Source organism: Leptospira broomii serovar Hurstbridge str. 5399, from assembly GCF_000243715.2.
Classification (GTDB): domain Bacteria; phylum Spirochaetota; class Leptospiria; order Leptospirales; family Leptospiraceae; genus Leptospira_B; species Leptospira_B broomii.
In genome coordinates, this window is the sequence record NZ_AHMO02000011.1 from 173,014 (window position 1) to 230,684 (window position 57,671).

At 43.0% G+C, this 57,671-nt stretch carries 42 protein-coding genes (2 of these 42 only partly in view); 22 read left to right on the plus strand and 20 right to left on the minus strand.

From position 1 onward, the window contains the following. Nucleotides 1–2,439: the start of a trifunctional serine/threonine-protein kinase/ATP-binding protein/SpoIIE family protein phosphatase gene (locus LEP1GSC050_RS18200; RefSeq protein WP_020987930.1), read on the minus strand. The gene continues 3,498 nt to the left of window position 1, outside the view; 2,439 of the gene's 5,937 nt are visible here — the first part of the coding sequence; the start codon lies at nt 2,437–2,439; its stop codon lies off the left edge, out of view. Nucleotides 2,440–2,896: 457 nt separating this feature from the next. Beyond that, nucleotides 2,897–3,409 (minus strand): helix-turn-helix transcriptional regulator, encoded by a 513-nt coding sequence (locus LEP1GSC050_RS18205; RefSeq protein WP_040911928.1) that lies wholly within the window; start codon nt 3,407–3,409, stop codon nt 2,897–2,899. A gap of 293 nt (nt 3,410–3,702) precedes the next feature. Between LEP1GSC050_RS18205 and LEP1GSC050_RS18210 the strand changes: the two genes are divergently transcribed. Both LEP1GSC050_RS18210 and LEP1GSC050_RS18215 read left to right on the plus strand, forming a co-directional pair. Next, nucleotides 3,703–4,653, plus strand: coding sequence for a spermine/spermidine synthase domain-containing protein (locus tag LEP1GSC050_RS18210; protein WP_010569788.1), 951 nt, complete (start codon nt 3,703–3,705; stop codon nt 4,651–4,653). A 115-nt stretch (nt 4,654–4,768) separates the two neighbouring features. Next, nucleotides 4,769–5,485 (plus strand): hypothetical protein, encoded by a 717-nt coding sequence (locus LEP1GSC050_RS18215; RefSeq protein ID WP_010569789.1) that lies wholly within the window; start codon nt 4,769–4,771, stop codon nt 5,483–5,485. A 145-nt stretch (nt 5,486–5,630) separates the two neighbouring features. On the opposite strand, the gene LEP1GSC050_RS18220 is transcribed toward LEP1GSC050_RS18215, so the two are convergent. Beyond that, nucleotides 5,631–6,536: an LIC10906 family membrane protein gene (locus LEP1GSC050_RS18220; RefSeq protein ID WP_156896032.1), complete on the minus strand. Its 906-nt coding sequence runs from the start codon at nt 6,534–6,536 to the stop codon at nt 5,631–5,633. A 21-nt stretch (nt 6,537–6,557) separates the two neighbouring features. Continuing rightward, nucleotides 6,558–7,124, minus strand: coding sequence for an LBL_2463 family protein (locus LEP1GSC050_RS18225; RefSeq protein ID WP_010569791.1), 567 nt, complete (start codon nt 7,122–7,124; stop codon nt 6,558–6,560). A gap of 937 nt (nt 7,125–8,061) precedes the next feature. Here LEP1GSC050_RS18225 and LEP1GSC050_RS18235 point away from each other — a divergent pair. From LEP1GSC050_RS18235 to LEP1GSC050_RS18245, 3 genes are all read left to right on the plus strand, one after another. Beyond that, complete coding sequence (locus tag LEP1GSC050_RS18235) at nt 8,062–8,736, plus strand: hypothetical protein (RefSeq protein ID WP_010569793.1); 675 nt, start codon at nt 8,062–8,064, stop codon at nt 8,734–8,736. Between the two features lie 12 nt (nt 8,737–8,748). Continuing rightward, complete coding sequence (locus LEP1GSC050_RS18240; protein ID WP_010569794.1) at nt 8,749–9,933, plus strand: hypothetical protein; 1,185 nt, start codon at nt 8,749–8,751, stop codon at nt 9,931–9,933. A gap of 357 nt (nt 9,934–10,290) precedes the next feature. Continuing rightward, entirely contained in the window at nt 10,291–11,436 is a 1,146-nt protein-coding gene (locus LEP1GSC050_RS18245) for an acyltransferase family protein (protein WP_232225827.1), read from the plus strand. A 292-nt stretch (nt 11,437–11,728) separates the two neighbouring features. Here LEP1GSC050_RS18245 and LEP1GSC050_RS18250 read toward each other — a convergent pair whose 3' ends face one another. The 3 genes from LEP1GSC050_RS18250 to mgtE form a co-directional block, all read right to left on the minus strand. Continuing rightward, nucleotides 11,729–12,046 carry a phasin-related domain-containing protein gene (locus tag LEP1GSC050_RS18250; RefSeq protein ID WP_010569796.1) on the minus strand — a complete coding sequence of 106 codons (318 nt, stop codon included), beginning with the start codon at nt 12,044–12,046 and terminating at the stop codon, nt 11,729–11,731. A 1,326-nt stretch (nt 12,047–13,372) separates the two neighbouring features. Continuing rightward, nucleotides 13,373–14,011 (minus strand): LA_2219 family laminin/E-cadherin/plasminogen-binding protein, encoded by a 639-nt coding sequence (locus tag LEP1GSC050_RS18260; RefSeq protein ID WP_010569797.1) that lies wholly within the window; start codon nt 14,009–14,011, stop codon nt 13,373–13,375. A 51-nt stretch (nt 14,012–14,062) separates the two neighbouring features. Beyond that, entirely contained in the window at nt 14,063–15,454 is a 1,392-nt protein-coding gene (gene mgtE / locus LEP1GSC050_RS18265) for a magnesium transporter (RefSeq protein WP_020987886.1), read from the minus strand. 138 nt (nt 15,455–15,592) lie between these two features. Between mgtE and LEP1GSC050_RS18270 the strand changes: the two genes are divergently transcribed. Next, nucleotides 15,593–16,615 carry an OmpA family protein gene (locus tag LEP1GSC050_RS18270; protein WP_010569799.1) on the plus strand — a complete coding sequence of 341 codons (1,023 nt, stop codon included), beginning with the start codon at nt 15,593–15,595 and terminating at the stop codon, nt 16,613–16,615. Nucleotides 16,616–16,630: 15 nt separating this feature from the next. Further along, nucleotides 16,631–17,671 carry a cation diffusion facilitator family transporter gene (locus LEP1GSC050_RS18275; protein ID WP_010569800.1) on the plus strand — a complete coding sequence of 347 codons (1,041 nt, stop codon included), beginning with the start codon at nt 16,631–16,633 and terminating at the stop codon, nt 17,669–17,671. Here the strand turns inward: LEP1GSC050_RS18275 and LEP1GSC050_RS18280 are convergent. Continuing rightward, on the minus strand, nt 17,668–18,720 hold the full coding sequence (locus LEP1GSC050_RS18280; protein WP_010569801.1) for an acyl-CoA dehydrogenase family protein: 1,053 nt from the start codon (nt 18,718–18,720) through the stop codon (nt 17,668–17,670). The two genes, LEP1GSC050_RS18275 and LEP1GSC050_RS18280, sit on opposite strands and share 4 nt — an antisense overlap. A gap of 52 nt (nt 18,721–18,772) precedes the next feature. Then, on the minus strand, nt 18,773–21,607 hold the full coding sequence (gene uvrA, locus LEP1GSC050_RS18285; protein WP_010569802.1) for an excinuclease ABC subunit UvrA: 2,835 nt from the start codon (nt 21,605–21,607) through the stop codon (nt 18,773–18,775). A 125-nt stretch (nt 21,608–21,732) separates the two neighbouring features. Here uvrA and LEP1GSC050_RS18290 point away from each other — a divergent pair, with 125 nt between their 5' ends. After that, nucleotides 21,733–23,457 carry a S49 family peptidase gene (locus LEP1GSC050_RS18290; RefSeq protein WP_010569803.1) on the plus strand — a complete coding sequence of 575 codons (1,725 nt, stop codon included), beginning with the start codon at nt 21,733–21,735 and terminating at the stop codon, nt 23,455–23,457. On the opposite strand, the gene LEP1GSC050_RS18295 is transcribed toward LEP1GSC050_RS18290, so the two are convergent. Further along, nucleotides 23,454–24,404, minus strand: coding sequence for an L-threonylcarbamoyladenylate synthase (locus tag LEP1GSC050_RS18295; RefSeq protein ID WP_010569804.1), 951 nt, complete (start codon nt 24,402–24,404; stop codon nt 23,454–23,456). The genes LEP1GSC050_RS18290 and LEP1GSC050_RS18295 overlap by 4 nt on opposite strands. Next, nucleotides 24,391–26,001, minus strand: a complete 1,611-nt coding sequence (locus tag LEP1GSC050_RS18300) for a glycosyl hydrolase family 18 protein (protein WP_040911977.1) — start codon at nt 25,999–26,001, stop codon at nt 24,391–24,393. Before LEP1GSC050_RS18300 ends, LEP1GSC050_RS18295 begins: the two co-directional genes overlap by 14 nt. Before the next feature lie 152 nt (nt 26,002–26,153). On the opposite strand from LEP1GSC050_RS18300, the gene LEP1GSC050_RS18305 reads away from it, so the two are divergent. The 9 genes from LEP1GSC050_RS18305 (at nt 26,154) to LEP1GSC050_RS18350 (ending at nt 36,942) form a co-directional block, all read left to right on the plus strand. Next, entirely contained in the window at nt 26,154–26,855 is a 702-nt protein-coding gene (locus LEP1GSC050_RS18305) for a queuosine precursor transporter (protein WP_010569806.1), read from the plus strand. Nucleotides 26,856–27,463: 608 nt separating this feature from the next. After that, nucleotides 27,464–28,981, plus strand: a complete 1,518-nt coding sequence (locus tag LEP1GSC050_RS18315) for a 2-isopropylmalate synthase (RefSeq protein WP_040911979.1) — start codon at nt 27,464–27,466, stop codon at nt 28,979–28,981. A gap of 147 nt (nt 28,982–29,128) precedes the next feature. Further along, entirely contained in the window at nt 29,129–31,153 is a 2,025-nt protein-coding gene (locus LEP1GSC050_RS18320) for an oxidoreductase (protein WP_010569809.1), read from the plus strand. Nucleotides 31,154–31,694: 541 nt separating this feature from the next. Next, complete coding sequence (locus LEP1GSC050_RS18325) at nt 31,695–32,030, plus strand: LIC14007 family protein (protein WP_040911980.1); 336 nt, start codon at nt 31,695–31,697, stop codon at nt 32,028–32,030. A 122-nt stretch (nt 32,031–32,152) separates the two neighbouring features. Then, a complete protein-coding gene (locus LEP1GSC050_RS18330; RefSeq protein ID WP_010419665.1) occupies nt 32,153–32,623 on the plus strand; it encodes an FKBP-type peptidyl-prolyl cis-trans isomerase in 471 nt (156 codons plus the stop codon). 7 nt (nt 32,624–32,630) lie between these two features. Beyond that, complete coding sequence (locus tag LEP1GSC050_RS18335) at nt 32,631–34,625, plus strand: ATP-dependent helicase (protein WP_010569812.1); 1,995 nt, start codon at nt 32,631–32,633, stop codon at nt 34,623–34,625. 1 nt (nt 34,626) lies between these two features. Beyond that, complete coding sequence (locus tag LEP1GSC050_RS18340; protein ID WP_020987821.1) at nt 34,627–35,397, plus strand: SprT-like domain-containing protein; 771 nt, start codon at nt 34,627–34,629, stop codon at nt 35,395–35,397. 236 nt (nt 35,398–35,633) lie between these two features. Beyond that, a complete protein-coding gene (locus LEP1GSC050_RS18345; RefSeq protein WP_010569814.1) occupies nt 35,634–36,374 on the plus strand; it encodes a hypothetical protein in 741 nt (246 codons plus the stop codon). A 10-nt stretch (nt 36,375–36,384) separates the two neighbouring features. Continuing rightward, nucleotides 36,385–36,942, plus strand: a complete 558-nt coding sequence (locus LEP1GSC050_RS18350; protein WP_020987862.1) for a YceI family protein — start codon at nt 36,385–36,387, stop codon at nt 36,940–36,942. Nucleotides 36,943–36,950: 8 nt separating this feature from the next. Here LEP1GSC050_RS18350 and LEP1GSC050_RS18355 read toward each other — a convergent pair whose 3' ends face one another. The 8 genes from LEP1GSC050_RS18355 to LEP1GSC050_RS18390 form a co-directional block, all read right to left on the minus strand. Next, nucleotides 36,951–38,141 (minus strand): hypothetical protein, encoded by a 1,191-nt coding sequence (locus tag LEP1GSC050_RS18355; protein ID WP_010569816.1) that lies wholly within the window; start codon nt 38,139–38,141, stop codon nt 36,951–36,953. A gap of 9 nt (nt 38,142–38,150) precedes the next feature. After that, on the minus strand, nt 38,151–38,954 hold the full coding sequence (locus LEP1GSC050_RS18360; protein WP_010569817.1) for an AAA family ATPase: 804 nt from the start codon (nt 38,952–38,954) through the stop codon (nt 38,151–38,153). A gap of 75 nt (nt 38,955–39,029) precedes the next feature. Then, nucleotides 39,030–41,150, minus strand: coding sequence for a penicillin-binding protein 1C (pbpC, locus tag LEP1GSC050_RS18365; RefSeq protein WP_010569818.1), 2,121 nt, complete (start codon nt 41,148–41,150; stop codon nt 39,030–39,032). Between the two features lie 11 nt (nt 41,151–41,161). Continuing rightward, nucleotides 41,162–46,861: an Ig-like domain-containing alpha-2-macroglobulin family protein gene (locus tag LEP1GSC050_RS18370; RefSeq protein ID WP_010569819.1), complete on the minus strand. Its 5,700-nt coding sequence runs from the start codon at nt 46,859–46,861 to the stop codon at nt 41,162–41,164. Between the two features lie 170 nt (nt 46,862–47,031). Beyond that, complete coding sequence (locus LEP1GSC050_RS18375) at nt 47,032–48,366, minus strand: TldD/PmbA family protein (protein WP_010569820.1); 1,335 nt, start codon at nt 48,364–48,366, stop codon at nt 47,032–47,034. Continuing rightward, nucleotides 48,366–49,748 carry a TldD/PmbA family protein gene (locus tag LEP1GSC050_RS18380; RefSeq protein ID WP_010569821.1) on the minus strand — a complete coding sequence of 461 codons (1,383 nt, stop codon included), beginning with the start codon at nt 49,746–49,748 and terminating at the stop codon, nt 48,366–48,368. Before LEP1GSC050_RS18380 ends, LEP1GSC050_RS18375 begins: the two co-directional genes overlap by 1 nt. Before the next feature lie 59 nt (nt 49,749–49,807). Next, on the minus strand, nt 49,808–50,200 hold the full coding sequence (locus tag LEP1GSC050_RS18385) for an HIT family protein (RefSeq protein ID WP_040911930.1): 393 nt from the start codon (nt 50,198–50,200) through the stop codon (nt 49,808–49,810). A 27-nt stretch (nt 50,201–50,227) separates the two neighbouring features. Further along, nucleotides 50,228–50,698: a hypothetical protein gene (locus LEP1GSC050_RS18390; protein WP_010569823.1), complete on the minus strand. Its 471-nt coding sequence runs from the start codon at nt 50,696–50,698 to the stop codon at nt 50,228–50,230. Between the two features lie 66 nt (nt 50,699–50,764). Between LEP1GSC050_RS18390 and LEP1GSC050_RS18395 the strand changes: the two genes are divergently transcribed. From LEP1GSC050_RS18395 to LEP1GSC050_RS18415, 5 genes are all read left to right on the plus strand, one after another. Beyond that, the gene (locus LEP1GSC050_RS18395) at nt 50,765–51,625 is read left to right on the plus strand and encodes a hypothetical protein (RefSeq protein WP_020987857.1); all 861 of its coding nucleotides are present in this window, start codon (nt 50,765–50,767) and stop codon (nt 51,623–51,625) included. 256 nt (nt 51,626–51,881) lie between these two features. Further along, nucleotides 51,882–52,973 (plus strand): recombinase RecA, encoded by a 1,092-nt coding sequence (recA, locus tag LEP1GSC050_RS18400; protein ID WP_040911983.1) that lies wholly within the window; start codon nt 51,882–51,884, stop codon nt 52,971–52,973. A 136-nt stretch (nt 52,974–53,109) separates the two neighbouring features. Next, a complete protein-coding gene (gene argC / locus LEP1GSC050_RS18405) occupies nt 53,110–54,126 on the plus strand; it encodes an N-acetyl-gamma-glutamyl-phosphate reductase (protein ID WP_010569826.1) in 1,017 nt (338 codons plus the stop codon). Nucleotides 54,127–54,131: 5 nt separating this feature from the next. Beyond that, nucleotides 54,132–56,060, plus strand: a complete 1,929-nt coding sequence (locus LEP1GSC050_RS18410) for an AMP-dependent synthetase/ligase (RefSeq protein WP_020987871.1) — start codon at nt 54,132–54,134, stop codon at nt 56,058–56,060. Between the two features lie 6 nt (nt 56,061–56,066). Continuing rightward, complete coding sequence (locus LEP1GSC050_RS18415) at nt 56,067–56,699, plus strand: nucleoside phosphorylase-I family protein (protein ID WP_010569827.1); 633 nt, start codon at nt 56,067–56,069, stop codon at nt 56,697–56,699. Nucleotides 56,700–56,705: 6 nt separating this feature from the next. Here the strand turns inward: LEP1GSC050_RS18415 and LEP1GSC050_RS18420 are convergent, their stop codons facing one another. After that, nucleotides 56,706–57,671, minus strand: partial view of a patatin-like phospholipase family protein gene (locus tag LEP1GSC050_RS18420; RefSeq protein WP_010569828.1) — the 3' portion only. Its footprint extends 795 nt past the window's final position; 966 of the gene's 1,761 nt are visible here — the last part of the coding sequence; its start codon lies beyond the right edge, outside the window; its stop codon occupies nt 56,706–56,708.

Sequence of the window (57,671 nt, forward strand, 5' to 3'; positions counted from 1 at the left end):
ATATTCGCAAGCAGCTTTTTCGGAATATAATTCGAAGGAAAGATCATATTGATGTTTCCAGTGAGTTTCATCAAGAAGGGAGATCCCCTGCTTAAAAAAAGCGATAGCACTATTATGTGCGCTCGAGTGTTTGGCCTTCTTGCCGGCAAATAGATTAAGTTCGCACAATTTGGATTTTTCCGATTCATCTAAGATCAATTCGGAGCCGAGATTAAACTGGTTTACAATCGAGAATATCCTCTCCGGTAACTGGATAGATTCGGTTCGATCGAACAATAGTCTACCGATCGTTAAATGAACTTTTCTTTTTTGATCCTCGCCTATTCCTGAATAGGCCGCCTCCTGAACCTTGTCATGAAGGAATTGGAAATGAACGTCGATCGTAACATCTACTTCTGATTTTTGAAGATCAGTGTCGTTTTTATGTTCGTTAGATTCCGCTTGGAAAATCTTATAATTATTATCTAGAGGAAGGATTAATCCTTCTTCGACGGATTTCCACAAATCGAGTAAGGTGTCTCGTTCGTTCTTTTCATGAATGATGGAGATAATTTTAAGCGAGAACTGACTCCCAACGCAACTTCCTAATTGTAGAATCCTTATAGTTTCGTCCGGTAGCCTATCTATCTTTTGAGACATTAGATCCACCACGTTACTCGTCACGTTTTTTGCTTCGATACTTCCGATGTTCCAAATCCATTTCTTTTCGGAAAAATCAAAATAAATCAGTTTTTCTTCATATAAATTCTTCAGAAACTCGTTAACAAAGAAAGCATTTCCGCCCGTTTTCGAGTAAATAAGCTCCGATAAAGGAGTGATAAGTTCTCGATCCGTCGAAGCAAGAGATTCCATGGTTAGATCTCTCACGTCTTCTTTTCGGAGCGGATTTAATGCGATAGACTGAACGGAACTCCCGGACTTTCTTATTTCGTCCAGAGTCATTGAAAAAGCGTGAGTTCCATCCACTTCGTTTTCTCGAAAAGCCCCGATTAGGAGAAAGTGCTTTTCCTCCGCTCCTGTGAGTAAAATTTTAATAAGATTAAGCGAACCGGAATCAGCCCACTGAAGATCGTCGACAAAAATTACTAGAGGATGTTCCCGATTCGAAATGGCCCGAATGAAATTCTGGAAAACCTGATTTAACCTATTGATCGATTCTTGAGTACCTAGCTCGGGGACGGCAGGTTGCTTCCCTATAATCAATTCGAGCTCGGGAACTATCTCAATCAAGACGCTCGCGTTCGATTCTAAAGCGTTCAAAATCGTTGTTTTCCAATTCGCTAGAACTTCTTCGCTTTCGGTCGCTAAATACTCGCATAGATCCTTTAGCGCGAAGCGGATAGCATAATAAGGAATATCTCTTTGGAATTGATCGAATTTGCCGGAAATAAAAAGCCCTTTCTTTCCCGTAATCGGTTTATGAACTTCATGAACCAAAGCGGATTTTCCTACACCGGAATAACCGTGAACCAGCAAAAGCTCGCTGGTTCCTCGACTCACTCTTTCGAAAGCGGAAAGTAAAGTTTCAATCTCTTCGGAGCGCCCATAGAGTTTTTGAGGAATTTGAAGACGACCGGAGGAATCGTCACTACCCAACTGGAACTCTGAAATTTTCCCGTCCCGACCTAGACTCCGAAAGCAACGTTCTAAATCGGCGGCTAATCCCAGGGCGGATTGGTATCTGTCTTCCGCTGCTTTCGAAATCAGCTTCATTACGATATTGGAAAGTTGATTTTCGATCGAAGAATCGAACTCGTGCGGACTGGGCGGGACCTTCGCGATATGACTATGAATGAGATCGATCGCGTCTTCCGATTTGAATGGAGGATTTCCCGTCAGCATTTCGTAAAAAGTAACGCCTAAGGAATAAAGATCGGATCTATTATCAGTGCTTCGATTCATTCGTCCGGTCTGTTCGGGAGCAATATAGGTAAGTGTTCCTTCCATAGCAGCCGTTGCCGAATAACGAGCTTTTTCCCGATTTAATCGAGTAGATAACCCGAAATCAGTTATATAGACATCGCGACCATCCTTTACGATGATATTGGCGGGTTTAATATCTTTGTGAATGACACCGTGTAGATGTATTTCCCCCAATATCTTGCTCAATGGAATAGCTATTTCAAGAAATTTTAATGAACTGAATTTACCTTTTCTAATAATATTCTGAAGAGAAACACCGTTGATATCCGTTAAAATGAGGGCGTACCCGTTTCCATTTCGACGCAATTCTATCGGTTTAACGATTCCTTCGATATCGAGTTCTTTGCTTAATTCGTACTCCTGGCGAATCCGAGCCATATCCCTGGCGTCCGGGTACTCCGTAGCCAATACTTTAATGATAAACGAAATGGATCTATCCGCTTTGGAAACCGCTCGATACACATTCGTACTGGAGTTTTCCTGAATTGTCTCGATGATCTCAAAATCCTCTAGCACGGCCCCATAATCCCCTAAATACCTATAAGTAAAGACGTTCAATTTTCAAATCGAAGAAGCTTAAATTGGGTTAATATATTTTTTCGTATCGAGTCAAAGAACGATGCCAATATCAGTAAACGGTTCGCTCTTTCGGGTAGCGTTTAAGTAGACGCAAGACTGTAATGAAAGTCCTAAAAATAATCAATCATTTTCGAAGATTTTTTAAACCGTTAACGAACCTATGTTCTATTCCAAGCTGGAATACCTGAGGATGGCGGGGCAGGAAACCATTGAAACATGAACTATTAAGATAAAAATTATTGACTATTTTGCTGCCGGTTAAGTTTCGAAACAAAAATTCTCAAATCTCCCGATCGAAATGCGTCGGAGAGGTACATTCGCCTATGATGCTATGGAGTATAAGTGTACGCTTAACATCAAACTTTTGATCTTTGAATCGATTGAGGATCGACTTTTATTCATCCTCGTCTTCAGGTAATAACGGTTCTATAAAATAAGCGATGAATTCCAGCTTCCCCGTCATACCTGTCTTGCGATAGATAGAAAGAGTTTGATTCTCTATAGTTCTTAAACTTTTCTTTCGAATGGCTGCAATCTGCGGATTCGAAAAACCTCTTAACAAATATTTGGCGAGTTCTTGCTCCGACCGGGTTAACTCCCATCGACTGAACTGAAGTTTTACCGAACTCCAAAATTCTTCTCCAAGCTGAGTTCCTCTCGGAAAATTTAATTTCTTAGTCTGTCTGCTCAGGCTTATTTCTGCCTCTTTGATTAACTTCCTAGCATCCGACAATTCCAAATATAAATTAAAAAAAATGATTATACTGGATATCCCCAAAAGGACCTCGATGAAATTAGCTTGAATGAAAAATTCCGTCTTAAAGAGAGGGATTTGCTCGATCGAAAAGATTTCCATTCCTATCCATATAAGAACGAACACAATATACAGCAGGTATAAACCCGACATTATCCTGAAGTTATTCTTCATAAAACAGACTCTGCTATAAGTATCCTCAAAAGAAAAAAGTTCGTTTTGATAAATGAATAGGTAAATCCCGCAAATGTGGAAGATACCTATTTACAACCGCCCGAAAAATGCTAAACTTCGACTAACGCGCTTATCCCGATGGAGATCGAATATAGGGCTAATCAATAAAGAAAGAAGATTGTATCGATCCTATTTTTTTTTCAAACAAAAATAATTCAAAGGGATGGCTTCAAAGATAAAATTACGAGGCTATTTCTTGAGGAAGCGCGAATTTGGAAATAAACACAAAATCCTGGATAATGGATTATTACGACGAAAACGAGATTCACTTCTACCGCAAAAAGAAGACCTATTTTTCAGGAAAGACTAAGTTTCAAAAAGTGGAATTTGTTGAACTGCCGTCTATCGGCGAAACTTTAATTATCGACGGCGAATTACAATCCGCACGGCAAGATGAGTATATTTACCATGAATCGTTAGTTCATCCCGCCTGCTTATTGAATCAGAAAACCGAACACGTTTTGATAATTGGCGGTGGAGAGGGCGCTACATTAAGAGAAGTACTGAAATATAATACGATTAAATCGGTTACGATGGTCGATATCGATGAGGAGTTGGTTCAGCTTTTTTCCCGGAAAATGGAAAATTGGCATAAAGGCTCCTTTAAAGATCCGAGGGTAAACTTGGTCTTTGAAGACGGTCGTAAGTATTTGGAAGACACGAGCGAACGCTTCGATGTAATAATATTGGACTTAACATCAAGCTTTGGCGAACGAGTAGAGGAGAAATTCGATCCGATTCTAAATCTTTATTCAAAACAATTCTATTCTATCTGTTCCTCCAAGTTAAAGAAAGATGGACTTATCGGGATTCAGGCACTGGAACTTACTCCTGCCGATTGGTCCGAGCACGCAGTGATCCGAAGATCTTTGGCTACTGCGTTCAAGCATGTCCTAAGTTATTCGGTTTTTATTCCCTCGTTCTACACTACCTGGGGTTTTCTTTTAGCGTCTCAAAGTCATAACTTTGAGACCTTGACTTCAAAAAAAATCAACGATATGATCGCCCGAAAAAAGATATCTTCAAAATTATCCTTTTTTGATGGAAACACATTTATCGGGACAAGCAATTTATCTAAGGACTTACGTAGAAATATTTTGCAAAAAGGAAGCATCATCGAAGATAACAAACCTCTTGTCGTTTATCCGAAAGAACCGAATTGAGACGAAGAATCGGAACTAGTTGATTAAATTTGCCGATCTTATCTGAAATTCAATCTAGCTTAAAGAAACCGAATTGGTTTGAAAAGTATCAGGTCCATTAAAATCCTGGAAACGCATGAAATTAATTTCAACCCTATGTCTTCTGCTTGTATTTCTTTCTAATTGTTCAGCCAATACGATCCGGAAAAAATCGGAAATTAAGAACAGTCCGATCATAGTAGTTCTCAAAGATCCTTTCATTTCGATAAAAATCGATAGTTTGCGTTCATTAACGGAAGCTCCAAAAGGAGAGGAAAAGAATATCGAAAAAATTGAGAAGGAGAAGCTTAAGTTCGGAAAATGGATCAAATTAAATTTAAATAATAAACTCTTTCGATCGGGAATGCGTTCGGAACCGATCGATAATCCGGACTATACTGTCGGAGTCGAAATAAAGGACATGGGAGAAATCCGAGGCTCCGTTATCGCATGGAGTATTTTTACCGGGATAACTACCGGATTGCTCGTCGCGGTCATCACGGGCCATTCCGAATTAGGAGCGGGGGTATTCCTATACGAGGTGGTCGAAGAAAGCCTGTTCCCGATCATAGCGTTAACTTTGTTGTACGAATATACCTGCATAGTGACTGCACAATATATCGTCGAAGATGCACAAGGAAATATCGTCTTTAACGAAACCTATAATGCATTCAGAAATAAGCCGTTCTATAGCAAAATCAAGAAAGAAGACCATCATTTGCGAGAGATGGTAGTGAAGGCTAGCTTGGACGAAGTAAATTCCGACTTTACTAAGGAATTCTTGGAATTTATAAATAAGCCCGTTCAACGCTAATGCCTTTACGATGAGAATTCTAAGTTTTAAGCCGGTTATTCCGTTTTAGGATTTTCAAGGTGAGCGGGAACTGGTTTTGGAGACGGTTTATTTAACAAGAAGTTAAACTAATTCAATCTAATCCGTATGCTGGATTTTATAACTATTATTTGAAGTAACGACTAAATTGAGCCGCTATTACTCGAGATTTTTCGTCACCTTCTAAGGAAGTCCGAGCCACTAATTCGTAATTAAATTCTATTAGTGAATTTGCAATTTGTGCTCTAGTATCCAATAATTTTCGATCGTAATCTACCGGATCAGCTAAATGGTATAAGAGCAGTACTAGCGGCAAACTGAACCGTATCAAAAACGGAATTTTCTTCCCCGAAAGCCACTGAGCTTTCATTTCAAAAGCATCATATTGCAAAATTGCTATTGACCAAAGTATAACGTAAATTCCGATTCCAAAGGAAGATAAATCGGCCCTAAATATCCCCATTAAAGGTAAAATATAAACAAAAAGGAGGGAAACGAGAAGACCGACAAAGATTCCTATCAGCATTAATACTAGTTGGAGGCGCATTGAACCGCGAGATTTAACCGTTCCCTTGCCCATTAAGTAGATTGAAAATCCGACGTTTGAAAAAATATAAAAAATTAATAGATGATAAATAGAAGTAGGAGTGTAAGAAAAAAAGTATGGGTCATTGATGCTTACGATTTTTCCGACGATCGCTTCGAACAAAAAAAATGCAATTGCAAACCAGTCAAATATCTTTAAAACTTTAAAGCCTGTTGTCTCAATATTCAATATACTCTTTACAACGGAGAATAAAAAGGATGGAATTAAAATAGCAGGAACAAGAGTCCAGTTAAGGACATTTCCTCTCCATTCAATTGGCGTAAGCCCCCTAAAAGCTAAGATGAAAAGCCACAGCGAAATTGTCGTGGAGAGGAGCCAAAAAGAATTCGGAATTCTTTTAGTGGAAGAATTTGCAGTGTAAACGTAATACGCGAGAAAGAAGACAAAGCAACTAACCAGAAATGGTGTTAGATTAATGGCTTCCATAGGCATTTTGCTGAAGTTTTACTACAATTGTGACGCGACCTCCTGTAAAGCTTTTTTCTTTAACTCGATAACATTGAAATGAGCAAGCTTCCCGTTAAGGTAGAACCCAGGGAAAAATACCGGGCCTAGGTATTTTTTAGAGATTTCGGCGCCATGATTTATATATAGGCTCTCGATTCCTTTTAATTGAGGATTATACATTCCGTAAACTGTTTCGTACCCTTTTAGGATACAAAACTTAGCGACAATTTTAAAATTTATGTACGCGGCCTTAATGCCGGTAACAGTTGTCTCGAACGCTACACTATTCCAGTCGGCAACATTGTCTTCAATGATTGCATATCTTTTATGAGGAGAGGAACCTACAATAACTACTTGCTCTAATGGAATAAAATTACCAGGAACCTTTTCTACAACTCTCATGGCCGAAATAATTTTGCCTTTATGACGAATATAGAACCAGGTAGACCAAGAATCCAAATTAATGTTCTTATATGGGCTTTTCGTATAACCGGCGGTCCTAAAGATTCTATCTATAAATTCCTTGGTCTCTGCAAGTCCGACTGGATCCGAGCAATTCTCGATCATATGTATGGAAAGATCTCTATTCCTATCTCGGGACGCTCTGGGTTCAAAATCAAGGAGCGATATATGTGACATAATTCAATTGATGTAGCAAAAGATTGAAAATAGACAACTCTAAAAATGCGGAATATGTTTTTTTATTATGGATATTGGATTTACGATCTCGGTCCCTATTTTCCGGCAGTTAATAAATTAGAAAAACACCGATTATCTCAAACGATCCTTCGATTTTTTGTAGAAGCTAGAAGAGTTGAATATCTTAGTTAGGGGGACTTTGTTATTTTTCGCTCTGAAAAAGGGAAGTTTCACGACGGAAGCGATTTGCCAAAAAGCAAACTAAATAAACAAAACCTAAAATAGACCTTTCTAACTGCTTTGTTTTACACTTTGTTTTACAATTTTCTTCAAAAATCAAATAGGATGAATCTTTGGAAATAGACATCTCCCATATGGGAGACTCATTCGCCCACTCAAAAAAAGCGCGAATTTACAACTATCGACGTAATTTTACGAAGTACTCCCGCCAAAATCCCGGTATTTTCTTGAATCTCCGATTTCGATCGTTCCTTCTTTAAAACCTAAAGCCGGTAATAAATTTATCTATTCACGAATTCAAATCGATGTGAAACAATCTAGCAAAAGTATCAAGACAAATAAAAGAGAATGTCGCCTCAGCTGCTCGATTTTATTTATAGAACAGCAGTAATTAAAAAAAATGCTAATGTATCCAACGAATCCAGTGACTTCTTTTATTCTTCTTTCTTGAATTTCTCCGAATGCATTTTCCCAAAAGACTATGACGGTCAATAAATACTGTTAAACGAATTCCGATCTGTATTTGTTCGATTGCGGGAATTCGCCATTGACAAATTCAAATTAGCGATAAATATTTTCTTGATAAAAATGGATTCTTAGGATTATTTCGTCGCGGAGCATAATTATGGAAAAAAGACACGAGGAATATGCGGCTTATTATAATACGCGAATGAAGCGATTCGAAGGGAATCCGCTCTACTCTCGTTCATATGCTGCTGAAAAAAAAATGTCCGATGCAATTGCAGGGTGTTCAAAACTCGAAGATTTTCGCCTAATAGTAGAAAAGGATCATCCTGAAATCCAATGCGCTATTGCACTTGTAAAAGACCAGGAGACGGCAAGACTTTCTCATTTTAAAAGAATAGAAGAGCCGATTCGAGCGATTTCGTCGGAACGAATTCTGAAAGAGATCGACAACGCCAAATCGGCCATGGATGTACCCGCAATAATTTCGAAAATCGATCAAGAAGTCTCCATTCTGATAACAGTCGATAATTTTATAAGCGGATTTTACTTCGATTTTACCGCGATAGAGAATCTTATCGTCGCCGAAGCCATTAAAGACGAGGTTCCTAAGGAATGGTATCAGGAAGTCACGGATAGTATAGCAGAACAAATCAAAGACCATAAAGAATTATTTCAAAAAACGACTCTTCCGAGTAATCGAAATTATAAGTCCGACTGGAATTACGACTATAATCTTATTTGGGAAACGCGTCACCGAAGAAATATTCCCTTTCCGGACGACATCGTTAAACGAAGAATTGAAGATCACAAACGATTGATCGGACTTTCCTGAGAGAATAAAAATATGCCTATTGATAAAATGATGTCCGATCCGATGTTAGGAACGTTCCGAAACATGGTTCAAGAATGTAAGGATAAAAATTTATCCGGTCCAGCTTTCGACAACATGGTTGCCGAAATGAATAAAATGGAAAAATACGCCGTCGATATGGATGACTTTGGCGCTTTTAGCGCCAAACTAATGACGGAAGGATGCTTTACGAATTTTAGTGCCGCATATTCCCAGGTTCTTGCAGATGCGGCAAAAGGCTCATCGCAATCCTCCGGCTCCGAGATCGATGAAGATGAAGGTTTTTTAAAGCAAACGATAGCGTCGTATGAAAGTGCGCTAGATCGATATGAAGATGACGTAAAAAAAGGAATAATGAAGCCGAAAACGGCGGCATTACTACGCGCTGGAGTTCAAGCAGTAATCGATCTGGGTAAATCCGGAATAACTTATCCGGTATTTCTTCGTCTGCTGATCGAAAAAGGCCTGGATAAAGCTATGGAAGGATCTTCTGTACTCCGCGGCGGACTCATTACTGATATCGACTGGGCGAAATTTTATAATCTTCCATTGTATATTAAAAGAGGAGAAGAAATTTTAGAGATTTTCGATGAACTAGCTGCGAAAGCTACCTTTAAGGTTCCCGATAGTTTCGAATTCGGACTGGCTCGGCGTGAAATAGAATGGAAGTATGAGCCGGCAATTATTAAGTGGAAAGCCATTACAGAACGTTGGGAAAAGGTGATCGATATAGTCAACGATTGGCTTGATTCATATACTAATTTTGCCCCGAAAGATGAACGATGGGTAGATGCCACAAACCCTTCTGCAACTCCTAAAAATATTCGCAGAACAAAGGAACTGAGTCCTTTTAGACTTCGGGAACGGGAAAGAATACTCAAGGAATCCTTTAATATATCTTGGAACGATATCTTCACGCACGAAACATATCTTCTAGCCTGGACGAATGTGGATGTTTCGATTTCTGCGGCCAAAATTGAACTTCTTAAAAAAGCTTATCCACTTTGTAAGCCTGGTACCAGCCCGACGGAGGAGCTGATCAAGGAAGCGGAAAAACTAAATGCAACTAAATCGGATTGGCGATTTGCCGAGAGAATCGCCGTCGGTGAAAGAATGAAGGCGAAATACGACGAACTATACGGTACAGGAGCCTACGATAAGGAATTCGGAAATAAATAGCATTCTATTGAACTATCGATATCTCGTAATTATTTTCAAACTGCAAGAAATCGATTCGAGAAAGATTCGATTAGAAATCAAACCGTAATCAATATTATCGCATTACGCCTATCAGCTGAACGTTCGACTCGCCGTATACTTTTTGATTGACGTATTCAATGAATACCGCAAATTGGTGCGTCCTTAGAGGCGAATCTCGTATATTGACCTCATAGAAGCGATTCGTCCATAATTGAATGGAGTCTATTGATTGTGCATTATTCTTTCTCGAAACATCAAATTTACCGAATTGCACTTTCAATCATAACAAGTCCCTTAAAGAGCATTTTTCGTAGAAAGGAAGAAGAACAGCAGAGCTTGAACGGTTTTCGTTTCTTTGCGATAACCTTCGTATTATTCTATCATTTTTGGTTAGTCGGAAAGAGCTACATAAAATGCCCTTCATGGTTAGATAGAATCTTCTTAAATCTTTCTTCCGGGGTGGATCTTTTTTTCATTTTAAGCGGATTTTTGATCTACGGTGAGCTTCTCAAGAGTTGGCTGATTAAGAAAGAGTTGAGTCTTCCGACTTTTTACAAAAACCGAGTATTCAGAATTTTTCCGGCCTATTATCTATTTATAGCGATCACTCTACCTGTCACGTATTCAGGCATTAAAAATCTATTGGATAACCCTTTCTTCCCAGTAGCGGATAGGGAAAAATTACAACTGCAATTATCGAATTGGTTTTACGACCTAATTTATTTTTCTAATTATAAATCTGGAATAAACGGACATACCTGGTCCTTAGCATCCGAATGGCAATTTTATTTGATACTTCCCCTGTTCTGTTTAGCTATCTTATTCAAATTACGCAGACGGTTAAGAATAGCCGTTCTTATTCTATTATACTTTATTCCGCTTGCATTTCGAATATTTGCTCACCAGGAAATTCTGAGCGAAGGCGAATATTTTGCCAGAATTTATTATCCGCTGCATACAAGATTCGACGCATTTATCGTCGGAATGCTTTTGGCCGAATGGTCGATCGAAAATCAAAGCCGAAGATTCAGTATAGCATTACAAATTTTCCTAATAATGATCGCCTTATCCGCACTCGCGTCGGCGCACTACCTTATCTTTGAATCTAAGGATATCCTATTTCTTTCTTTTAGATTTAATATGCTGAATATCGGATACGGGATATTAATCGCTCTTTGTTTAATTTCTAATTCCTTGGTGAGCGGTTTTTTTTCGTTCGGATGGTTCATTCCTATAACCAGAGTCAGCTACGGAATGTATTTATGGCATCCCTACGTAGCTTTTAAATACGCGGGAGAATTGAGTAAAGATGCCTTTTTCAATAATAATAGTATCGGATGGGTTGATTTTCTAGTTCTATTCTTAAAAGTTTATTTAAATACGTTCTTCGTTGCTATGCTTTCGTATTGCTTTTTAGAATATTGGTTTCTCAGAATGAAAAAATCCCTCTTCGGAAAATCCGTCGAATATAAAGCAGAATAGATTGGGAATCTAGCTTCTTCTATTTAAGAATATCGTGAGAAAGACTATCCGACCCACTACTTCGAGTTGTAAAAATCCTAACCCTTATGAGATAAAGGCTCAAACTAAACCTAAAATTCGCATGTAACGCTTCGTAAATGATCGATCGCCTCTTGTTATAAAGGGTAAAGACGAAGGTAATCCAATCCTTCACTAAGTACGAATTTTTTCGGTTATGCCGGAAAATTTTCGGGGATGCTAGTTTTCTAAATAACAATACGCAAAACCGACACCCCCCAAATCGATCCTACACTTATGCGGGTTTCGCCACTCCTTTTTTAATCGGCGCTTCCGCTTCCTTCGGTGAGAAACCGTTGACCGAGTTTGACAATTTCGAACGTACTTCGTTCCAATTTTTTTCGATCGTCGCATTAGTTTCTTTAACGCTATCTACGACTTTGATCGTTAAATCACGAAGACGGACCGATGACTCGCTTTTATCGGCAGCTCCTTTGGCAGCCAGATCGTCGAAACCCTTCTTAATTGTCATTTTAGTGTTTTCGATTCTTGCTTGCCCGGCCCTTATAATACCGATGCCAGCATTCACAATATTCATCATTTCCAGGTTCATTGAATTCCTCCGATGTAAAAACTCTGAGTTTATACATTTTGAAGATGAAAGAGTCAAGAAAAATCGCGCGCTTACTTAGGAATTAAAAGTATTTTGAATGTAATAAATCGGTTATATGAATCGATTTTCTAACTGTAACCGATTTATGAATGAACGGTCTACAACTTGCGGAATACTTCGATCAATGATAAGGCAAATGTAGCGTTTTAAGCTACTCTTTCCTGCCCTATCCGGATCTTATCCATCTGTTCTTTGACGCTTCCGATCTACGAGAATGCACATCTTACCGAAGTTGTTTAAATACAGGACTTGTAGCAAAGATGAAAGTAGTCTTCTTTTCAAGTTTATAAAAATAGTGGAACGATTAATTTCAGGCGATCGAATTGTAAGAATCTAATATTTCGCCTATTAATGGCTTATAGGACGATAATACGGGGTTTGAACTCGACTATAATACTTTTGCCTCCCATTGATTTACGATAATCGAAAATTGAGATCAGGCCTCAAAACCGAAAATGGTAAAGGATCGCGAAGCCGAAACTTGAAAGGACCTAAGCAAATTTTTGTAAATTTAGGAACCAAATCGAAACTTCTCAAGTTTCGATTTTTCATCGCCAACTTGTCAGATAGTTTTGGTTTTTATAAAGCCCTTCGCATCCCTGGCGCCGACAGAAGATGGAGGACGGGGAAAAATCCACTGATAACATAAGAATCTTTCTATAGAACACGGAAATTCCGTCTATCGATGTTCTAATCTCTACAGAAGACAGTAGCTGCTCGAAGTTAAAAAGGCTGCGGCTTCCCACGAAGAAATTTATTTATCGGAGAACGCCCGACACGTTGATCAAAAGTGAGTAGGGTTTAGGTACTAGATGCAATGAATTCTGTCGGAGCGCCCAAAGTGCCTGAGCCCGGAAAGTAGAATTTACTTAATAAACCCCACCCTCGGGCGGGGGCCGGAGCGAAGCGGTGGAAAAGTTTATTATCGCAAAATGGTTCTTCTGACAAGAAGTTTTTCAAAATGAATTTAGTTGGAGCTCCTACAAAACTATCTAACATAAAATAGTTGCAATATTTCTAATTTTCTGTCTATCGTCCTCGGTCTTCTGATACAAAAGAGACCTCGGGTCCGGGGGTTTGGAAGAGACAATTCCCCGGAGATATGGAGTTAATTCGAAGGCAGTTTGTTTGATTGAAAATTTGACTTCACTTCGTTCAGTCACCCTTCGGGAATCTCGCTCCCTAAGGGTCGCTCGATTGGGTAGCGGAAGACGCGCGTAACGCGGCTGCAGCGCGGGGGAGAGTCCCCCGTCTTCAGTCTTCTGATTACTTACGAACTTCTTTTCGAAGTTCTTCCTTAACTTTATCCCGCGTCGAGCCAGATCGATTTTCCAAGCGGATCATATAATGAATTTGGTATTTAGTAACGGTCGGTTTTTCCTCGGAATGCTCCATCGTCCAGCGCGTCACATCGTTCTGAATCACTTTTGCCAAGTCGTTAATTCTCGGAACGCGAGTATTGAAACGGATGGTTTCGACGGCGCCGGTATTCCCATTCAAGATTACTAATATGATTCCATCGTCCGTAAAATTAATTTTATTGTATTTTAGGAGTTCCTCGCTGATTAAAGCGTCCCCACCCCGGTCGACTTTCCGATGAATAAATTTAGTCCCTCGGATTTGACGAACTTTATACGTATCTCCCGTGATATATACGCGAAAATACTCGCCCGAATCTTTAGAAATGCCTTGAAAAAAAGTCGGATCAACCGTCGTAATTCGAACTTCGTTTCCTTCCTCGTCCAATATGGATTCGTTCTCTCCTGCCGGATTCGGGACAACCTCACCCTTAGGTTCTACGGCTATCTGTTTTTGGGAACCCGTGCAATTCAAAATCATCAATATGACCGTTAGCATAATCGTTGCGAAAATTGCAGATATGCCGCGTCTATAAAATTCTCTCATTGAATGTCCTACACTTTCTTTCTGTAATAAAATAATGACGGCAAATCCCGATCATAAGTAACCAAGGAACATCGTGGCTAATCCGAGAAAGCAGAAAAATCCGAAGATATCGGTAGTCGTAGTAACGAAGATGGATGAAGCTATTGCGGGATCGATTCCCAACACTCTGAGTAACATAGGGATTGAAGCGCCTAACACTGCGGCAACGATTAGATTCGCAAGCATTGCAAAGAAGATAACAAGGGCGAGAGCCGTTTTTCCCAAATAAAAATAAACCGCAAGTCCCGAAATCGCACCGATGGTCAAACCGTTGATAACCCCAATGATGCATTCCTTACGAAAACCGATGCCCCAGTTACTCGGACTCAAATCTCCGGTTGCGATATTACGAACGACAACGGTTATCGCTTGAGTTCCCGCATTGCCCCCCATCCCCGCGACGATCGGCATTAAAGCGGCAAGAAGAACGAATGATTGAATGGTTTCCTCAAAAAGAGAAACTGTAGACGCAGCCAATACCGCGTTCCCTAAATTGATAACAAGCCAAATTAGTCTGCGTCGAATCGAGTCCCAAATGGAGGTATTCAGGCGCTCTTCCTCCGAAACCCCTCCCATTCTCAAAATATCCTCGGAAGCTTCGTCCTGGACGATATCCAAAATATCGTCTACGGTGATTCTCCCGATAATTCGATCCAAATCGTCGACGACCGCAGCGGAAACTAAATCGTACTTACGAAAGGTTTTAGCCACCTCTTCCTGGTCCGTATCGTAATGAATGGAAAATACCTCTTCCTTAACGAGGCGGCCGATTTTTTGGTTCAGAGGGGCGAGAAACAAATCTTTGAGTCTGATGAATCCCTTTAAATGGTTCTCTTCGTCGGTAACGTATAATAAATAGATATCGTCGGTTTCTTTAGCGATTCGTCTCAATTTTATGATAGCTTTGCGGACGGTATCCGTTTCGAACGCCGAAGCAAATTCGGTCGTCATTAAACGACCGGCAGTATATTCCCGAAAATTGAGTTGCTTCCTGATTTGAGAAGAATCCTCTCTATCGATCGAGTTTAAGATCTCTTCGGCCTTGTCTTTCGGGATTTCGGAGATTAAATTTGTAAACTCGTCTGTCTCCAGATTTTCGACGATCGGAGAGATCTCATGGACGTGTAATCTTGAAATCAGGTCCGCCTGAAGGTCTTCGTCGAATTCGACTAGAATCAGGGACTGCATTTCGGAATCACAGAGGCGGAATACGTAAAATGCCTCTTCTTCGTCTAATTTTTCTAAAACCTCCGCGATATCTGCAGGGTGATTCGCTTCGATAAAAGCACGAAGATACTCCGTATCTTTTATTTCGATTCTTTTGGAGAAGGATTCAAGCCAGTCGGCTGATTTCGCATTTGCCTTGGTCGAGACGGTTTCCTTTGCAGTACGCTTAACTTCCATTTTAGCTGAACCTCCCCTTTTCCGACAGAATCCGACAAGTTTTCCTCTGTTCAATGACTTTCCGTTTTTCAAGCAAGAGTTTTTCATTTGACTGGCTGCTAGACCGCTTAGAATGGAACTTAGGTCCAATAAATATCCATGAAATCATTCTGCTCAAGACTAGTAATTGCCGGAATCTTAGGCCTAGCTCTACTTCCGCTCCAAGCCGATGTCGTCTATTTTCCTTGGGAATACAACAAGCTCTATAATGAGAAAGTGACTTTAGAACTCGAATTGGATTCTCTAAAGACCCGCTACCGAAACGAATCTGAAAACTCTAAAAAAGAAAAAATCTCCTTGGAAGGGCGCATACAAAGTCTTGAGAACCAATTGTCGAGCGAAAAGTCCTTCCGTGAAAAGGACCAGAGTCAATACGCGGATCAGATCAAAAATCTTGAGAACCAGATTGCACTTTTAAAAGCAAAGAGCGGCAATAAAGAAAGAGAACTTCTGGATGAAAACGCTAAACAATCCAAAAAATACCAAGATTTGATCGGTGAATTGAAAGCCGCTCTCGAACAGGAAAAGCTGGATTGTATTAAAAAAACCGAAGATTTAAAGAAAGATTACGAAACCAAGATCGCCACTCTCGAAGCAAGAATCGCGTCTCTCATGGATGAAATCGCTCGTCTCAAGGATTTTACCGAAAATCAGAAGAAGGAAAACGAGCGGTTGGCAAAACAGGCCGACGAATTGGAAGAAAAGCTGAAGGGAGAAATTTCCAAAGGCCAAATCCGAGTAAAACGCTTCCAAGGTCGATTAATCATCAACGTCGACGACCAAATCTCTTTCGACTCGGGATCGGCCGATTTAAAAAAGCAGATTCTACCTGCTTTGGATAAAGTTAAGGAGATTTTAGTTAATTATCCGGGAAATATTATAACGGTAGAGGGTCATACGGACAACGTTCCGATACGAACCAAGAAATTTCAGGATAACTGGCAGCTCTCAACCGAGAGAGCCCTTTCCGTTCTACACTTCCTGCTAGAGGCTAAAAATCTGGATCCCAGGAATTTTTCCGCCGCCGGTTATGGCGAATATGCCCCTTTAGTTTCCAATGACACACCCGAAAACAAGGCGATAAATCGTCGCGTCGATATCGTAGTCGTTCCCCGCAAATAAAAGTTTACCGGAAAGATGAGAAAATCCCCTAACTTGAAAGGAACTCGGGATCGGCCTGCGACTCAGGTCGATCCTTTTTTAAACCAAACGATTCTTCGGCCTAGAAGAAAAGGTACGGTCGGTTCGCTGTTGATGGCCCTACTACTTTCGCTCGGAATTTTCACCTGGGAGATTTGGGGGGCTGCGGAAAGTCATAGCCTTGCATTGCTCGCGGATGCAGGACATGTTATTTCCGATTCCTTCGCCTTGTTGCTGAGTCTCACTGCGGTATTGATCGCCGATCGAAAACCGAATCATAAAATGAACTTCGGGTACTTTCGCGTGGAAGTGCTGACGGCATTTCTAAATTCACTTTTGATATTCGGAATTTCCGCGTACATACTAATCGAGGCTTGGGAAAGAATCAGATCCGGACATAAAGTGGCCCCTGACTTAATGCTTGCATTCAGTTTGGGCACAATCGTTTTGAACTTAATTTCCGTCTGGGTATTAAGACGAGTAGCCGGAGACAATATCAATTTGCGATCGGCATATTTGCACGTCCTTAGCGACCTATTAGCTACAGTTGCCGTGGTTGTCGGGGCGATTCTGATTCGCTACACTAACTGGAATTGGATCGATCCGTTAATCAGCGTTCTACTGTCTTTCTTGATTCTTAAATCCGCAGGATCTATCCTCAAGGAAAGCCTGTCCATTTTATTGGAAGCTTCTCCCAATCCTGACGAATGGGATCATCTGCAAAAGGATATTCTAGATCTCAGAGGAGTCGCAACGATCCTTTCCTCTCATAGCTGGAGTCTTACGAAAGGAATTCATGCGTGCGCTTTCCGCTTACAAATCAAAACAGGATCGGATACGAAAAAGATTTTGACGGAAGCTTACTCTCTCCTTCGGGACGAATGGAAATTCGAACAAATATATCTACAATTGGAAGATTTGAAAACGACGAAACAGTTAGATGGAGTTTTGGCCAAAACTCTTCACGAAATGGAACCCGAAGACTGGGGACATGCTCACCATAATCACGATCATCCGGATAACCACCATTCCCACTAGCGAATTCCGAACTTCCTCCATTCTCTTGTTTGTTTAATTCTATTCTTTAAATAGACCGGGCTTCTCGAAGGATGAAAGGAGAAAAATAATTCAAAGTCGGGATATTCTTTCTTTAGATCAAAGAAAGGAAGTGAATCCAGCAGTTTTCCGGATATGTCCAAAACAGTTTCATAGCCGTAAGGGTGATCTTCTTCAATTTTATAAGCCGGATTCCTATCTTTTTTTTCGGACAGTTCCAGACATTTTGAAAACAGTAGTCCGCTTAGATCCCAAAGTTGTCCAAGCGTTGAGGACCATTCTCGACATTCCGGACGACCGCCCAAATCACTTACAATTTTACGAATCGCACCGCAAAACAGAACTGCGGCTGAAAGCATTTCGGAAAGATGCACATCCGGACCGAATTTAGAATAGTCGGAGAGAAATAAATGGTGCTTTGGAACGCGAAGATTCGTTGCCTTAATTTTACAGTGAGTCGCCTCCGGCGCGAAATCCAAATGGAATTCCTCCAGCTCTAGACCTTCGCTATTTCTCGGGACGTAAAAAACTCCGTACGGAACCTCTTCACCTTTTGCAACTACTAGAAAACCTTCCGCATCGGCTCCGTTCGTAACGAATCCTTTCGAGAAAGTTAGCTCGAACGAACCGTCAGGTAAACGACTAGCTACGGATTTCAAATTGGAAATCTTTCCCATCCAACCAGGCTCGCTAACTCCTAAACCTAAGATACCCAAACCTTTGGACAATCGGTTCAGGATCGTTTTCGCTAGTTCTTTTGTTTCCTCCTGAGCTTCCAAACCCGGTTCCACGCCCGATAGTAAACGGAGAATTCTTCCGGCAACATTTGTCTGAGCCATAATTCCGACGCCGACCCCGATTCCATGAGGAAGAGAAGGAAGAAGAATTAATTTTTCATGAAATTCCTTAAACCCTCCGTTTGAAAGCGCAGTAAACAAACCGGCCTTGGAAATTTCAGGCAATGATAGTTTGTATACGGAACGAAATTCTGTTTTGGGAAACGAAAATAGCTTCGCGGAGAGTTCTTGCATAGAGGCGTCTTGGAGACTCTATGCCGTACAACCCGAGACGGGTCTACCATATTTATCCCGCTTTTTTACCGCTTGTTCCCATTACCTTCTTAAGATATTGGCCCGTAAAAGATTCCTTGATTTTTACTACTTCCGTAGGAGTTCCTTCGGCGATGACTCGCCCGCCTCCGTCTCCTCCTTCCGGCCCCATATCTATAATCCAATCCGCCTGCTTAATCACGTCTAAATTGTGCTCGATTACGATCATGGAATTCCCACGATCGACTAGCGTATGCAATACCGTCATTAGATGACGAACGTCTTCAAAATGTAGTCCGGTAGTAGGTTCGTCCAAAATATACAATGTTCTTCCGGTGGGACGTTTGGAAAGTTCCGTTGCAAGTTTGATTCTTTGGGCTTCTCCTCCCGAAAAAGTGGTTGCGGGTTGTCCCAATCTGATATAACCGAGACCGACTTCTTCCAGAGTTTCCAGCTTTCGTTTGAGAGCCGGAATATTTTCGAAGAATTTCACAGAATCTTCCACCGTCATTTCTAGAATCTCGTAGATGTTCTTTCCCTTGAATCTAACTTCTAACGTTTCCTGATTATAGCGTTTTCCCTTGCAAACATCACAGGTAACGTACACATCCGGTAAAAAATGCATTTCGATCTTGAGAATTCCGTCACCTTCGCAGGTTTCGCAGCGACCGCCGCTCACGTTAAAACTGAATCTTCCGGGAGAATAACCTCTAACCTTCGAGTCTTCTAATCCGGCAAACATATCTCGCACGACGGTGAATAAACCGGTGTAGGTCGCCGGATTGGAGCGAGGAGTTCGACCGATCGGCGATTGATCGATATTGATGATCTTATCGATTTCTTCCAAGCCCGTAATTTTTTCGTGCTTGCCCGCAATGGTGCGCATTTTCATCACTTTATGAGCCGCGGCATTATATAAAATATCATTAATAAGAGTGGATTTTCCGGAGCCTGAAACTCCGGTTATCAGGACCAATTTTCCCAGCGGAATATCCACATTAACATTCTTTAAATTGTTTTCTTTAGCGCCGACAATTTTGATTTTTTTCCCGTTTCCCGAACGAAGAGAATCGGGAATCGGAATAAACGCTTTTCCGGAAAGATATTTTCCGGTTAGGGAATTTTTATTCTTAGCAACATCCTCAGGAGTTCCGGCACAGACTACGGTTCCGCCATGAACTCCGGCACCTGGGCCCATATCGATAAGCCAATCCGCCTCTTCCATGGTTTCTTGGTCGTGCTCAACGACAAGCACCGTATTTCCAAGATCCCGCAGATCTTTCAACGTATTGACTAACTTCGTGTTATCTCTTTGGTGAAGTCCGATCGAAGGCTCATCTAGAATATACAAAACTCCCTGAAGTCTAGATCCTATTTGAGTTGCCAATCGAATCCTCTGAGCTTCACCTCCCGAAAGAGAACCGGCGGACCTTTCTAAGCTAAGGTAGCCGACTCCGACATCATTTAAAAAGGTCAATCGTTGCTGGATCTCCTTCAAGATGGGCTTAGCGATGATCTCCTCGCTGCCTTTCGGCTTCATAGATTTAACAAAAGCCAATGCTTTTTCCACGCTAAATGCGGAAAACTTATCGATGGTTAAATCGTTCACTTCCACCGCTAAAGTAACCGGTTTCAAACGTTTTCCATTGCAGGCAGGACATGCATGATTTGTCATGTACCCTTCCAGAATCTGCCGTCTGGATTCGGACGCTTCTTTATAACGTCTCTTTAAATTCGGAATGACTCCCTCGAATTCTCTGCTGAATTCATAATGGGAATTCTCTTTTCTAAAATCGTAATCTATCTTTAAGTTTTTATCCCCGTACAATACGGTCTTTCTGACTTTCTCCGGTAAATTCTTCCAAGGAGTATTATAATCGAATTTTAGCGTTTTAGCCATAGAATGTACGGTTGTTAAAAACCAGTAACTATTACTTTTTGAACCCGCCCATGCCTCGATACAACCTTCCACAAGGGAAAGCTCCGGATCCGAAACCAAGAGATCTTCGTCGAATTCCAATAAACTCCCCAAGCCGTCGCAAGTTTCGCAGGCTCCATACGGAGAATTAAATGAAAATAATCGGGGAGAAAGTTCTGGAATTGATTCTTCCGGATGATTCGGACAGGAAAGTTTCTGAGAAAAGATGTGATCTTTCTTTCCGTCATCTACGATTAAAGTTCCTTCCGATTGTTTTAATGCAGTTTCCACCGAATCTGAAAGTCTTGGCCGTATTCCGTCCTTCATTACGATTCGATCCACTACGATCTCGATGGTAGCCTTGAAACTTTTTTTGAAGGTAATCTCCTCATCCAGAGTTCTGATTTCCCCGTTGATCCGAACCCGATTAAAACCGTCTTTTCTAATCTTATCGATAATATCTTTATGTTCGCCCTTTTTCCCCGATACGGCCGGTGACATCAATTGAAGCTTGGTTCCCTCCGGATAAGCAAGTATTCGTTGGGTGATTTGATCGATGGAAAGAGATTGGATCGGAGTTCCGCAAATCGGACAATGGGGTTTGCCGATCCTCGCGTATAATAGGCGGAGGTAATCGTAAATTTCAGTTACCGTTCCGACCGTGGATCTGGGATTACGATGAGTGGTCTTCTGCTCGATAGAGATGGCCGGCGATAAACCTTCGATTAAATCAAGATCCGGTTTTTCCATCTGGCCTAGAAATTGCCGTGCATATGCGGATAAGCTTTCTACATATCGTCTTTGACCTTCCGCGTAAATAGTATCGAATGCAAGGGACGATTTACCTGATCCGGACAATCCGGTTACGACGACGAGCTTATCCCTTGGAATATCCAAATTGACGTTTTTTAGGTTATGCTCTCTCGCACCGCGTATCCGAATATGATCCAAATTCGTACCCTCTTACATTTCAGAGAAAATAGTATTCCTTAGACTGAAAAGCGGTTTTCCTGCGTTAAAAATCCGTTTTCTGTTCTCCCCCGAAAAAATACATTGGTCGGCAAAAGGATTCAAGTATGCTTCGCCAGATCGTTTCGCTGATTTTTCTACCCTTCCGCATTTTATTACAATTCTGGAGAATGCTGATTTATCGCTTTCGCAAAGGAGATCATTTCTTTCTCGAAGTTCCTTCGACCTTTTCCTACGAGAGAAAATCTCTTTTCGTAAGAATGCTAGTTTCGAAGGACGAAACCCCATTCTTCATCGATTTCCTTTTAGGATTGCGCGCTCTCTCATTAGTTCCCGGATTAAAAAAAGTTTCGTTTCTCTTCGAAGCGCCGGAATACGGTTTCGGAGAGGCCTGGAATCTATGTAAATCGATTCAAACTTTGAATGAGAAAGGAATCGCGACTGCAGGATTTTCTTTAGGAGGCGGGACAAAATCGTTATTGCTCCTTTCTTATTGCAAAGAGCGATACGCTAGTTCTGCCTCGGAGTTTTTTCCGACCCTTCCTTCCGCCGAACCGTATTTTTTTGGAGATGCGGCAAAAAAGGCCGGTGTCGGCGTAGAAACGTATGCAAGCGGCGCGTTCAAATCTTTCGGAGAAACATTCCAGCGATCCTCGTTCTCCGCTCCGGCTAGAAAGAACTTGGAAACCTTATTAAAGGACCAGAATGAGTTTCTCAAAAAATCCTTTTTAGAAACTTCCGGACTTCCCTTATCCGTTCTCGAAGAACCCATTATTAGCGCTGAAGCTTTGCTCAAAGCGAAATTTCTTACCGACTTGCTGGAAGAGGACGAATTCCAAGAGAATTATTTGCACGAAGGATACATGCGGGAGGAAGAAGCGGAAAAATCCGGGACTCCTAATTACAGAGGATTTACCGCCAAAGGACTTCGTCTCCATTCGAAATTACAACAATTCAATCTCGTCTCCAAATCACTTCCGATTCTAGCGATTTTACCTATCCAGGGAAACATATTACCCGATCTAGGTCGAGAGGAGGAATTCCGTTCCAGACAGGTATCATATCGTTATTATCAAAGTTTATTAAAAGAATTAAAGGACGATCCTAAAGTAGCTGCGGTCGTTTTGGAAATGAACTCTCCCGGCGGTTCGGCGTTGGTGTCCGAACTACTCTATCGCGAAATTCGAAAGCTCGCCGAAAAAAAACCGGTGTTTACTTACGTACTGAATGTGGCGGCTTCCGGGGGATACTATCTAGCCTGCGGTACCGAGGAAATTCACGCGACTCCTTATTCTATTGTCGGATCCATAGGAGCGGTCATGCTTCGATTCGATCTAAAAGGATTGTACAATAAACTCGGAATTAAAAAAGAGCGAATCTCATTCTATCCGTACCGAGATATACTTTCGGAGTACGGAAAATTGGGAGCGAAGTCTTCCGCATTCTTGAAAAAAGAAGTTTCCCGATCTCGTGATTTATTCTACTCCCGAGTAGCTGAAGCGAGAAAGACCACGGATGCCGAATTGGAATCAAAATGGGGGGAAGGACGAATCTTTTTAGGTCAGACATTCTTGAAAGCCGGATTCTTAGATTCGTGCTCATCCTTTTTAGAACTACTCGAGCGGATCAAAGAAAAAGTAAATCTTGCTAAAATGGATGTGAGATATTTGCCGGGAACTTACACCTGGAAGGATTTAATCCAGGAAATGAAACCGAGTCTTTCTTTTGCAGCTCTAGATTATTTTGGATCTTCTCCTAAATCTAAGAACCTCTTAAAAAAGCAGGAAATTCTTTATTTTTCAGAGGCTGCGTCCGAACTCTCACGGCACTAAGTTCGGGAACCTTCAGAGGCTTTTCTAATTCGATTTAGTAGGGCCTCCTTCCCGGCTTCGTTTGCCGGCGGGAAACAGTACGCCTTGCGAATTCCTTTCTTATCGCAATCCCGGAAGAAGGAATATAATTCCCTCATATACCCGAAGTTATCGTTCACCCGAACTGCAAACGCCCAGTCGTCGATATCAATTCCGATACCGATCGCAGCCGAATTCTGTTCCGGCAAAGGATTCGATTGAACAAAATAAACCTCGCATTCAGGAGCGTAGTGTTTGTATTTTAATCCGGGACTCATCGGTTGAGCCTGGGTAGCCCTATCACCCACCGATGCCAGATTCGGTAAAACCCGACTTAACTCTTCGACGCCGTACAGCCCTGGACGAAGTAATCTGGGCGGGTCAACCGAAAGGTCCACAACCGTTGATTCCAAGCCGATCGTCGGTTCATCCCCCTGTAGGATTAAATCCACTAACCCGTCAAACTCCTCTACTGCATCTTCATATCGAGTGATTGAAGGTCGGCCGGAAAGATTTGCTGAAGGAGCTGAAACAGGTCCGCCAAAATCGGAGAGCATTTCCGCACATAGTTTATGCGCAGGGACTCGCACTGCAATCGTGCTTAAACCGGTTGAATAAACGGACTCATCTTTTTTCCGCAAAATAATGGTGATCGGTCCCGGCATAAATTGCCTGATTATTCGATATCCGTCCTCGGTGATATCGGCGATCTCTGCAATTTGTTCCGGGTTTGCAAGATGAACTATGAGAGGATTGTCGGCAGGTCGATTTTTAATTTTATAAATTTCGAGGCAGGCAGAAAGATTACGAGAATCGACTCCCAATCCGTAAACCGTTTCGGTGGGAAACAGAACGATCCCGCCCTGGCGTAAAATCTTTGCCGCCAAGGAAGGATCTTTCGTAAAAGTTGTGGATTTACTTTTTGACAAGTTCCTGGGTATTTTTCGCTTCTTCCTGATCCTGTGCTTCCTCCGGCGGAGACTGCTTTACATCCGGATTCTTAGGTTTGGTTTGGACTTTGGGTACCGGAGGAAGTTTATTGGTTACTAATAATTCCAAATAAGTGCTTATGCCGGGATCGTTATCCGACAGAAGTTGCCAGAAAGAAAACCCGCCTATATCATAGGAACGTAATAGAGTCATTTTCTCTTCGAAAGCTTTACGATTCATGAAGAACGCGACTCTATCGCAACCTTCCGATTTATACCAGATACTCGGATCTTCGTACGTTTTTCCTTCGTGAACCCAACTGAATTTAGAGAGATTCGTCCAAGTCCCCGAATTCTTATTCGCCGCCATAACCTGATCGATATTCGTAGGCTGATGAGTGACTCCTAACTGCTGGCGCTTTAATGCATCGGACCAATAAACGGATTTAATTTTGGAGTTACAATTCAAAGCCCAATCATATCCGTATGTCGGAATTGCCATATAAAGTTTTTTAGATGGGACTCTTTCCTTCGCATATTCGATGATATTGCGAATCCAAACGTTAGGCGCTTGAGGACCCGGACCCGGATTTCTGTATTTACGGGGATGAAGTTCGTAGGCCATAACCTTAATTCGGTCGGCATGTTGCGCAAGGAATGCATAGTCGTGAGTCATAGGTCCTCGCCAATTCTCGGCGAAATCCATTTTAATTTTTTCTTTCAGACCCTTACACGCTTTCAGACCGCTTTTTTTAGCGGCAGTTTTTGGATGCACCGCTACGGAAAGAATTTTTCCTCGTTTGTGGATTTCATTGGAAAGAAGAACGATAAATTCTTCGAATTTTTCCTTCTTCTCACAGGACATTCCTTCGTAATCGATATCGATTCCGTCGAAACCGTAAGTATCCACTTCGTACAATATATTCTGAATATGTTTATCGCGAATATCGTTCCTACCGTTTAGGCCGATATTCTCGGAAATTTTCTCGTTCTTATTTTCCCAACGAAAAATCGTAGGAATGATTTTCACTCTCGGGTTTAGATTACGAAGTTCCGCGACTCGAGCATGCTTTTGGGAGGCTCCCCAAAGTGAATATAAATCTCCGTTATTGGTTTCTCTTCCTTTAAAACCGTAAATAAAAGGATGAATTTCATTGTATAAATGAACGGTCTTTTTCATGGCCTCGTAATCGGAAAACCAAGTAGAAGCTCGAAAGGACACGTCATCATCATTCGCGGGTAGGGACGGTTTGCCATCCGAATTCTGAGTTTCTGCGTGAGAAGTTTCTGTCGGAAAAAAATCCGTAGAATTCCACCATTTACCCACGGATTCCCAGGCGCTCGGGCCCACGGGGGACTTCAGACTCGGATTAGCTAGTTGTATTTGCGAGCTCTCCGAAGTAAGGACGGATTTGGAGACTTCCGATCCGGACGATTTGGTTTTTAGCGCCTGTAATCCTAAATAAAAAGAAACGCCCGAAAGACAGAGCCAGGCTACGCTTACAAATGCGGTTTGCCAAACGGGAGTTTTTTTCGGCGGGAAGGGAACAGGACGGCTAAGTCCCTCAGGTGTGGTTTCTTCTTCGTTAGATTTCATTTGAGCTCTATGTATATATCGAATCGCGGAGGCAAAAAGTAAAGCACCGACTGCTTTCCAGTGATTCTTTGCAAGTCCAGATGTCAAATCTTTGTCCGACGGAGCGCCTTTCTTTGATTGACAGCTAGAAAATTCGGAAAAAATTTCCTTCGATGCAATTCCATCGGCCTTTTAAACTTTATTTTGTACTCAGCGCCTTGTTTCTTACCTTTCTTTTAATGGCGGAAGTGACCGGATCGAAGTGGATCCAAGCGTTAGGATTTACGATGACCATCGGAGTGATTCCGTTTCCGGTCACATTTATTGTAACCGACCTCTTGAACGAATATTATGGACGACGAGGAGTCCGTTATCTGACGCTCGTAGGGATGCTGATGATCGTTCTGGCCTATTTTCTTCTTCAAGTTGATATGAATATTCCCGCAGTAGGGAATTCTCCCGTAGACGACCATTCCTTTCACACCGTTTTTACGAATACCGGACAGGTAATCGCTGGATCGGTGATCGCGTATCTTATCGGACAGCTAATCGACATACAAATCTTTCATTTGATTCGCAAAAAAACTAAAAACCGGTTTATTTGGCTTCGAGCGACAGGTTCAACGATAGTCTCACAATTATTGGATTCTTATGTCGTTATTTTCGTGGCATACTGGGGACAATACGAGTTCGGCGTCCTAAATTCAATTTCTTCCACGAACTTCGTATATAAAATGGCGATCGCGATCGCTATCACTCCGATTATTTACCTTTCTCACTCAATCATAGAGAAGTATCTTGGAGAGGAGGCACATAAAATGGCGGAGCATGCGTTGAAAGAAGGTCGAGAAGACGCACAACCCTTCCCTGGATGAAGGGAGAAGTCGGAGTTTTTGTATTCCCCACCCGTCTGGGTGGGGGCCGGATCGGTGGTACCCACGCTCCCAGCTTTCGTCTCGGTATCAGAATTACGGGATTAAGTCCATCTCTTTCTTGTTTAGATTTTGTAGGAGCTCCTGCACCCTAATCTGGAACCGTTATTCCGCAAAATACAGCCATATTCGATTTCCCCAGGGATCTAAAAAAGAGACGTAAGAGTCTAAATTCGTTTCCAGTAAAAAACCCCGTTTGAGCAAATCAGAAGAGAATTCCGAATACTGAAGTCGAGAAATCTTCCAGATTAAGGTGCCAATGGAAACCGGACATTCATCAGTATCACGGCTAAATATGACCAAATTATTCTTCGAAAATAAAACTTCTGCATGTCCTAGTTTTGCAATAAGGACCTCACCCCGGAAAAGATCGGCATATAAAGAGGACGCCTCTATACAATCGGAGGCTCGAAAGCTGGAAGCATAGAATTCAGGCGAATTCATATTAGCCTTTGTCTAATTTACGAGGATTTAAGGCAATCCGCACTCGATTAAATGGGTTTACGGCTGGATTTGGAAGAGAATTTTGGAACCAAGGAAACGAGAACGGCATGAACCCTAATCTGGATTACGTACGCATCTTTGATACAACTTTAAGAGATGGAGAGCAATGCCCCGGAGCTGCAATGAGCGAAAACGAAAAAATCGAGATCGCACTTCATTTAGCTCATATGAATATAGATGTGATCGAAGCCGGATTTCCTGTCTCTTCTCCAGTCCAGTTCCAAGCTGTGGAAAGAATCTCCAGGGAAGTGGAAGGTCCGGTTATCGCGGCATTGGCCCGCGCCATGCGCGGAGACATAGAGGCTGCGGCGAAAGCGGTTCGACCCGCTAAAAAACGAAGGATTCATACATTCATAGCTTCCTCTCCCATTCACATGAAATTCAAACTCGGAAAAGATCCTTCCGAGGTTTTAAAGATGGCCGTTGAAGCGGTCAGAATTTGCAAAGATTTCGTTGATGACGTCGAGTTTTCACCGGAGGATGCAACCCGTTCCGAACGCGAATTCTTGCGGGAACTCTGTGAAGCGGTTATCGAGGCCGGTGCGACTACGATTAATATTCCCGATACTGTCGGCTATACGACCCCGTATGAATACGGAGATCTATTCCAATTTCTGATTCAGAAAGTAAAAGGATCTGAAAAAGCGATTTTTTCCGCCCACTGCCACAACGACCTAGGATTGGCTACCGCAAATAGCCTCTCTGCAATTCGAAACGGAGCCCGCCAAGTCGAATGCACCGTAAACGGAATCGGTGAGCGAGCCGGAAACACGGCTATGGAAGAAGTTATCATGTCCCTTCGCACCCGTAAGGATACATTCGGAGTCCAGACTCGAATTCATACCGAGGAAATTGCAAAAGCTTCTTACTTAGTAAAAACCATAACCGGTATGGTCGTCCAACCGAATAAAGCCATTGTCGGCGCGAACGCTTTTGCGCACGAATCCGGAATTCATCAAGACGGGGTTTTAAAAAATCGCGAGACCTACGAAATCATGACTCCCGAATCGGTAGGAATCCACTCAAACAGGATGGTGCTAGGTCGGCATAGCGGTCGTGCCGGCTTTAAAGATAGAATTATTCGTTTAGGTTTCGAACCCCAAGCCGACGAATTGGAAGCGGCTTATCTTCGGTTTTTAGAAATCGCCGATCGTAAGAAGGAAGTCTTCGACGAAGATATTCGCGCGCTCTTCGCGGATGAATCCAGAAAATCGTCCGAAGACAAATACGTATTAGAAAGTTTTCATGTAACGACCGGAACCAAAAGTACGCCTACCGCAAGCATCCGACTTTCCATTCGAGGGAATATTAAGGAGGAATCCGCGACAGGTGACGGTCCCGTAGATTGCATATTTAAGGCTATTCAGAAAGCAACGGTATCCGACGCGCAACTATCTCGTTTAGTGATATCTCCGGTAACCGAAGGACAGGACGCATTGGCAGAAGCATCGGTAACTTTGGAAAGACATGGAGAACGAGTAGTCGGTAAGGGAAGCTCGACGGATATCATCGAAGCCTGCTCTCAAGCCTATATCTCCGCTTTAAATCGATTTTCAATAAGCTAAGATTCCTTCAAATCGCAGCAACTCCTAACAAATGACGTTCGGTAAGGTTTTTCGCGGAAGAAAAACCGTTGCGGGATTTTTGCGCAATTAAATATTCTATAAGTAGAACACTCGTTCTGTTTTTGAACGAGTAAGGAGAACGTCCCTATGTCTTCTTTAGACACCTCCTCCATTTTTCGTCCGATATCATTAGGATCGGAAACGATTCCGAATCGAATTATAATGGGCTCCATGCATTTAGGATTGGAAGGCCTACCTCAAACTGCGGACCGAATGACTGCCTTTTACGGCAAACGTTTCGAAGGCGGGGTCGGATTAATCACTACGGGTGGAATCGCCGTCAATGCGGAAGCAAAAGGCTCGAATATCTTTTTCGATTTTCAAAAAGAGGAAGATTGCAAAGAGCTAGAACGAGTTGCCTTGGCGCTAAAACCGCAGGGAATTTTTTGCGCTCAACTCTTTCATGCCGGCAGATATTCTTATCACAGAGAGCTTGTAGCGCCCTCTCCCTTAAGAGCGCCGATTAATCGATTTATCCCCAAAGAATTATCGACCGAAGATGCTTGGAGAACGATTCGAGATTTTGGATCTTCCGCTCTTCGAGCCAAACAAGTAGGCTTCCGAGCTGTGGAAATCATGGCGTCGGAAGGATATTTAGTAAACCAATTCTTTTCGGAAGTAACGAATAAGAGAACGGACGAATTCGGCGGTTCTCCAGAAAATAGAAGACGATTTGCAATAGAAGTAATGAAGGAAGTTCGAAAGCAGGTTGGAGCCGGATATCCGATCATCGTTCGTATGTCGGGTATCGATCTAATCCCAGGAAATCCTACGTTTGAAGAGGTCGTTGCGTTAGGAAACGAGCTTAAAGCAGCAGGTGCGGACGCTTTGAATATCGGAATCGGTTGGCACGAATCTAGAATTCCGACGATCTCACAATTAGTTCCGAGAGGCGCTTGGGCAAAGATTGCGGGAAAAGTGAAGGCTGCCGTTCCCGGAATTCCGATCATTGCTTCCAACAGAATCAATATGCCCGAGACCATCGTTCAGGTTCTCTCGGCAAACGAAGCTGATATCGTGAGTATGGCACGTCCCTTTCTTGCCGATGCGGATATCGTAAATAAAATCCAAGCGAATGAAACCGAGAGGGTAAATACCTGTGTCGCCTGCAACCAAGCTTGCTTAGACCACACATTTAAGGAAGAAATGGTATCCTGCTTAGTGAATCCATCCGCCAACCGAGAGATGGAATGGAAAAAATTACCGCAGGCTAAAAAACAAAAAGTGGTCGTTGTGGGTTCCGGTCCGGGAGGAATGGAGTCGGCTAGAGTGGCGGCACTGAGGGGTCACGAAGTCATTTTACTGGAGGCTTCAGATAAACTGGGAGGACAACTAAACCTTGCGGCATCGATTCCAGGTAAGTTCGAATTTTTTGAAACCGTCCGCTATTTTAAAAACGAATTGCCGAAGGTCGGAGTGAATATTCGACTCAACACTCGAGCTGACCTATCTCTCCTAGATTCTCTTAAACCTGATGCAGTTATCTTCGCGACCGGTGTTTTACCGCGTGATCTGAAACTACCCGGCTTAGAAAAGAAACCGCATGCCAGCTACGTGGAATTCTTAAACGGAACCTTTAAACCGGGAAAATCCGTCGCCATCATCGGAGGAGGAGGAATCGGCGTAGACGTCGCTCATCGATTGACCGAGGAGAAAGATCCCGATATTCCTTCCTATTTTCACCGCTACAATGTGGGGTCGTATACTCAAGCCCATATTCTACCGGAAAAATCGGACCGCAAAGTTTCCATCCTAAGACGAAACGGAAAGGTCGGAGCCGGACTCGGACAAACTACTTCTTGGGCACTATTGCAAGAACTTCAATCCAAAGGTGTGGAATTCCTTTCTTCCCTCACATATAAAGAGGTAAATGAAAAAGGATTGGTCATCGAAAGCAAGAAGGAAGGCGAAAAGACATTAGAATGCGATACGATTATTCTCTGCGCAGGTCAAGTCAGTGACGCCTCACTTTATGAATCGTTCCGCAAAGATAGGCCTTCCATTCCTAGCTACCTAGTAGGCGGAGCAAAAGACGCTTCCGGAATCGACGCAAAACGAGCGATGCTCGAAGGTTATCTAGCTGCAACTCGGATCGGTGTGGAGCAAAACTAAACGATAGGTCGAAACCATTTCTAATGAGCGATGCAATGGAGATCGCTTTGTCGAATTTATTTGGAAATGGTTTCGTTTTTCGTAAGTCGAATAGTAACGGTCCTTTTTCCCGTTTCAATCCATTCGATTTTACTTAAACTAGGGTGGCACAAATCGCTACTTTTCCTTAACGAAAAACTGAAATCCTTTTGCATTCGATCCGTATTTAAGAAGAACAAGTTATAAATTTCTCCTTCGAATAATCTTCAAGTATTTTTAAATTGAACGCGAAGAAGATTCGCTAGCGTCGATTGACCTAGTTTTGAAAATCTGGACGGACCGACTTTAGACGGCAAAAGAAGATAGGAACTAACAATGAATTCCCGAGTCGCTTCCATCAAGATTCGCTTTCTTTCAACATTTTATGGCTTATGGATGGCAATCTTCAGTCTTTCCCGTTGACTTTTTCTGCGGCTGTAGCTAAATGGAAAACGGTTTTTGTTCCCTAACAAACTCCAGATTTAGGCTTCCGTCTAGAATAGAAATTAATAGGTCCGGTAAAATGAAGGTTTATTCAGCGGAAAGAGTCCCCAACTCAATGGATTATAACCTATATGTAACGGAGGGCAACTCCAAGGTTCGACTAATATTGCAAGAACCGAATATTTCGGGGTTACAAGAACTTCCGGCTCAGGACAGAGTTCTGCGCTATCTTTCCTATACGATTCTCTTGAATTACACGGGAGATCCGGTTTTCTCCGCTCGATGTACTAATCGTTTCCTGAACTTTCTAAGCGATATCATTCACCGTGATTCCTGGTTCTTTTTGGCAAATCGAGTTGAACAATTCATCAAGGATTTTGAAAACTTTGGAGTAGAAATTTCGTACGACTTTTGATAATGGACGAAAAATCTGATTGTCCATCAATCGTCTATGAATAAACTACCCCATTAGACGGTGCCGGAACCTTTCCTTCCTATCCCGATCCTGGGGAATACCCGAAAATGGAGTCTGATCTCATGAATCCTAGAGTCGTTACTTTTCACTATACTTTAAAGGATAATCAGGGAAACCTAATTGATTCTTCGGAAGGAAGTCACCCACTCTCTTATCTCGAAGGTGTCGGGCAAATTATAGCGGGCTTAGAGGAAGAGATCAAACAACTCAAAACGGGAGATAAAAAGGTCATATCGGTCGATGCTGATCGAGGTTACGGTAAAAAGAACCCGGAATTAGTTTTCGACGTTCCCAAAAGTCAATTTCCCCAGGATGAAGAACTCACAGTCGGAATGATGTTTCAAACCGATGAACCTGATACAGTATACACCATTACGGAAATTAAGGGCGAAAGTATTATAGTCGATGGAAACCATCCTTTAGCAGGAGTCGATCTAGTGTTTGATGTTCAGATTGTAAATACTCGCGAAGCAACTGACGAAGAGATCACTCACGGACACGTTCATGGAGAGGGAGGACACCACCACCATTGATTCGTCGATGACCGTTCTCGATGATTTAAACGAAAAACAAAAGGAAGCGGTAGAGACCACGGAAGGCCCCGTTCTTTTGATTGCTGGGGCAGGTACGGGAAAAACCAACACTTTGGTTCACCGCTTGGCCAAATTAGTATCCAACGGTGTTTCCGCCGAAAATATTCTACTTCTCACATTCACAAAAAAAGCGGCTCGCGAAATGTTAACTCGAGCCGTTTCCATTTCGGACAAACGTTGCTCCAAAGTTAATGGGGGAACATTCCATTCATTCGCGAGTCATATTCTCAGAAAATACGCCCCTGTTTTAGGTATCTCTCCTCAATTTTCCATACTCGACGAGTCCGATTGTGTGGATGTTTTTCAACTGATTCGCGCGGAAGGAAATTACGCCGCCCAAAAACTTAGATTCCCTTCAAACGAAACATTATTATCACTTTACTCGACTTCCATCAATACCGGAAGGGATCTTCCGGATCTTTTAAAGACCGAAAGTCCCAAATTCTCGGATCAGGAAAATTCTATTCGAAATATTTTTTCCGAATACAAATCTTACAAGCGCGAGCGCTCATTATTGGACTATGACGATTTACTGTTATTTTCTCGCGAATTGCTGACGGACCATGATGGAATTAGGAAGAAGCTATCCGAACAATACAAATATATAATGGTGGACGAATTTCAAGATACGAATAAGTTGCAGGCCCATATAGCCTGTCTGCTTGCTTCGGAACACGAAAATATTTTCGTGGTTGGCGACGACGCTCAGAGCATTTACTCGTTTAGGGGAGCAAATGTTAAAGGAATCTTCGATTTTCCGAAAATTTTTCCGAACACGAAAACGATTTTCCTGGAAAGAAATTACCGAAGCACTCCTTCGATTCTAAATCTTGCAAACGGAGTCCTACTTAATTTCTCCGAAAAATATGAGAAATATCTGTACACCAAAAACGAGGATTTTCGCAAGCCTACATTACACGGATTTCCGGACGAGTTGGACGAGGCCGAAGGGATTGCCGATAGGATTTTGGAAAGAAGAGAGGAAGGAATCGCACTCAGCAATATGGCGGTATTATTTCGATCCGGCTGGAATTCCAACCAACTGGAGCTGGTTTTAAATGCTAGAAATATACCGTATCAGAAATTCGGAGGAAAGAAATTTGTAGAAAGCGCTCATGCAAAGGATTTTCTTTCTCTTCTCAGAATTAGAGAAAATCGATTGGATTCCGTTTCTTGGCTTAGAATATTATTACTTCTTCCAGGAATCGGCGCAGCCAAAGCGAAACTCATACTGAACGAACTGAGTAAATCCGGCGGTGATATGCAAGCAGTCCGTCTATTGCAAAAAGGTGCGGCCACTACCGATTTGCAAATGTTAAGCGATCTGCTCGACCGCTCCGATTTCAATCTAACATTAACTTTGGAGAATTTTTTAGAATTTTATAAACCGCTTCTGGAAAGAAAATATGACGATCCGAAACGTAGAATGGAAGATTTAAATTCCTTTCTTACTCTTTCTCAAAGATACGAAACTCTCCACGAGTTTTTGGTGGAAATGAGTTTGGAAGGACCGAATCGGAGTCTCGATAAATTGGTTCCCGAGGAAGAGGATGAAGATGTCCTTGTTTTATCGACCATCCATTCCTCCAAAGGTTTGGAATTTGATACGGTTTTTCTTTTGAATGTGACGGAGGGATCCTTCCCGTCCGGAAGAGGGGAAAAGAATATCGAGGAGGAGCGAAGATTATTTTACGTAGGGATTACTCGGGCGAGAAAATCTTTGACACTTACCTACCCCCAAACTTCCTCCTCTCGGAGCGGCCACAATTTTAATCGCCTATCTCGTTTCATCGAAGAATTGAAAGAATCCGATAAAATTTTAGATAGAAATTTCTTTCCTAAACTCGATAATGCGACAACGTCGCATGCCGAAATTCATTCCGATAACCCTAAAACGGAAACGGAAGCCCGAAAAAGAATTCGAAATTTCTTCGGATCTTAAAATGATTCGTCCTGAAGATTGGGAATCGCTACTCTCCGAGACCTGGAGCATCATTTCGCAAAAGTCAAGGCGACCGTCCCCACCTTTAAACCGAATAGAACTTAAATTCTACCCTTATAGAAACGGCAGTAGTTCTCTCCAATTTAAGAGCGGAATTCTTACATGCAAATTGCACGACTCGTTTAAAGACACTGATCTAGTCACGGCGGAAAGTTTAGCCAGATTATTAATTTCTCGCTTATTGAAGCAAACTGTCGAAACCAGTTGGAAAACTGTTGTTCAAGAGCATTTAAACGGAATTCCCAAACGTGCAACTCCAGTTAAGAAATATCCTGCTAAGGGAAATCATTACGATCTAGACCTAGTTTTTGCGTATGTTGCGAATAAATTTTTCCCTACTCAAAATCTTGACGACGTTCGGATCGAATGGTCCCCTCGAAGAGGAGAACGACGAATCGGAACGTACGACAAGGAAGCTCTAACGATAAGGATTAGTCCTACTCTTGATCATCCCGATATTCCTGAATTCGTTTTGGAACACGTAGTTCATCACGAAATTCTACATCACCTATTTCCGATCCGACGAAGTAAAAACCGAAATATTATTCACGGATGGGAATTTAAGAGAAAAGAACGGGAATATGATCGTTTTGAAGAGGCTGCATATTGGCTTAAGACGAGTTACCATTCCTTTCTTGCAAAAAAAGGACGCGGCTCGAGTCGTAAGAAAGGCAAGTCGTTGCGAAAGAGATTCTTATTTTCCTTTCGTTAAATAATGAATTTCGGCAAGAACCGGATTTGCATAACTGGAGATTTCCGGACATGCTATATGACGGAGAACGTAAAGGAAATTGAGTCCGATTCTCTTCCCAGATAGTGACCTACAGTTCCCAAAAAGTTACCATGAATTCCGTTAAACGCATTACGATATTTTATGCGTTCGTTCTTACGTTATCTTTTTTACTTTCCTTGACGTTGCCGATCGTTACGATCAACACTTAGACTAGAATGAAAGCGAAGTATTTATCTCTATTAACTCTATTGCTCCTCAATTTTCCGATCGCAAGTCAGTCCTTTAATTCCACCGGAACGGATGCGGGCTTTTTCGATTCCTATCGACTAACAGGTGGAAACCCATTGACCCCGAACTACCAAAACTATTCTCCTAATATCCGCAGCGAAGTTCCCTTAACCGTAAACGGATCGGAAACTTCGATCACGGATCGAAAAAAAGAAAGAGATAGGTTAGAACTTCGAAGAAGTTTCTTAAACTGGCACCAAGGATTAGGATTGCTTACCTGGGGATTTTGGCTCGCTACAAACCTTGCCGGCGAGAGAGCGTTATCGCACCTGCATAGAGAATACCAGCCATTTGCGGATTTCGTTCTTCTATCTAATCCTCAACAAAATTTAGCGGCTTACAACTTGATTCTGAATGCTTCTCCCTGGACAGGAGATCCCGGAGGCAATACGCATAAATCATTGGCTGGGACCACTTTTACATTATATGCACTGACCGCCGGACTAGCTTTTTTAGCGCCTAGCAATACCTTGGTGAGAGAGCCCGGCTTAACTACTATCTTCACGCATAAGGCGATGATTTGGATCCACCTTCCTGCAATGCTAGCACTACCTTTCCTTGGCCAAGAAATACCGAAAGGAGGCCCGGGGGCAGCACATCGAATGGAAGTGGTCGGCTGGACCGGGTTTGCGGCTTTTACTATATCTATTGCAACTTTCTATTTTTAAGGATCAATCCATGAGACGTATTTTCGGCATCGTATCGCTTTTTCTGCTATTAGTTCCTACTTTCCCTTCAAGTTTAAGATCCGCAGATTTAAAAATTTTTCAAAAGACTTTAAAGTTTACGGTTATCCATCCGTTTAAGACGGTCAACGGGGTTTGCGGAGAAGTTAATATTACCCCGACGACCTATTCGACCGGCGCGAATGGCATACAACTTCCTAAGGCTGTAAAAATAGAAGCCCCTCTGAAGGAATTCAGATCCGGTGACGAAAACCGCGATTCGCATATAATTGAGAGCCTTGGATTTCCCGAAAATCAGAGCGTTTCATTTTCGTCCACTTCTATCGATATAACGGACGGAGGCTGGCTTGTGAGCGGAAATCTAACTATAAACGGTGTAACAAAACCTGTAAAGACCAAGGCTAATATCTCTTCCAGCGATGGCCAGATCGAAGTTTCCGGAAAATTTCAGATCAAAATGGGAGAGTATCAGATTACTCCGCCTAGTTTGCTGTTTGCAAAAGCGAAAGAGGAAGTCGAAATCGAATTTTCCTTTCTGCTGAAACCTTAATGCAATTATTATAATTGGTTAAGTAATTTACGAATCCCTGTTTCAAGTTCGTCCACACTCAGGAAAAACATAGGAAAAACTTTCTTGAGTTCGTATATTGTTGGAGCGTCCCAATACCGCTTCGGTTCCGGATTCATCCAAATACTGTCGTGAAAATGATCTTTGATTTTCTTAAAGCTGTCCAACCCTGATTTCGGCTCTTCTGGAAGGCGATGATCGGTCCTAAATCTCGAATGATAAAATCCGTAAGCAGGATCCGTCAATTCGTAAGGAGCCATATATGCGTCCCCTACGACGATTACTTTTGTATCTTCCTTATGCTTCTTAAAGACCGATTTTAACGGAATCGGATGCCTTAAATCACCTTTTAGATAGACGCAATCGTATACGGAATTGTGAAAATAATAGTACCCGAATTCCTTAAAATGGTTCATCTGATGACTTGCCGAAAAGAGTTTACTTACCCTATCGGCATGCGGAGTCATGCTACCGCCGGTATCCATCAGCAGTAATACCTTGATTCCGTTTTTTCTGGTCCGTTCAAAAATCAATTCGGTGTCACCCGCATTTCGGCAAGTAGCATCGACCGTCTTCACGAGATGAAATTCCGGAATCCCTTCCTTTCTCAGATTTCGGAGTCTTTTTAAGGCAACTTTGATTTGGCGTACGTCCAACTGCTCGTCAGTACGGTAATCCTTGTAACGTCTCTCCATGGCCTGAAAGATCGCCGACTTGCCGCCACCCTCCCCGCCGATTCGAATTCCGCCGGGATTGACGCCGCTATGGCCGAACGGAGAAGAACCGCCAGTACCGATCCATTTATTGCCTCCGTGGTGCGCCCCTTTTTGATTTTTCAAGCGATCTAAAAACTCTTCCCAAAGTTTCTCGGGAGGAATTAAACTCGGCGGAAGTTTATTCGGATTATCGAATATTTTCGAAAGCCAATCCAAAATCTCCTGCCGAAGAGATTCTCTTAACACTCCTCGATCACCGAACATTTCTGAAAATATCTGATCGAAAGAATCATAGTGTTTAACGTCCTTGATTAAACAAAGTCTTGATACGCGATAAAACTCTTCCAAAGTCAAATAAGGTTTGCTACCGGTTAATCCTTCCATAGCGCGTAGAAAATCGAGCAATTCGATCGTGGAGAGCGGAAGACCTGCGGCTTTGAGTCTATAAAAAAATGGAAAAAACAAAACGATACCTTATCGGAATAACCGCAAATCTTCCTCGTTCTTTACCAGAGCACCAAGGAAAGGAATATTTCCTTCCTCAGGAAGTTTAGCTCCCATATGGACCAGTATTTGGATCCAATCTAAAAGTTCGCTAGTCCCAGGTTTTTTCTTCATATCATCCATCCTTCGGATAACGTAGAATGCCTCCAGGGCCCTCTTGATAAGCTCCGTATCTACTTTAGGAAAATGGGATTTAACGATTTCACTCATAAAAGCGGGGTCCGGAAAATCGATATAATGAAAAATACATCTCCTTAAAAATGCTGCTGGCAATTCCTTTTCGTTATTGGAAGTGATAATTGTCAAAGGACGAACACCCGCCTTGACTATACGGCCTGTTTCCTGAACGACGAATTCCATCCGGTCCAATTCGAGAAGAAGATCGTTCGGGAATTCGATATCCGCCTTATCGATTTCGTCTATAAGGACGACGACAGGGTCTGTCGATTCAAAAGCTTCGCCTAACGCACCTAGTCGGATATAATTCTCTATATTCCGCACCTTATCCTTGTCTTCGGTAAACCTAGAGTCGTTCAAACGCGAAACTGCATCGTAAAAGTAAAGACCTTCTTTAGCTTGGGACGTGGATTTGATGTGCCAGGTATAAAGTCTGCGTTTCAATTTTGCCGATAGATACTCGGCAAGTAGCGACTTACCGGTTCCAGGCTCTCCCTTTAATAAAAGCGGACGGGAAGTAATTTCCGAGACTCGAACGGCTTCTTCCAATTCCGGAGACAATAAGTAGGTTTCGGAACGGTTTCTTTCTATCGTCATGCAATATTCCTATACCTAAGTTGGACTTTGAACTCCCTACTAAAAGAATTTTTTCCGTTCCCGCAGGTATGCTTTCTACCTAACTTGAAATGCCACGGTGTCGGAGATGTGAGCCCCGTTGATTCTGACGGACAGGATAAAGCTTCCCCGTTTCGGTTTCCAATCATAGATATTCGAAGAGTCGGATTCCAATACCGAACCGTTTAAAATCCATTCCACCCGCTTCGAATTAGTTCTCGCTTCAAACCGAATCCTTTCATTCTCTTCAGGGATTTCGGGATCCAGTGCAAAGAGACTTCCGGTTTCCGGGTAAAGAATTTTAGGCGCTTCCGCATTTCCTAATCCTATCGAACGCTTTATATTCGAGTTACTTGATCGTGCCATATGGACTTCTTGGTTAGAGGAGGGCCGCATCTCTTCCAGTGATTGTATGACTTCCTTCCAGAGAGGCGCCGCACCGGTAACGCCGCTAACCTCGCGCATCGGCTCCCCGTCCATATTCCCTACCCAAACGCCCACCGTATAATTGCCGCTCGAACCGACGCACCAATTGTCCCGCATATCTTGAGAGGTCCCGGTCTTAGCAAAGGAGAAAAATTTGGTGGATAAATGATTTTCCCAACCGAAACTAAGCGATCTATTGTCTCGGGAGGAAAGTATATCCTTGATCGTTTGCGTTATCTCTTTCGGATAAACTTTTCTGAATCGAGTATTACGCTCCCTACCCCAAGCCTCGGTATTCTTTGAAGCTTCCTGCGGATCGAATGTAGGTTCACTCCAATACCCTTCGTTTGATAAAGTTCTGTATGCGTTCACCAATTCCCATAACGTGATATCCGCGGTGCCTAGAGCCAAAGACAATCCGTAGAAATCAGGATTACGAAGTTTATCAAAACCTAATTCTCCCAAACGAGAAACAAATTCCGGAACCCCTGTCCAATCCAGCACTTGCACCGCCGGAATATTTAAGGAGGAAGCCAAGGCCATTCTTGCCGGAACCGATCCGAAGTATCTGTCCTCGTAATTCGTAGGACGATATGAGCCGCCGATCAACTCCCACTCCCGGGGCAGATCCGTTAAAATTGATTCCGGAGTGAGTAAATTTTTTTCAAAAGCGAGAGCGTATAAAAAAGGTTTTAAAGTCGATCCCGCCTGTCGTCTGGCTTGAATCGCGTCCACAAAGTAATTTTCTTTCGAAAGTTTGGAGTTGCCCAGATAAATCAGAATCGCGCCGGTCCGGTTCTCAATCGCCAATATGCCCGCTTCTCTAACATTGCGCTCTTGAATCGAGGACAGAATTCGATTCATCGATTCTTCCGCTGCCAACTGACTTCGCGCATCTATCGTTGACCGAACGGCTCCCGATTTATATCCGTTTATCTCTCGATGAACTAATATGCGTCTCGCCGCATGATATGCTAAGGAAGACTCGGTATTCCAAAATACTTTCCGTTTCTTTAAATTAGCAACCGTTTCTTTTAACGGTTCGCATAAGTTCTTTGAACCTATTGCTTCCGACAGCCAACACCCGCGCCGATCCCATTCTGACGATCGAATATTCGGGTTTGGAAGAAGTGCAACTAATAATACCGCCTCTTCCGAAGAAAGGGATGACGGGTCGACTCCAAACACTCCACGCGATGCTGCCCGAATTCCTACAAACTCACCTCTAAACGGAACCAGGTTAAAATAAGATTCTGCGATCTCGGCCTTTGACCATCTTTCCTCTATCTTCCAAGCTAAAATCATTTGATTCCATTTTTCTGAGTACGATCTTTGACCGGGCTTTGATCCCAAAAGAAATCCCGCTAATTGCATAGTAATCGTACTCGCGCCTCTTTTCTTTCCTCCAAACACTCGATCCCGAATGGCTCCCAAAATCGCCTTGTAATCGACTCCTCGATGGAGCGGAAACCGCTTATCTTCTTGAGCAAGGATTGATAAAATAAACGATTCGGGAACTTCGGAGGTAGGAGTCCAAGCCAAACGCCGAACGGTATGGTCCAATCTTAATCGATGCAAATGCTCTCCGCTTCGATCCAAGAGTGTTCCTTCAGACGGTTCGTAATTGCTTTGCAGTTCCTGAAAACTAGGAACTTTTCCGGTCTGAATTTCGTTTATAAATTCTTTAGGTAATCCTTGTCCGAAACAAGGAACTCCGACAAATATCAGAAAAAAACAACGGAACCGAATCATCCGTAAATTCCCTACGGATTGCCTACCGTCATCGTAAGGTTCGGATTGGCGGCAAATATCTCCGGTTGATACATGGCTTCCGCTCTTGTCGGTGGCAAAGTAAAAACCCCGGGCGAATTAATTCGGTAAACGTATTCGTAAGTTGCTTCACCGGGATAAAACAACTCGTAATAAGCCGTAATACCTTCGAACTTCCGTTCTACAAAGGAAGGACCGTCCCACCAATTCGTAGCCTCGTTTAAAGTCAGGAGCGCCGAATCTCTAGACAAACCCGAGCCTAGAATGGTTGCACCTGCCGGAATCGGATCCCGCAGCGCCAGCCAAGCGATGGAGAATTCCGAACGAAGTTTTAACCTGACACGAACGATATCTCCTTCTTTAAAACTGGATTTCGGCTTGCCGGACTCGTCCAAGATCTCCTTCTGAATTTTTAAGCCGCTGCTTAAAGGAGAAGAAAGAGGGATCGCGGAAGAAGTTTTTACATAAGCGTACGGAGAGCCGCTTCCCTCGTGGCTGAGTTTTAAGTCGGATTTTCCTTTCGGAAGGGAAAATTCCACCCGACTCTCTTGACTCTTCCAATCGAAAGCAGCCTCCCCTGAGGCAAAGGAAACTTTCGCAATCCCTTTGACTTGCGATGATTCGAACGAGCTACGATATTTTTTTAAGGCAAGTATTGCGAAAGCGTTAGCAGTCGTAATATCAAAATGTCCTAATTTAATTTGATTTAACGTTCCTCGCAGAAGTTTCGGAACTTCTTCCTTCCAAGTATCATCCTTTAAAATCGAATTTAACAGACGAATCTGGGCCGAATCACGGGAGGATAAAAGCCACCAAAGTTGAGATTCGTCCGAAGCTAATTCGTATGAACTTCCCTGAATACGAAGTCTAGAGCGTAAAACCTCATCGATCTTATTTCGTTTCGCCGAATCCCAATTCGCGTTTCGATATAGATTTCGAAGCGATACGAGAGTTTCTGTCGGAAGCCTGTTCGGATCCGTTTCGATGGAACGAATTCGCGAAGCTTCTAACGCACCGAATCTAGAAACCGCTTCCATAGCGCTGATCTTTCTTAACAATGTATCGCTGGTAGCTAACGGTGAAGATCGAAATAAAGTTCCGTCTATAAAACGATTGAGTGCTCCGATCATAACCTGCCTAGAAGATTCGGGAATTTCCCATCCTGATTCTGACGACAGTAATAGAGCATATACGGTTAATGGGATGCTGCCTCTTCCGTAGGAATTCGGAAAAAATTGAAGCAAACCATCGGGGTCCAAATACTTAGGTAGACTCCGAACGATTTCTTTCCAATTTGTTTCATCGCCTAAAGAGACAGCTTTGGATAGCTTTTGCTCCAAACAGGAATATGGATACTTTTCCATATAGGATTCTATACCGGCTATAGGCCCGGCAACAAGGCTGGAATTGAAAGTTACTTCCAAGGTTCCGCGATTTGGCTCTGCGTTTGCCGGTTCTTCCACCGGAACTTGAATGGAAGGAGCTAATTGATAAAAATTAGCTTGAAGAACTTGCAAAGGAACCGCAGTGCCGACTGTTTGCTTAAATCGTAATGTATCAGTAAAAGAAATGGAAGATGCTTCGGTTGAAAAATCGTATACGATTTCCTTTATTCCTTTAGGGATTTCGGTTTCCCAAAACACAGTTTCGGAAGAGCTAGGAGCCAATATTACCGACTTAGATGCAAGATTCAAATCCGGATTCGACTTCACGCGCAATTGAACTTGGATAGATTTTGCCGTGGTGTTCTTTAAAGAAATACCCGGTCGAATTCTATCACCTTCTCGAACGTAAGGTGACGCGCTCGCATACGATAATATTTCTTGGCTTGTCCGAATATTTGCGGAAGCCGAGCCGAATCGATTTGTTCCCGAGCTGGCTACTGCCACGATTCTGAAAGAAGTTAAGGAATCGTTAAGGGGGATTTCGACTTCTATTTCTCCTTTGGAGTTCGGAATCGCGTCCGCTTTCCAATAAAGAAGAGTATCGAAAAGTTCCCGAGTCGTGGATTTACCGCCGCCCCCGCCTACTGGAAGGCTCTTTAAACCGAAATGCCTTCGTCCGATGATGAACGTTTGGGCCGTGGATGTTGTTACGTCAATTCCTCGAGGAGACATCATCGCATTTAGAAGATTCCAAGAAAGATTAGGCTTCAGTTCCAGTAAACTCTCGTCGACGGCAGCCAATGTAATTTTCGAGTTTTTCCAATACTCCCGATTTGCCTCAGATAGAAGGATTTTAACTTTAGCTTTTTCTCTCGGATGATACTCCTCTTTTTCGGGTAACACTTTTAGGTCTAGTTCGTATGGTCGCCAGCCGACTTGAATTTCCGTCATGCCGAGGCGATACGCGGGCTTGGCAAGATCGATAAGAGCTGTCGGCTTCGGCGCTTCTACTCTACCTCGAACGGCTAAAACGGAAACAAAAACATTCGGGCCGTAACTGGATTCGATCGGAATTTCGATGCTCGGGTTAGTGCCACTCAAGGTTTGAACGAAAGAACGTAACACTCCCTCCCGCTCCACCGTGACTAATGCAGTTGCCGTCTTAAAAGGCATTCGAACCTGAAAGCGAGCAGTCTCGCCCTGTTCGTATTTTTTCTTTTCCGGAAAAAGATCCATTCTATCATTATCGGAAGAACCGAACCAAAGCTCCTTCTCTCCGACGACCCAGATGGAAGTATGAGCATAGGATTCTTCCCCATCAATCTTTGCTTCTAAATATAACTCTCCGGTTTGATTAATCGCACCCTGGCATTCTAAAAACCCCTTCTCATTCGTAGTCCCCGAGCATACTTGGCCTATATCCTTTCTCTCCAAGCGATGATTATAGGAATAGAAGCCCCCGACTAAACGTCTTCTATGGGAAATATATTTTGCAGAAATTCCTTTAACGGTGATATTTTTTCCCGCGACCGGATTCCCTTGCGGATCCAATACGAAAACTTTGGAACGAATCTTATTTCGAACCGCGACCCAATCCTCATTTCGAATCGCAACTAGATTTTTAGAAGGCAGTAATCGAAAGTTTCTGGCTACCGTTTGGATTTCTCCGTTCGGATCTTTCCATTCCATCTCTAGATCCAGAGAGTGGACTCGGTCCAACTTTTGAGGAATCGTAATTTTTTCCGAAAGAAACCCGTTAGCATCCGTTTTAGAAGAAACTAATTGATATTCCTGTTTTTTCTTCGATCCCGAATCGGAATCCTCCTCGTAAGATTCGTATCCCGATTGAGAAGACTCTGATTTTCCGTTTCCAAATTCCACATTCGGATATAGAGGAAATTGGATTCCACCTGCAGGCTTTACGGAAGAACGGAGGGAAACGGGTAATAAACCGGCCTTTCCTCCGGAAAGATAGGTGACCTGCCCTGTAACGGAGATTTCCTTTGGGGCGACAAGTTGAGAAGAGTCCGCCTGCAATTCTCCTTTTAGAAGAGGAAGTCGAAATTGCGCCGAAGTAAACGTACCGGAAAAAACTTTTCGCCCATTGGGTAGCAAAAAGTAAATGGAATATTCTCCTAAAACGGATTCCTTGGGGATAGTAAACTGAGTCTCTGCCGAAAACGAATCGGACCAATTTACCTGTAAAGAATAGTTCTGTCCTGTCGCATTATGCGTAACTTGAACTGAACTCGGAATTTCGGATCGATTCGGATATCTAAAACCGTCGCTTGTCGTTAAGCGAAGAATATGGTTCATCCGAACCGTTTCTCCCTCCCGAAATAGGGAACGATCTAATACGGTAGCATATCTATAATTTCCGTCATAATAGTTTTGCCTTAACTGAAATCTCCAAGGCTCGATTCCGTCGTCCCAGGTCGTATGAAGGAACGTGAAATCCTCCCCCTTCTTTGCGATTAAGAAGTACCCGTCGCTATATTTATTTACGTCCTGACAATTTCGGCTTTCGCGTGAGATGTCTTTGGTTAGAATCGAGCCGTCCTTTCCTGTGACCCCCTTCCAAATCAGATTGGCCCCGCAATCGTATACGAATACGTCCGCTTCATCGATCGGTGTTCCCTTATCGAGAGATGTTAACCAGACAAGAGAATTTTCCTTCCCCCATTTAAAGTGCAAAGAAAGATTCGTGACTAACGCCGCAGTCCGCACGAACATCGGTTTTTGATCGGGATCCAAAGCCCTTCCTAAGACCGCGCTTTCGATTTCCACGATATGCAATCCGTTTCTCTTCAATGGAATTCCTACGACTTCGAAACGTTTTTCACCGCCTGCGGAAGGGATTCCGAAACCTTTCGCGGAAGAGCCGCCTTTGGCATTTTTAAAAATAGATTCGTCTTTCTGAAAATATGGAATCCTTCGAAGCCAATACAAAATTTCCTGTACTTGATCCGATCCGACTACGATTGATTTAGCTGGAAGAGGTTTTCCATCCCCTTTCTTTTCTTCCGAATTCTTTCCGCCGAATGCATTTCCTAAAAATTCCTTTCCCTGATTCTTAAGCGTTGCCCATTGTTCTAGAATGAGTTCCCCGCCGCCACTCGGCTCTAAAGGATTCAAATGTTTTCCCTGAACCGGAGCTTCGATATTTCGGATCGTAACCGGCAGGAGTGCTTCCGGAAACTTTTCGATAATTCCGAACTCACCGGCAAATTTTGCAAGAGGAGGATATTCGTCCGTACGAAACGTTAATGGAAACGAAGATGAGTTTTCTAGCGGACGTCCAGCATCGTCCGAAATTCCCTTCGGTAATACGAGTTGAAATTCAGTGTTCGCAGGCAGCGGATATGAAAATGCAACCGAGTAAATTTCAGAACTATTTTCGGAATCGTCTTTTTTTACGGGAATTGTCTTACCGTCCGAAGTTTTCAGGTATATCTGATTTTTCCATACGGAACGAATAGGGGATGAAAAAGTCGCATAGACCGGCGATATCGGAACACATCCGGCCTTTGCATTCACTCTTTCGCAGGTGAAGCCCGCCGTAAAAGACGGTCTTACTCGATAACTTGTTTCCCAATTGGAAGAAGTAGCGACTCCGCTAGTCGAACGGAGTCCGCGTTCGACTACGATTCTTACCGATTTCCCCGAAGGAAAAACTTGTTTAGCGCCGATTACAAGAGTGGAATTCGTTGCTCCGTACGTTCCGCTAGCGTTTAGAATCGCCTCCCGATCTTTTCCCTGGATGATTCGAATCGGGATTCTGTTCCCGAGACCTTCCACCGCAAAGTAAATTCTCTCCGTTACGTCGCTCAGCTTAGGTTCCGCATCAAACTGCAAAACAAAGGCTTGATCTTCTGCTATCGTCGAGCCTTGGTAAGGACGAAGATCCGAGATCGCGGGACCTCCCGTACTAAACGTAAATGATTTACCTTCGTCCAATACATTTCCCGCGATGGATTTCAAGGAACGGGTGGTAAATTTACAAACCAATCCGCCGGATAGAGCTTGATCGAATTCGTAAACCCAATCCGTCTCCGTGACCCATCGCTCTTCACCCTTAACGGGGCAGTCGATTTTAAAAGGCGAAATGGCTCGCTTCGGATCCCCCAGAGGAACCATCGGTTCTCGAAAGAGAGCCTTAACCTGCCCGACTTTTTTGATTTCTCCTTGAGGAGAAAACGAAAATTGGACCTTGGAGGATTGGGCTAATCCGAACCCGCTGGAAATAAAAAATAGAAGAATGGGAAAACGTAAAAATATTACTCTTATAGAGAAAGGAGAGAATTTCACTAGACCGTCCCTCGATAGATGTGAAGTCTTTCATCCTCGATCTTTTGAACTTAGGCAACTAGTTTATTTTCCTCCGGCTATACACCGCTCACCGCCGGAGCGACGAAAAAATCTTCCCGAGCGAGTCGGTTCTCGCCGGCATCTCTTAAAAGGAAGTTTTTTATCATAGTTTACCCGGCGATATTGATTTCGCTTACCAAAACGTCCGGGACTTTGATGGAAGAGTAACTATCAGAATATTCATTCGAAATCCCTTCGATTTTACGAAGCAAATCGAAGAAATTCGTATTCATAGTAATTCGATCCACCGGAAATTGTGGAACGCCGTTCTTATAATAGAATCCTTGAACTCCTATCGAGATTTCTCCGGAAACCGAGCTACATCCGGCGCCGCCTTCCAGCTTGGTAACGAAAATACAATGAGGCACCGAAGAAAGCAGTTCCTGACGAGTACTTGCGCCGAACGGAATTATAAAATTGGAAAATGAAGTACCTGCCCTGCCCGAATAAGAACGAACTCCGTGCCCGGTCGGTTTAACTCCTTCTTTCTTCGCAGACTCTAAATTATATAAATAGGAGGAAAGTATTCCGCTTTCGACCACTGATCGAGGAGAAGTAAGAATTCCTTCGGCGTCGATTAATCTAGAACCGGGAAAATCAGGTAGATGCGGCTCGCAACGAATCGTAAGAATGGGAGAAGCAATTTCCTGCCCTAATTTGTCTACCAATCTAGATTGGCCTTTTTGAACCGCGTCCGCAAAAAAAGGAGAAGAGAACATACCGAAGATTTGAGAACTGATTCGATTACTCAAAACGATAGGATACATTCCGCTTTTAAGAGGTTCCGCTCCTAATAATTCCGTAGCACGAACTGCAGCTTCTTTTGCGATGTCATTCGCCGAGAATTTCGAAAGGTCCCTGCCCGATCGATAGAAACTACCCATCTTCTTACTCTCTTTCTCGGTCGCTACGACTCCTGTTCCGGCGTAGATTACGTTGGATTCTTTTTTGACGAAAACACCTTTGGAGTTTGCTACCAAACTTTCCGTTCTACTTTTACCTACGCCCACGTGAGGTACGTTCTCTATTCTCGCATCGCAGGCCCAGGACGCTTCATCCAAACTCTGACCGAATTTTCTCATCCAGGAAAAATCCAAATTTTCCAAACTTCTCTCGAAATGCTTTAGATTAATTTCAGGTACCGGCTGTGGACCGGGCAAATCCAAATCGAGGGGATCGGTGATTTCGGTTTGGTCTAAGGCATCCTGAACCATTCTGGCCAAGGCTTCTTCGCTGAATCGTTCGCTGTACGAATATCCAGGTCGGGAATTTTGAAGAATTCGAATCCCTACGCCTCTCGATCGAGACGTCTCGGTATTCGCGATTCTTCCTTTAAATACTTCGATTCCGGTATCTTCCGAATCGGTCGCGATAAGATCAAATTGATCTAAGTGAAGACGTTTTCCTTCCTCAAGAACGAACTCGGCAGCTTCTTCTAAATTCATTAACGTCCACCTACAAGAATTTCATCCACTTTCAGAGACGGTTGCCCGACCGTTACTGGAATCGATCCGGAAGATGCACCGCAAGTACCGGCAGCTAATTCCAGATCGCTTCCTACCATGGAAATCTTGGGCAAAATTTCATGACCCTTTCCGATCAAAGTAGCTCCTCTAACCGGCTCAGCAACCTTCCCGTTGCGAATCACGTAACCTTCTTCCACTGCAAAATTAAACTCTCCCGTGGCGGGATTAACCGAACCTCCGCCCATCCGCTTGGCGTAGAGTCCGTATTCGACCGAGGAAAGCATCTCATCAAAGGAATCCTTTCCGGGAGCGATAAACGTATTTCTCATTCTCGAGACGGGCGCATATTGATAGGATTCTCGCCTTCCGCTTCCGGTGCGAGGAGATCCGGTTTCCATGGACCCGATTCGATCCGAAAGATAAGCTTTTAGGATACCGTTTTCGATCAAAAGAGTCTTTTGAGTAGGCATTCCTTCATCGTCCACTTTCAGGGAACCATAATAATTTTCTAATGTTCCGTCGTCATAAGCCGTTAGGCAGGATTGCCCTATCGCTTGTCCCAACTTTCCTACGAACGGGGAGGAATTCTTGCGAATCGATTCCGTCTCAAGAGGATGCCCGCAGGCTTCGTGGAATATGACTCCGCCGAAACCGTTCCCCATAAGAACAGGCAGTTTCTTTCCTTCTATATACCCTGCATCCAGCATAAATAAAGCTCTTTCCGCCGCATTTTGCGCCAGATCCTTGATGGGTAATCCTTCGAAAAATTCGAATCCTCTAATTGCGCCAGGCGATTCCGTCGCGACAAAACGTTCTCCGTCTTTTTCCGCCGTTACCGATAAGGAAAAACGGCTTCTTACTCTAAGATCTTCCGCCCATAATCCTTCCGAATTCGCGATCAAGACGTTCGTCACAATATCCGAGGCGCTGGCCCCTACTTGCACGACCTTGGAGGAAACCCGTCTTGCGGCCGTATCGGCGGATTGCAATAATTCCAATTTTCGAGAAGGAGAAACCTGTCGCGGATCCAAAAAGGCGGCGGGAAATTGCAATTTGACGGGAGATGGAGAAAGAGTAAATTTTCCGCCAAGAAAATTCGCTTCTCCGCGTGAATCTGCAAGTAAATTAATTAAAGAAATAAGATGCGAGATCTCGTCATTACTAGTATATGCGTAAAGAACGTCCGTTCCATAGATTAAACGTATTCCGATTCCGTAATCTGTTGCCGCTAAAGACTGCTCGATTTTTTTATCTCGAAGAGCTACCGACGAATTTCGGGACTCTTCCTCGTAAATTTCCACAAAATCAGCCTTTCTATACTTGCCTGCTTCGATCAGTGTTTCTGCTTTTTTAAGATCCATATTTATTAATTAGACCGAGCTTTTCGGTTTCCTTTCTCTCTTTTCCCTAAAGAACAAAACTATATTTCCGGGAAGGAAATATTTTCAGGAAGATCTAACAACCCTTCCAATGCCAAACGAATATATTCCGGACCTTTGATTTCTCCGAACCGCGGTATAAGGTGGAAATGCATATGTGCCACCTTCTCCGCAACCAACACCGTATAAATTTTCTGGGGTGAAAAACGATCATAAATCCAGGTTGTCGCGCGCTGGAACGCGGTTCCTAATTCTGCAAATTCCTCTGAGGTCCATTCGGAATATGCTTCGCGATGCGAAACGGGCTCCACATACAGATAACCTGGAAGTTTCTTCGAAAATTCGCTATGTCTTACGAGAAACGGGCCTGATCGAAATAAAAAACCCGAAATTTTTTCGCTGCGATGGACGGAACAAATTGGACAGTCTGAAATCGTAGCCTCGGAAATGGAAACCAGGGTTTATACTCCCGAAACCTGAGCGATGTAATTCTTGTACCGATCGTAAACGCGCTCGATATATTCCAGATTCGAGCAAAACCGGATGATGCACCGATAAAAATGATATCGTTCCATATCTACGATCTGGTTCTCTCCATCCAATTGTTCCCGTAATAATCCTTTAATCATCCCCAAAAATAAGGATCTTTCCACAGCATTATAGCCCTCCGGAGCGTAGCGTGCACCTTCCAGAATATTGACGAAATTTACCGCCGAACGAAGAAATTCCTTTTCGTTAGAAAGATACTCGTATTTTTCCTCTTCGGAAAAGGTGGATAAATAATCATGAAACAAGGTTAGCTGGATGGATTCCACTAGAGAGCCGGTTTTTTCCTTCGCTTCTTTATAGAACGAAGTCTGAATACTATACTCGACAAAGTCTCTCCAGGAGGATTTTGTAGTTTCTATCTTGTGAAGTTCTTTCAGACTCATAGTATTTCCGCTTTTAAGGCTTTGATTTTCGATTCTTCTTTGAGGTATACAGGGAAAAACGTCTCTATGTCAAAGGTTTTCCGCTCTTTACTCTTTCTTTTCTGTCTAGCGATGCCATCGGCCGTTTTTTCAACGGAATCCGGGGATGAAGAATTATGGGAAACCGCGATGGAATGGGCGGGACATCCGGTATTTAAGGAAAAACGCATCGTTCGCAATTTAGTATCCAGTTTTTATAAGAATGAAATTCAACAGACAGAAACGGCAATTCGTGAATCCATCGACCGACATTTTTCGAAAAAAAACCTTCGAAAATCCGGAATTCTGGAACTCATCCGTAAGGACTTAGATTCGATTCCGGATTTAGGCGGAATCGCCTATGAAGTTCCCGAACTAGGTTCAGGTGCGATCTTGAAAGAAGAGACGGATTTTCCCGAAACCTTTCGAAGCTTTTCCTATAAAAACGGGAAGATAAAGTATTTCTTTCGCAGCCGCCAAAAGCCCTATTTACAAAATTGGGAAAACTTAAAGCTCTTAGGTAGCTTTTATGCGTTTACGGAAGCCGGTGCCTTATTGCTATGTAAGGAAAAAGAAGATGCTCCTATACAATTTAGGGACATTCGGGAATTAAGATCCCACTTCCAGGAAAGAAAGAAAAGGAACTCTTCCCTAGAGCTTTTTCACGAAAACGGAATTTACCTTTTCTATTTCCCGAATCAAAACCTATTCCCTTATTATATTCTATTAATATCCAAGGGACTGTTATCCGTATTTACGATAGTTCTAATCTTCCTATATTCGAAACGATTTTGGACATTTTTGAAGGACCAAAACAAACGTAGCTTTAAGGCTCAAACGCTCTTCTTACGGGATAAGCAAAAAATAAATTCTCCCCATGACGACTCGGGTGAAAACCCGATTTCTTAACCGGCCTCTTTACTGCAAGCATATTTGCTATACAAATATATAGATTTTTTTCGAGTTTGGACCCATTTTTTGGGTGACATAAGGTTCATAAAAAACGATCCTTTTCTGAAGGGAATTTCCAAGATTTTACGGATCTAAATGGAATTTGTCCGGGATAGGAAGTATGATGCTCCTAACTCAGTCGAATCCCTGAAAAAGTACACGCAATCATAAAGGAAGGGGAATCGTTTTGGCAAGAGAAGGAGCTAAAGAATCCATGAAGAAGCAAAAAGAAGAAGCCCAAGGCTTAGACGACTCTAAGAAAATGGCGATCGATCAGGCCATGACCCAAATTGAAAAGCAATTCGGGAAAGGATCGATCATGCGTCTCGGTGCGGCTTCTGCTACGAACGTGATGCCCGTGATCCCTACAGGTTCTCTGGATCTTGACATCGCTTTGGGTATCGGTGGATATCCGCTAGGTAGAATTATTGAAATCTACGGGCCGGAATCCTCAGGTAAGACAACTCTTACTTTAGCTGCGATTGCGGAAGCTCAGAAAAGAGGCGGAGTCGCGGCGTTTATCGATGCCGAGCACGCCTTGGATCCGTCCTACGCAAAGAAATTAGGCGTAAATTTGGAAGAACTTCTAGTCTCTCAACCGGATAACGGAGAAGAAGCGCTGGAAATTTGTGAATCCTTAGTTCGTAGCAACGCGATCGATATCATCGTTGTAGATTCAGTTGCGGCTCTCGTTCCGAAAGCGGAGATTGAAGGAGATATGGGAGACGCGCATATGGGATTACAGGCTCGTCTTATGTCCCAAGCTCTTCGTAAATTGACTGGAACCATATCTAAATCAAGAACGGTTGTCGTTTTCATAAACCAAATTCGTATGAAGATCGGAGTTATGTTTGGATCACCCGAAACTACGACCGGCGGAAATGCACTTAAGTTTTATAGTTCGATTCGATTAGACATTCGAAAAATAGAAACCTTAAAGGAAAAAGAAGAAGCCACAGGCAATCGAGTCCGAGTCAAAGTAGTTAAGAACAAGACCGCTCCACCGTTCCGACAAGCTGAATTTGACATAATCTATAACACAGGAATTAGTAGGGAAAGTTCTCTCGTTGACTTAGGTGTAAAACACGACATCATTAGTAAATCGGGTGCCTGGTATTCCTATAATACCGAAAAGATCGGCCAAGGAAAGGAAGCCGCGAAAGAATATTTAAAGGCCAATCCTGAAATTGCATATCAGATAGAAAATATGGTGCGGGATCTAAACGGTCTCCCTCCTCTTGCCAAAGAAGGAAAAGCGCCGACTGCTCCAAGCGGGGGTGAAGAAGCCCAAAGGGCCGCTGGATAAACATTACTACCGGCTTTCTTTTTAGAAACCATTGACGCCGGGTGGGAAATCCATCCGGCTTTTTTTTTATTCCAAGAAGTTTTCCTTTTTTCATACTTGCCTTACACAACTAAGAATCCAACCAATCAGGAAGAGCATGTCAGAAATCAGTATTATCGGGGCCGGCGGATTTACCGGAAAAGAGCTTCTCGGACTTTTAGCTCGTCATCCAAAATACAAAACGGTTCATCTTACGAGCGATAAGCTTGCCGGAAAAAAAATATCGGAGGTATTTCCCGACCTCCCATTTCCGCAGGATTTAGTTTTTAAGAAACACGAAGATCAGGTTCCGAAAGGATCCTTGGTGGTTTTAGCGGTCCCGAACGAAGCTTCCTTACTGCTGGCTCCAAGGTTCTTAGATGCCGGACATAAATTAATCGACCTCTCTGGAGTGTATCGTCTTCATAATCGCGAAGCATTCGAGAAAACTTACAAACTGACCCATACTAACTTCGAGCTAGTGGATCGGGCCGTTTTCGGAATTCCGGAGCTGTTTAGGGAAAAATTAAAAGGTGCAAATTTCGTTTCAAATCCGGGGTGCTATTCCACTTCCGTAATATTGGCTTTGTATCTTCTCGGCGATGTTAGAAGGAAGGTTCGGAGTCGAATTATTGCCGACTGCAAATCCGGAGTGAGCGGGGCTGGAGGAAGAGTGGAAGATGGAGGTTACTCCTTTACCGGAGTCCACGAAAACTTTCGCGCTTATAAGATTTTAACCCATCAACACGAACCTGAAATTCAAGAATATTCTTATGTGGGTTCCGGATTGTCTCAGCCGGAAATTCTCTTCGTTCCTCATTTACTCCCTCTCTACCGGGGAATACTGTCTAGCATCTATCTTGAAACGGAAGGAGCGGAGGATATAGACGTTCTCTCGACTCTAAGAAAGAATGCCGACGGAGAACCGTTCATTCGAATTCGGGAGACCCCCGAGGAGATCGATCTATCTAAAGTCGTTCACACGAATTTCCTAGATATAGGAGTGCGTCAAAGAGGTAAGACGATCGCGATCGTCTCCGCTCTCGATAATCTTATGAAAGGCGCTGCAGGACAGGCTCTACAGAATATAAATTTAATGCTAGGAGAGAAGGAAACTCTTGGTCTCCTCCCTTGATTCCCATGGAAAAGCTTAGCGTATATCATCTGGTCTCGGATTCTTGCCATCAATATCGTGATCGTCCTTTCCATTGGATCTGGGACGAAAAACAACATACTTTCACCGGAATTACGTATGGAGAATGGTTTTCCAGCCTGGAAAGACTTTCGGGATATTTACTTTCCAAAGGATTAAAGCGAGGAGATAAGGTAGGACTCATTTGTGATAATCGCACCGAATGGTCTCTCTGTTCTTTTTCGGTAGTCTGTGCCGGCGGTGTAGATGTTCCAAGAGGATGTGACGCAAGTGCAGAAGATATCACTTATATTCTAACTCACACGGACGCAAAAATCGTCTTTATAGAAAAGAATTCAGTTCTAAAAAAACTAGGCAAACATCCGGATTGTTTATCCGCGATTGACGTTCTCATTTTAATCGAAGACGAATCCACATTCGAAGGCTTAAGCGAGCTCCGGAGCCAATTCCCGAAATTAGAAGTAATCGGACTGGATAAAGCATTATCTTCGGGGGAGCAATATCTTTCGAAGAAAGGACCGAAAATTCTGAGGCAAACCGGAGAATCACTCACAGGTAAAGACATTGCAACCATCATTTATACTTCAGGCACGACCGGCGTTCCCAAAGGGGTCGTTCTTAAACACAGATCGTTTACCTGGAGCGTTCAAGAGCTTCAACAGTTCGTCCCAGTGACTTACTCGGACAGAACTGTGGTTTTCCTCCCGCCCTGGCATATTGCGGAACGGATTTTAGAGACAGCCTTGCTTTCTTGGGGTGCCTCGATGGCGTCCTCCGGTGTTGCAAATCTACAGCGTGACTTTGGCCTAATCCGACCGACCGTCTTAGTTTCAGTTCCTCGAGTATGGGAGGCGTTATATCGTAAAATCTGGGATACCGCCAAAAAAGGACCTTCTTGGAAATTTAAGCTCTTTTCATTGGCCGTAAAAATTGCCGAGTTCCATAGTTCCCTCTATGATACGATCACAGGAAATTATGCGACGACGGAGGATGAGCCTTCCGATCAAAAGGCTTTGGATAGATTCGTAGCCTTAGCGTTCTTCGGGCCGGTTTCACTGGCAAATTTGCTTTCGCAAAAGATATTACAGCCGGTTCGCGCATCTTTAGGGGGGCGTCTTCGTTTTGCTTTTTGTGGCGCGGGTGCAATGCCCTCTAAAATTCAGTTTTTTTTTCGGTCGGTCGGTATTCCTATTATCGAAACCTATGGTATGACTGAGACTACGGGAATGGGAGCTATGGGCAGGTTTCCTATTCCAAAAACGGGCGCGATAGGACCTGTTTTTCCAGGTGCTCATATAAAACTTCTGGATGAAACCGGAGCTATCATTACCGAATCGGGAATAAAAGGTACTGCCTGGCATAAAGGACCGCATGTTACTTCCGGCTACTACAAAGACGATGCAAAAAATAAGGTTTCGCTTGTAGACAATTGGTTCGATTCCGGAGATCTATTCGTTTGGACGAAGACTGGAGAACTCAAGTTTGCCGGTCGTGTAAAAGATACGATCGTATTATCTTCCGGCGAGAATGTGGAGCCGGAGCCGATCGAGGCTAAAATTTCCGAATCCGAATTTATCCAATTCATCGTAGTCGTCGGGCAGGATCAGAAATTCCTGAGCGCATTGATCGTTCCTAATTTCGAAAAGCTTAGAGAGAAATTCTCGGAATCGGGGCAAATATTGCCGGAAGCCAATACGGAAATCACTACTAACCCGGCCGTGCTTAAATTTTATAAGGAATTACTGAAAGAAAAAATTTCCGAAGGTAACGGATTTAAGAACTTTGAAAGAATCTCCAATTTTCTGTTAATCGAAAAGCCGTTTGAAAAAGGGGAAGAGCTAACCGAGACCATGAAAATTAAACGTAAAGTAGTCTTGGAGAATTATTCTCGTCAAATCAGTAAGTTGTATTCTTAAATCGATATGCCTAAAATAAAAAATCGGGAAATTCTTTTTTGCGGGGCCTTTACCGGAGAAATAGACAAGCTACAATCGGATAACCGATTTTGGGTCTTGGAAACCGGAGTCGGAAACTTAAACGCTGCTCTCCGCCTACAATCTTTCCTCTTGGAAAACAGAGAAGATTTACCCAAATCCATTATTTTCCTAGGTTCGGCGGGAGTGTATCCTTGGGTACCTCGCAAGGAATGGGAAGGAAAGCTAGGACTCTCAAGAGCATTTACAAATTACGAAATCGCTTATCTTGATAAGAAAATACGGGTACCTGAATTTCTAAAGTTAAAACTTGAATTTACGGCATTCAAAATTCCAACCCTTGGCAACGGTTTTTTCGAATCTACTACGAATGGAACCGGTTCAGTAACTTTAGAAGACCTCAGTCCACGAGCGACAGAACGCTTAAAAACCGAAGAAATAGGCTTGGAAAATATGGAAGTTTTCGGTCTTGCCAAAGTAGCGGAAAGTTTTGCCATTCCGTTAACCGCAATATTTTCCCTGACGAATCGCGTGGGGCCGAAAGGGAGCGACGAATGGAAATCTTCCTGGAGAAAATTATCCGATAAATTGCAAGAAGCAGTCATCGCTTCGTTTCCGTAAAAAAACTCACTTTTTCCTTTCGGATGGAAAGAATAATTCCCGAATTTCCTTGGTAGCTGCTTCCGCTTCCAACTCGCCTTTCTTTATCACTTCCTTATATCTTCCGAAATCGGTGAACGCAAATTCTTCGATATGCATATTCACAAAAAGGTCCATTTTCTCTTTTCGAAGTTTAGTAATCTCGCGTCCTTCTAGAGTGATCGCTCTCGCCATTATCTTTAAGATTGGAGGATACGTAATATCTTCCCAAAGATTCTTAAAGAATGATTTTCCGGTTACTTTACGGTCTTCCAAAAGTCGGACAATCGCATCGTCGCGCAATGGGGAAACGTTTACCGAAAGGATGACGTCCGCCCCTCTCTTTCGTATCAGGTTATCAGGCACGTTGTTGATTACTCCTCCGTCGATCAAAAGGTGGTCTCCTTTGAAAACAGGAGGGAACATACCGGGTAAGCTCATTGCGGATGCAAGAGCTTCCCAGATAGGCCCCTGATCCATTACGTATTCCTGCCCGCTGTGCAAGTCCACTGCCGACGTTACGAATGGAATTTTTAGATCCTCAATCAATTGCGAACCGAATGCATCCTTGAGCATTCGCAGCATCTTTTTTCCCTTAAAGAATGAAATTAACGGAATCGTCGGATCAAACGGCTTATCGATTCCACCGAAGAATTTACTGATCATTTTATAAACTGAATCGGCACTTTCTCCTCTGGCATATAATGCACCGATTACCGCACCGAAGGAAGAGCCGGACACATAATCGAATCGGATACCTTCTCTTTCTAAAACTTTTAGTAGCCCCACATGAGCCAAGGCTCTAGCACCGCCTCCGCCAAGAGCTAATCCTCTAGTTTTGGAAACGAGATATCTCGCAAACGTCTCTCCCTTGTAGAAAATCCGCTGATTAGTACTTTTATCTTCATGATGGATCGCTTTATCAGAAACGATGATCTTGGACGTGCGCCCGTC

What these genes read in the sequence shown, in the direction of transcription:
- LEP1GSC050_RS18205 (WP_040911928.1), bottom strand. Translation starts at nt 3,409, where the DNA reads ATGTCGGGTTTATACCTGCTGTATATTGTGTTCGTTCTTATATGGATA.
- LEP1GSC050_RS18215 (WP_010569789.1), top strand. Translation starts at nt 4,769, where the DNA reads ATGAAATTAATTTCAACCCTATGTCTTCTGCTTGTATTTCTTTCTAAT.
- LEP1GSC050_RS18220 (WP_156896032.1), bottom strand. Translation starts at nt 6,536, where the DNA reads ATGGAAGCCATTAATCTAACACCATTTCTGGTTAGTTGCTTTGTCTTC.
- LEP1GSC050_RS18225 (WP_010569791.1), bottom strand. Translation starts at nt 7,124, where the DNA reads ATGATCGAGAATTGCTCGGATCCAGTCGGACTTGCAGAGACCAAGGAA.
- LEP1GSC050_RS18235 (WP_010569793.1), top strand. Translation starts at nt 8,062, where the DNA reads ATGGAAAAAAGACACGAGGAATATGCGGCTTATTATAATACGCGAATG.
- LEP1GSC050_RS18240 (WP_010569794.1), top strand. Translation starts at nt 8,749, where the DNA reads ATGCCTATTGATAAAATGATGTCCGATCCGATGTTAGGAACGTTCCGA.
- LEP1GSC050_RS18250 (WP_010569796.1), bottom strand. Translation starts at nt 12,046, where the DNA reads ATGAACCTGGAAATGATGAATATTGTGAATGCTGGCATCGGTATTATA.
- LEP1GSC050_RS18260 (WP_010569797.1), bottom strand. Translation starts at nt 14,011, where the DNA reads ATGAGAGAATTTTATAGACGCGGCATATCTGCAATTTTCGCAACGATT.
- mgtE (WP_020987886.1), bottom strand. Translation starts at nt 15,454, where the DNA reads ATGGAAGTTAAGCGTACTGCAAAGGAAACCGTCTCGACCAAGGCAAAT.
- LEP1GSC050_RS18270 (WP_010569799.1), top strand. Translation starts at nt 15,593, where the DNA reads ATGAAATCATTCTGCTCAAGACTAGTAATTGCCGGAATCTTAGGCCTA.
- LEP1GSC050_RS18275 (WP_010569800.1), top strand. Translation starts at nt 16,631, where the DNA reads ATGAGAAAATCCCCTAACTTGAAAGGAACTCGGGATCGGCCTGCGACT.
- LEP1GSC050_RS18280 (WP_010569801.1), bottom strand. Translation starts at nt 18,720, where the DNA reads ATGCAAGAACTCTCCGCGAAGCTATTTTCGTTTCCCAAAACAGAATTT.
- LEP1GSC050_RS18290 (WP_010569803.1), top strand. Translation starts at nt 21,733, where the DNA reads ATGCTTCGCCAGATCGTTTCGCTGATTTTTCTACCCTTCCGCATTTTA.
- LEP1GSC050_RS18300 (WP_040911977.1), bottom strand. Translation starts at nt 26,001, where the DNA reads ATGAAATCTAACGAAGAAGAAACCACACCTGAGGGACTTAGCCGTCCT.
- LEP1GSC050_RS18305 (WP_010569806.1), top strand. Translation starts at nt 26,154, where the DNA reads ATGCAATTCCATCGGCCTTTTAAACTTTATTTTGTACTCAGCGCCTTG.
- LEP1GSC050_RS18315 (WP_040911979.1), top strand. Translation starts at nt 27,464, where the DNA reads ATGAACCCTAATCTGGATTACGTACGCATCTTTGATACAACTTTAAGA.
- LEP1GSC050_RS18320 (WP_010569809.1), top strand. Translation starts at nt 29,129, where the DNA reads ATGTCTTCTTTAGACACCTCCTCCATTTTTCGTCCGATATCATTAGGA.
- LEP1GSC050_RS18325 (WP_040911980.1), top strand. Translation starts at nt 31,695, where the DNA reads ATGAAGGTTTATTCAGCGGAAAGAGTCCCCAACTCAATGGATTATAAC.
- LEP1GSC050_RS18330 (WP_010419665.1), top strand. Translation starts at nt 32,153, where the DNA reads ATGAATCCTAGAGTCGTTACTTTTCACTATACTTTAAAGGATAATCAG.
- LEP1GSC050_RS18335 (WP_010569812.1), top strand. Translation starts at nt 32,631, where the DNA reads ATGACCGTTCTCGATGATTTAAACGAAAAACAAAAGGAAGCGGTAGAG.
- LEP1GSC050_RS18340 (WP_020987821.1), top strand. Translation starts at nt 34,627, where the DNA reads ATGATTCGTCCTGAAGATTGGGAATCGCTACTCTCCGAGACCTGGAGC.
- LEP1GSC050_RS18345 (WP_010569814.1), top strand. Translation starts at nt 35,634, where the DNA reads ATGAAAGCGAAGTATTTATCTCTATTAACTCTATTGCTCCTCAATTTT.
- LEP1GSC050_RS18350 (WP_020987862.1), top strand. Translation starts at nt 36,385, where the DNA reads ATGAGACGTATTTTCGGCATCGTATCGCTTTTTCTGCTATTAGTTCCT.
- LEP1GSC050_RS18360 (WP_010569817.1), bottom strand. Translation starts at nt 38,954, where the DNA reads ATGACGATAGAAAGAAACCGTTCCGAAACCTACTTATTGTCTCCGGAA.
- pbpC (WP_010569818.1), bottom strand. Translation starts at nt 41,150, where the DNA reads ATGATTCGGTTCCGTTGTTTTTTTCTGATATTTGTCGGAGTTCCTTGT.
- LEP1GSC050_RS18375 (WP_010569820.1), bottom strand. Translation starts at nt 48,366, where the DNA reads ATGAATTTAGAAGAAGCTGCCGAGTTCGTTCTTGAGGAAGGAAAACGT.
- LEP1GSC050_RS18380 (WP_010569821.1), bottom strand. Translation starts at nt 49,748, where the DNA reads ATGGATCTTAAAAAAGCAGAAACACTGATCGAAGCAGGCAAGTATAGA.
- LEP1GSC050_RS18390 (WP_010569823.1), bottom strand. Translation starts at nt 50,698, where the DNA reads ATGAGTCTGAAAGAACTTCACAAGATAGAAACTACAAAATCCTCCTGG.
- LEP1GSC050_RS18395 (WP_020987857.1), top strand. Translation starts at nt 50,765, where the DNA reads ATGTCAAAGGTTTTCCGCTCTTTACTCTTTCTTTTCTGTCTAGCGATG.
- recA (WP_040911983.1), top strand. Translation starts at nt 51,882, where the DNA reads ATGAAGAAGCAAAAAGAAGAAGCCCAAGGCTTAGACGACTCTAAGAAA.
- argC (WP_010569826.1), top strand. Translation starts at nt 53,110, where the DNA reads ATGTCAGAAATCAGTATTATCGGGGCCGGCGGATTTACCGGAAAAGAG.
- LEP1GSC050_RS18410 (WP_020987871.1), top strand. Translation starts at nt 54,132, where the DNA reads ATGGAAAAGCTTAGCGTATATCATCTGGTCTCGGATTCTTGCCATCAA.
- LEP1GSC050_RS18415 (WP_010569827.1), top strand. Translation starts at nt 56,067, where the DNA reads ATGCCTAAAATAAAAAATCGGGAAATTCTTTTTTGCGGGGCCTTTACC.